Here is a 54380-nt window from a genome sequence, read left to right as displayed (position 1 = left end):
GCTCCAGGACGGCAGTTACCCCTCCTCCGACTATCTGGCCGCGCTCAACCCCGCCTTCGCCGGCTTCGTGGCCGACAAGCTGGAGCAGCCGGTCGGCCAACTCGGCGACCGGGCCGGTGGGGTGACGGCGGAAGCGGCGGCGTGGACGGGCCTGCCCGAGGGCATCGCCGTGTGCGTGGGGAACGTGGACGCCCATGTGACAGCCCCTGCGGCCACCGCCGTCGAACCCGGCCGGATGGTCGCCATCATGGGCACCTCCACCTGCCATGTGATGAGCAGCGACCAGTGGGCCGAAGTGCCGGGTATGTGCGGGGTGGTCGAGGGCGGCATCCTGCCGGGGCTGTGGGGATACGAGGCCGGACAGAGCGGCGTCGGCGACATCTTCGGCTGGTTCGTGCGCACCGGGTTCCCCGTCGAGTACGCGGAGGAGGCCGCCGCGCTCGGCCGTGACCCGCACGAACACCTCACCGCGCTGGCGGCCGAACAGCGGGTGGGCGAGCACGGGTTGATCGCCCTGGACTGGCACAGCGGCAACCGCAGCGTGCTCGTCGACCACGACCTGAGCGGTGTCCTGGTCGGGCTGACCCTCTCCACCCGTCCCGAGGACATCTACCGCGCCCTGTTGGAGGCGACCGCCTTCGGTACCCGCACCATCATCGAGGCGTTCGAGACGTCCGGCGTCCCGGTCCGCGAACTGATCATCGCGGGCGGCCTGACGAAGAACCCGCTGCTGATGCAGATCTACGCCGACGTCACCCGCCGTCCCCTCGGTGTCATCGACTCCGAGCAGGGCCCGGCGCTCGGTGCGGCGATGCACGCGGCGGTCGCGGCCGACGTGTACCCCGACATCCGGGCCGCCGCCCACGCCATGGCCAAGGCCCGCCCCGCCGTCTACCAGCCGGATCCCGGGCGGGCCGCCGCCTACGACCGGCTGTACGCCGAATACCGGCTGCTGCACGACTACTTCGGCCGCGGCGCCAACGAGGTCATGCACCGGCTGCGTCACCTCCGCACCCAGGCATCCTCCGCCTGAGCGGCACCCCACTGCCCGGTGGTCAACTCCCTTTGAAAGGAACCCTCATGGACACAGCCCCGCGCCTTACCCGGACGTATTACACCGGACTACGTCGAGCGGTTCGAGGACGCCTACGACCGCGAGGTCCAGGGCTGGGTGGACGCCACCCGACGCGGCGAGGTCACCGGCCCCAGTGTCTGGGACGGTTACGCGGCGGCGGCCGTGTGCGAGGCGGGCGTGCTGTCCCAGCGGGAGGGGCGGCGCGTCGAGGTCGAGTTGACCGAGCGGCCCGCCTTCTATCGGTAGGCCGTACACAGAACGGGAGAGGGCGGTACCGGACCGGTACCGCCCTCTCCCGTTCGCTCTTCGCTATGCCGTGGCCGGCAGCACCGTACGCGGCCGGACGGGGAAGCCGGCCGCCCGGTAGCAGTCGTCGATGAGCCGCATCGTGGTCAGCGCGTCATCGGCGTCGAGCGGCAGGGGCTCACCGCGCCTCAAGTGGCCGGCGAAGGCGTCCAGTTGGTAGGTGTACGACGACCGGCGGCCGAGTTCCTCGGTGCGCTCACCGGCGGCCGTACGCACGACGACCCGGTCGTCCAGGTGAGGCTGCACGAAGTTCACCACCGTGGCCTCGCCCCGCGAGCCGACGACGCGGCAGCTCATCTGCCAGGTGTCGTGGGCCATGTGGCAGCGGGCGCTGCCCGTGGCGCCGACCGGGAACTCCAGGTCCGCGTCCAGCCATTCGTCGATCCCCGTGGCGTCGGCCTTCTCGCCGCCGCGTGCGGCGACCAGCCGGGGTGCCCCGCCCGCCCAGGGTGCGAGCATGCGCTGGGCGTGCAGGCTGTAGCAGCCGAGGTCCATCAGGGCGCCGCCCGCCAACGGGAGCGACCACCGAACGTCGCTGTCCGGTGGCGCGGGCATGGCGACCATGGTGTCGACGTGCCGGAGATCGCCCAACTCCCCGCTGTCCAGCAGCTCGTGGAGACGCACGACGACTGGGTGGAACAGGTAGTGGAAGCCCTCCATGAACACCGTGCCCGCCTTGGCGACGGCCTCGTGGACCTCGGCCGCCTCCGTCGCGTTGCTCGCGGACGGCTTCTCGGTGAGGACGTGCTTGCCGGCCCGGAGAGCGGCCAGGTTCCACGGCGCGTGCAGGCTGTTGGCCAGCGGGTTGTAGACGACCTCGATCTCCGGGTCGGCGATCAACTCGGCGTAGGAGTCCGCCACCCGCTCCACGCCGTGCGTGGTGGCGAAGGCCTCGGCACGGTCGCGGTCGCGGGCGGCCACCGCGACGAGGCGGTGGCCGCCGGCCCGGGCCGGGCCGACGATCGCCAACTCGGCGATCCGGGCCGCGCCCAGAACGCCGATCCGCAGGGGTTCGTCCGTTGTCACTTGCGCACCTCGTCGAGTCGTACGGGACGGTGTTCACGCAGCGAAATGGTGCACGCGTCGGCGATCCGGCTCGCCTCGATGGCGTCGGCGACCGTGCAGGGGGAGGTGCGGGCGCCGGCCACGACCTCGGTGAACGCGGTGAGTTCGGCGCGGTAGGCGTCGGCGAACCGGTCCATGAAGAAGGTGTGCGGCACTCCCGCCGGGAAGGTGGCGCCCGGTTCGACGGAGCGCAGCGGGAGCTTGTCCTCCAGGCCGACGGCGATGCTGTCCCTCATGCCGTGCAGTTCCAGGCGGACGTCGTGACCGCGGGCGTTGTGGCGGGAGTTGGAGACGACGGCGATGGTGCCGTCGTCGAGGGTGAGCAGGGCGGACGCCGTGTCGGCGTCACCCGCCTCACGGATGTACTGAGCGCCCCGGTTGCCGCCGGTCGCGTAGACCTCGACCACCTCGCGGCCGGTCACCCAGCGCACGATGTCGAAGTCGTGCACGCCGCAGTCGCGGAAGATGCCGCCGGAGGCGGCCACGTAGGCGGGCGGCGGCGGGGCGGGGTCGAGGGTGGTGGACCGTACGGTGTGCAGGTCGCCGAGTTCACCGCTCACCACGGCCCGCCGCGCGGCGACGCAGCCCGCGTCGAAGCGCCGGTTGTAGCCGATCTGTACCTCGACGCCGCTGCCCTCCACCGCGCGCAGCACCTCCAGGCTCTCCTCGACTCCGCGGGCGACGGGCTTCTCGCAGAACACGGGGATGCCCGCCTTCACGGCGGCGAGGACGAGCTGGGGGTGTGCGTCGGTCGCGGCGGCGATCACGACACCGTCGACTCCGGCGGCGAGCAGGGCCTCGGGGGAGTCGGCGGGGGTGGCCCCGAAGCGTTCGGTGGCCGTGGCGACGGTCGCGGCCACCGGGTCGGTGACCACCAGGGAGTCCACCGCGTCGAGCCCGGCGAGGGTCTCCGCGTGGAAGGCGCCGATGCGGCCCAGTCCCATGATGCCTATGCGCATGAGAATCGTGCTCTTTCTGCTGAGGTGCGACTCAGTCCTGGCCGCCGAAGACGTTCTGGTCCCAGTCGACGACCGAGCCGGTCACCACCCCGCTGCGGCCGGAGAGCAGGAAGACGACGAAGTCGGCGATCTCGTCGACCTGCCCGAGCTTGCCCATCGGCTGCGACCGCGCGGCCTGCTCCCGCCAGTCGTCGCCCGCGCCGTGGAAGGCACGCTGCGTGGCGTCCTCGCCCTCGGTGTCCGTCCATCCGATGTTGACGGTGTTGATCCGGATCCGGTCGAAGCGGTGCGCGTGCGCGGCGTTGCGGGTCAGGCCCGCGAGGCCGGCCTTGGCCGCGGAGTACGGGGCCAGGTAGGGCGGCCCGCCGTGGGCGCAGTTGGAGCCGATGTTGACGATGGTCCCGGGCGCTTTGCGGGCGGTCATGTCGGCCACCGCCGCCTGCATCGCGAAGAACGGCGCCTTCAGATTGATCGCCATGTGCTGGTCGAACAGTTCCGGTGTGGTGTCCAGCAGCGAGCCACGCGATGTCAGCCCCGCCGCATTGACGAGGCAGTCGACGCGCCCGTGGGTTTCGACGGCCTGTACGACGCTGTCCCGTGCCTGCGCCGGATCGGAGAGGTCCGCGCGCACGAAGCGCGCGCCCGTGTCCGCGGCGAGTTTCTCGCCGACCTCGGCCCGCCGGCCGGTGAAGACGACGGTCGCGCCTTCTCCCACGGCGGCCCGCACGATGCCCGCGCCGACGCCCTGGCTGCCGCCGTTGACGAGGACGACTCTGTCCTCAAGTAGTCCCATGAATGCTGTGTCCTTTTCAGCTCTGGCGGCGCTTGGCGGCCGCCTGCAGTTCCTGGCGCAGTCGTTCGGGGTCCCAGCCCTCGGCGACGGCCTGCCGGAGGGTGTCCGCCTGGGAGGGCGGGGCGAGACCCTTCACCGGCGGGTCGAGGTCGAGGTTGGTGGGGAAGGGGTAGCCCTCGGCGGTGGCCGCGATCACGCGGCGCAGCCAGTCCTCCGAGACGCCTTCGGCCTTGCGGCTCAGCAGCACCGGGAACAGCGCGTTCGCCATCGCCTCGCGGTCCACCGTCTCCATGGCGCGGCCGAAGGCGGAGGAGATCTGCAGCAGGTTCGCCATGCGCCTGATGTCGGCCGAACGGTTGTGCCCGGCGGCGTGGAAGAGCGCCGGGTTGAAGAAGACCGCGTCGCCCTTCTCCAGGGGGAGTTGGACGTGGTGGGCGTCGAAGTACTCGACGAACCGCGGGAGCCGCCAGGCGAGATAGCCGGGCTCGAACTTCTGCGAGTGCGGCAGATAGAGGGTCGGCCCTGACTCGACGGGCATGTCGCAGTGGGCGACCGCGCCCTGAAGGGTCAGCACCGGCGAGAGCCGGTGGACGTGCGCCGGATAGGCCGCCGCCTGCTCCTGGGAGAGGAATCCGAGGTGGTAGTCGCGGTGCACGTTCTGCGCCGCGCCGCCCGGGTTGACCACGTTGACCTGCGAGGTGACCTGGTAGGCGGGGCCGAGCCAGGCCTCCGAGATCAGCTCCAGGATGTCGTTGGCGTAGTAGTCGGCGAACATCTCCGGCGCCCGTACGGCCACCTTGTCCAGGGCGTTCCAGACCCGGTCGTTCGCGCCGGGCTTGGCGAAGTGGTCGCCCCGGGCCGCGCCGCTCGCGCGCTCCTCCTCGATCAGCGCGCGGAAGGCCTCGGACGCCCGGTCCACGACGGCCTCGTCCGGGAATGCGCCCTTGAGGACCACGATGCCGGGCCCGTCCAGCAGAGCCCGGACCAACTCGTCCTGCACGCTCCGACGGCCCTCCGGGGACGTGGCCAGGGAGCGCAGCCGATCGCTGTCGTAGAGCGGGACGTTCTGTTCGATCCGCTCGGCCGAGGGGTGGTCGGCAAGGTCGGTGTGCTGCTCCACGAGTGAGCGGAACACGTCGAGATCACAGTCCGCCTCGGTCAACCAAGTCCGCGATCCTGCGGCTACGGGAGACATCCGGGTCCTTTCGCAGTTCGTGCATTTCTGCCAGTCTTGAGAACGCGAACCCATCATTCAATGCTTATCAGTGCATCAAAAGTCCATCATCAGCTCTTGGGATCAGTCATGCGACACCGCTATCCGATCAGGGAAATCGCCCGTCAGGCCGGGCTGAGTACGGCCACGGTCGACCGTGTCCTCAATCAGCGGGGCAACGTGACGGAGGGCACCATCAGGGAGGTGCAGGAAGCCATCAAGGACCTGGACCGCCAGCAGAGCCAGGTCCGGCTCGGCGGCCGTACCTTCATGATCGACATCGTGATGCAGACCCCGGAGCGGTTCTCCACCGCGGTACGGGACGCACTCGAAGCCGAACTGCCGTCCCTGCACCCCGCTCACGTGCGCTCGCGCTTCCACTTCCGGGAGGCCTGCCCGCCCGAGGAGCTGATCGGAACCCTGGACGGGATCGCGAAGCGCGGCACGCAGGGCGTGATCCTCAAGGCCCCCGACGAGCCGGAGATCGCGGCCGCGGTCGGCCGGCTGGTCGCGGCCGGCATCCCCGTCGTCACGCTGGTGACCGACCTGCCCCACAGCGCCCGCCTGGCCTACGTCGGCATCGACAACCGCGCGGCCGGCGCCACCGCCGCCTACCTCCTCGGACAGTGGCTGGGCAAGCGGCCCGGCAACGTGCTCACCACCATCAGCCGGGGCTCCTTCCGGGGCGAGGAGGAACGCGAGATGGGCTTCCGCAGCGCGATGCGCCTCGCCGACCCCAGGCGATCCCTGGTGGAGGTCACCGACAGCGACGGCCTGGACGCCACCCAGCACGATCTCGTCCTGGGAGCGCTCAAACGGGACGAGGACATCATCGCCGTCTACTCCGCGGGCGGCGGCAACCTCGCGACCCTCGACGCCTTCGACGCGCTCGGCCGCGAGTGCGCGGTGTTCATCGCCCACGACCTCGACCACGACAACACCCGACTGCTGCGCGAGCGCCGCCTGTCCGCGGTCCTCCACCACGACCTGCGCCAGGACCTGCGCCGCGCCTGCCAGATCATCATGCGCGCCCACAAGGCCCTCCCCGACGACGGCCCGTCACTGCCCTCGGCGATCCAGGTGGTCACACCGTTCAACATGCCACCGGATGCGCCGACGGTGCCGGTCGTCGACTGAAGCCCGCCGTGAGCCCTCGCTCGGGTGTGCACTCCGCAGCAGTCCGCGGTGCTGATCAGAGGCCGGGTTGGGCGGGCTGTTCACGGACGAGGAGTTCGCCCACCTCGACACCGCCGCCGGGTAGGACATCTTCGATCCGCCGTACGGGGTTCAGGCCCGTACTCACGAACAGGCGTGCGTGTACGACAAGGCCTCGGCAACCTGTTCTACCGGCTGCGGAGGCCTTCGGCGTGGCTGGTGGGCTCACCGCAGCAGGCTGCCGCCGTCCACCGTCAGCACCTGGCCGGTCAGCGCCTCCGCGGCCTCGCCGGCCAGAAAGCCCACGGTCGCCGCGACGTCCTCAGGGACGAGGGCGCGGGGGAGTGCCTGCGTGGCCAGGGCCGCGGTGAACGCCTCGTCGGGCTGGTACGCGGTCGACGGGGTGCGGGTGAGCCCCGGGGCCACGGACATCACGGCGATGCCGTCCTTGCCCAGCGCGGCGGCCAGGGCGCGCCCGAACGCGGTGAGCGCCCCCTTGCTGGTGATGTAACCGAGCAGGTCGGGGCTCGGCGGCTTCCAGACGGTGTCGGAGGTGATGAGCACGATCCGGCCGAACCCGCGCCCCCGCATCCCGGGCGTGAAGGCCTGGGCCAGCAGCAGGACCGACTCGACGTTGACGGCCTGGATCCGCCGCCAGGTGGAGAGGTCGGCGGTCTCCAGCTCCAGCAGGTCGGCCGCGGCGGCCGAGTGGACGAGCACGTCGACCCGGCCGTACCTCTCCAGGACTTCGGCGGCTGCCCGCCGTACGTCCTCCTCCGAGGCGAGGTCGCATACGACGTCACCGACCCGGTCCAGAACGACGACCTGGTGGCCGAGACGGGCGAGTTCACGAGCGATCGCACCGCCGATCGCCCCGGCTCCGCCGGTCACCACCGCTACCCGTGACGTCGGGCCATCAGTCATGGTTCTCATCTCCTCATCGCAACACTGAAGCTGTCTATTGCTCAAGCAAGCAAATTGTGCGCCCGTCGCCGACCGCACGGCAAGGTGTCGCTGCGGCATAGTGGGATGTGTAACCGTCACTCTTACGCGCTCCGGGACCGCAATGCCTACCAGTAGTCGCTTCGTCGTCGCCGTCCATGCCCTGGTCGCCCTCGCGGTCAGTGGCGACAAACCCCTGCGCTCCGAGGACCTCGCCCACTCGGCCAACACGAGCCCCGTCGTGATTCGCGGCCTGCTGTCCCGGCTGAGCGGTGCGGGGCTCACCAAGTCCCAGCTCGGGGCGGGCGGTGGTGCGTTGTTGGCCAGGCCGGCCGAGGAGGTGCGGCTGTTGGAGGTGTACCGGGCGGTGGAGGACACCCGGTTGTTCACCCTGCACCGCACCCCGCCGCCGCCCGACTGTGCGGTCGGCAGCAATATCGTGGGCGCCCTCCAGCCCGCGCTGACCCGTGCGCGCGAGGCGTTCGAAGCGGAGCTGGACCACACCACGATCGCGGAACTCGCCGACGAGGTGGCCCGCCTCGGGAACTTCACGATGCCGCTCGAATGGTGACTGCCCGCCGGAGTGATCTGCGGCACCGTTCAAGAGAAGTGTCGCTGTGTCGCTTACACAGTGATAATCTCGGCGCGTCCGCTGGGCGAAGAGATGACGCATCTCCGTGCCTGACCCGCGGTCAGTCCCCGGCGGCCGTCCCCTCGGGCAGACGCCACCAATGACGGGAGCGCAAGATGAGCAACACCCCCTCGGCCGTCGACCTGCTGCAGCGCAGCCTCGACGCCTTTCTCGCCAAGGACATGAAGGCGTGGACGGACCTGTGCGCCGACGACGTCGTCGCCGAATTCCCGTTCGCCCCGGAGGGGTCGCCGGCCCGGATCGAGGGGCGCGAGGCGCTCTACGACTATCTGCGCGGCTACCCCGACGTCATCGACGTCCGTGAGATCCCCTCGGTGCGCGTCTACTCGACCGCCGACGAGAACGTAGCGATCGCGGAGTGGAGTGTGGTCGGCAGCGTGGTGTCCAACGGCAACCCGTACAACATGAGTTACGCGACCTTCGTGACCTTCCGCGACGGACTCGTCGTCAACTACCGGGAGTACTGGAACCCGAAGGTCTTCCTGGACGCGCTCAGCGGCGTCCGCTTCTGAGTCCTCGTCCGCTGACGCCGTACTGCTTGCCGGAGCAAGTTAAGGGGCATATGTTTGCTCCGGCAAGCAAGTATGAGAACTTGCGCAGGGAAAGAGGCCCAGAGCATGGCCGCCGACACCGCCCGCCGGTCCCTCCTGGCCCGCACCGCCGCCCTGGCCGCGGTGCCCGCGATCGGACCCGTTGTCGCAGACACCGCGCTCGGCACCCCGGCCCTCGTCGCCGACTCCACCCACTGCCCGGCACCGCCAGCTTCCTCAGCGCCCTGCGTGGGCCGAGAGGCTGTGGAAGGAGGTGCGGATCGGAGCCAGGCGATCGCGGCAGTTGGCGGCTCGCGCGCGGGGGGACCGCAAATTAGGGGACGAGTGCCGAGACGCCCGAGCGTGATCGGACGCAGGGAGCCCACCAGGAGGTTCTTGGCCTACGGGCGGTACAGAGCTCGGATATCCGTGACCTGTATAGATGGCAGAAACGGTGACAGCTGCCCTCCGCCGCCTCCTGGGGGAGCCGGTGCCTCGTGGCCGGGGGACGTTCTTGTGCTGAAGGTAGTAGGCGTGCTCCCAGGCGTCGAAGACCAGGAGCGGGTGATGCCGTGGCTGACGTTGCCGTGATGGCCGTAGATCTGCCGGTCAGATCACTGGGTGTTGACGAGGTCGAACTCATTGCCTTCCGGGTCGGCGAAGGTGATCCAGCGGATGCGGCCTTCTTCGGTGTTGTCGTTGAGCCGTGTCGCTCCGAGGGCGAGCAGCCGCTGGGTTTCGGCGTCCAGTTCAGCGGTGCTCAGGTCGAGGTGGAGCCGGTTCTTGACGGTCTTGCCCTCGGGGACCCTGTGGAACATCAGGAACGGGCCGGAGGCGGCGGGGTCGGTGGCGGCGATGGCCGCGAAGTCGGCCGAGGCCCCGTCACTGACCTGGCGTCCCAGAGCCTGGGCCCAGAACTCGGCGATGGTGGCGGGCTGCGCGGCGTCGTAGCTGACACCGATGACGGAGATGCTCATGTCTGACTTCCTCGGGTGGATACAGGTGTACACAGGTTGATACGGGCGGAACTGCGAATACTGCGAGGGTCTCGCGGTCAGGCCCTGGCGCGGACGCCAGGACCTGACCCGGGCGGGCGTCACACTGCGGTTCGGCCGCCGTCGACGGCGAGGACCGTTCCGGTGACGTAGGCGGACTTCGGCGAGGCCAGGAACGCGATGGCGTCGCCGATCTCCTCGGCCTTCGCACCGCGGTTCATCAGGGTGGTGGTGGCGAGCTGCTCGATGAGGCCCGAGTCGGCGCCATCGCTGAACGTCGGCCCGGGGGCGATCGCGTTGACCCGGACGCCGGCGGGGCTGAACTCCGCCGCCCACGCCCGCGTCATCGCCTCCAGGGCGACCTTGGAGGCGCTGTAGGCCGCGCCTCCGCCCAGGCCGACCTTGCCGGCCATGCTGCTCAGGCTGATGATGCTGCCGCCGCCCCGCTTGGCCATGGCCGGGGCGAGCGCGGCGACCAGGTAGTAGGCGGCGCGGACGTTCGTGGCGAACATCGCGTCGAACGTCGCGGGATCCAGGTCGGGTGTCGCGCCGAACCACGAGATCCCGCCGTTGTTCACCAGTACGTCCACCTCGCCGACCTCCGCCGCGAGTTGCCGTACGCCCTGCACGTCCGTCAGGTCCGCGGCGACGAACCGACCGTGGCCGCCGGTGAGCTCGATCGCCTCGATGGTCGCCGCGCCCCGTCCCGCGTCCCGGCCGTGCACGAACACGTAGAAACCGTCCGCGGCCAGGGCCAGCGCCGCCGCCCGTCCGATGCCCGACGTGGCGCCCGTCACGAGAGCGGTCTGCCGCGTGTCCACGTTGACTGCCTCAACCATGATCCGTCTCCCTGGCCTTGTGGATGGACCTGATGTCCATCCGGCGGCATCAAACTAGACAGGTTAGTCTGATTGTGTCAACTCGTCTTGAGGTCAAATCTCCCATCCGGGATGCCGACCGCCGAAGCGTCTCGCTCCAGCGGTGGCCAGGGTTCAGGCAAGGGGATCGCGCATTGCTCTGCGAGATGCGAGTCGTGGGGAATTCTACATATGTGCAGCTCAGTGCCGCTATTAGGTCCGGAGATGCGAGCCGCTACGCGTCGAGCTCTTTGACGTGCGGGGGGGCTGGCTGGGGGCTGCGGGGAAGCGTCGCGGCCTTGGGGGAAAGAGTTCTAGGATGATCAGACTGCACTGATCGGTCTAGTAATTTGAGCCACCGTACTCATAGACTGATCAGTCTGGTATGGTGCGGTCATGGCAGAGGAGAAGAAGAGCAGGGGGTCGGCTCGGGAGCGGTTGCTGGCCGCGGCCAACGAGTTGTTCTACGCCGAGGGCGTGAACTCGGTCGGCATCGACCGGGTGATCGAGCATGCGGGCGTGGCCAAGGCCTCCCTCTACAACACCTTCGGCAGCAAGGAAGAGCTGGTGCGCGCCTATCTCAAGGACCGCCATGCCCGCACCCGCGAACGCATGGCCCGTGAACTCCAGGCCCGCTACAACACGCCCCGTGAACGGCTGGTCGGGGTCTTCGAGGTCCAAGGTCTGGCCTTCACCGAACCGGACTTCCGTGGTTGCGCGTTCGTGACCGCCAGCGCGGAGTCCGAGGCGGGCAAAGCCGTGCAGCAGGCCACCGAGGAGTACCGGATGTGGGTGCGCTCATTGTTCCTCGACCTCGCCTATGCCGCCGAGGCGCCGCAGCCCGAAGCGCTGGCCAAACGGCTCGTCCTGCTCTACGACGGGGCCGGCATCTCCTCCTGGATGGACCACGACCCCAGCGTCGCCGAGGCCTCCCGTGACGTGGCCCAGGGGCTCGTCGACGCGGCCTTCGCCCGATGAACACCTACCGTTCCACGCCCTGAAAGGACGCACTCGAAACCGCATCGTCCGCGCACCTGCCGACAGAGCGAAAAGACCGCCGCGGGGTGCGGTCGGTCGATGAGTGCGCTGACGGCGTCGCCGATGTACTCGGCGCCCAGGGCGGCCGGGATGACGGTCGTGGTGGCGGCGTTGTGGGTGGATATTCATGGCCCGTTGGGATGCGCGCGAATGCCATCGGTCGGCACCGGCTGTCGCTGGGGAGACGGATCTTCGTCGTCGGCCCGCCGCGGGACCGTTCGAGGGTACGGTCGGGCGGCTCGTTGGCCGGGGCTCTTGTGACGGGCCCCAGCGGCGTGCCGGTGGGCGCGGACGATCGTGGAGTGGACCGCCGACCCACTCCAGGTGAACCGCTGCTGCACCACTCGGTGGACACCACCCGCCTTCCTCGCTTGGCCGCGTGGGGGCCGGGTGCCCGCGGACGCCTCGTGTCCCGCCTCGACTCTCATGCGCCTTGGCGGGAATAGCGGTCCTGAATGCGAGGTTGGGCAGGCACGGTAGACAGATAGGTCTACTCATCTTGAGAGGATCTTCGAATTCCGACGATCCTCTGCCGCGTCCCCGCGAAGGATCTCTGATGAACCACCTCGAACAGCATGAGCGCACCACGGCGTCGGGCAGGCCGATACCGCCGCGGGCGGCCTTCTACGTGCTCGCCTCCATCGTGGTCTCCTTCCTCGCCGCCTCCAGCGCGCCCACGCCCCTCTACGCGACCTACCAGGCCGAATGGGGATTCACTCCCATCACCACCACCGTGGTCTTCGGTGTCTACGCGATTGCCGTGCTCTCGGGTCTGCTGGTCTTCGGGAAGCTGTCCGATCACGTTGGCCGCCGTCCCGTTCTGATCACCGCGATCGCGACACAGGCTGCTGCGATGCTGTTGTTCTCCGCTGCCGGAGGCGTGGACGCGCTGCTCGTCGCCCGCATCGTGCAGGGCCTGTCCACGGGCGCCGCGCTCGGTGCCGTGGGCGCCGCGATGATGGACATCAACCGACCTCGTGGCACTGTGGCGAACGCCTTCGCGCCCGGCCTGGGTACCGCGACGGGCTCCTTGATCAGCGGTTTCGTCGTGCAGTACCTTCCTGCCCCCACCCACGCGATCTATCTCGGCCTGCTGGCCGTGTTCGTGGCCCAGGCGATCGCCATCACGCTGATCGACGAGACCGTCACCCGCGAGCCGGGAGCGCTGGCCAGCCTGGTGCCCGAGATCAAGCTCCCGCGCACGGTCCGCGGATCCGTCCTGGCGGTGGCTCCCGTCATCTTCGCCGTCTGGGCGCTCGCCGGGTTCTACGGCTCCCTCGGCCCGGCCCTGGTGCGCACCCTGGTCGGCTCCACCTCCGCCGTCTACGGCGGCCTCGGGCTCTTTGTCCTGGCGATCGTCGCGGCCACCTCCGTCCTGGCCCTGAGCAAGACCCAGGCCACCACCGTGATGTACACCGGAATCGCCGCCCTCATCACAGGGGTGGCACTCACCTTGCTGGCCGTCGGCCTGGACGCACCCACCCTGTTCTTCGTCGGCACGGCCGTAGCCGGCCTCGGCTTCGGCAGCGGCTTCCAGGGTGGCATCCGAACCGTGCTGCCACTGACCGAGCCCCACGAGAGCTCCGGCGTGCTGTCGCTGCTCTTCGTCGTCTCCTACCTCGGCATGGGAGTCCCCTCCGTCATCGCCGGCGTGCTCGTGGTGCACGGCGGCGGACTGGTACCGACCTCCGAGGAATACGGCGCCGTGGTCATCGCCCTGGCCCTGCTGGCCCTCGCGGCGCTGCTGCTGCGCGGCAGGCCGCACCCGGCTCCGGGGCTGACCGTGGCCTCCGGACCCGCTGTCACCGGGTTTCAGGCAGCCGATGCCGAGCCGGGGGAGCGCGTGTCCTGAACCGCCCCCGCACTGTCCGCAATGCATGACAACGCGCAAAGCGCGGCAGTCCCGTCGAAGGAGCATCCGACAGCTACCGGGCTTGGGTCCGGGCCCTGTTCACCGATCTCGCCCGGGAGGCCGGCGCTTCGGATCCCGAGGCACTCGCCCGCCGGCTCCACCTCATGTACGCCGGGAGCGGGATGTCCGCACGGATGGACCGCGGCCCTTCGGCGTGCGCGACTGCCGTGGCGGCGGCCTCCGTCCTGATCGACGCGGCGTTCTCGAACCGCCGTGAAGTGTCGCGAGGCCGACGTGACTGCGGCCTTTGGTTGCGGCTGCCTCGCCGGCGAGCGGCGGCGTGGTCGGTCGTGCGGGTCAGGGTGCGAAGGCATTGTCCACGGCGAGGGTGTCCTCGTAGAGGTGAAGGCGGGTGATCTCTCCGTTCTCGACCACCAGGTGCAACGCGGAGGGGGTGGTGAACTCACGGCCGTTCTCGGCCACCGTGTGAGTGAAGGTTCCGAGGATCATCACGTTCTCGTCCTCGACGATCATGCGCTCCATCACGACCTTGCTCTTGCCGTCGACGTACACGGCCCACATCGTGGTGAAGTACGGGGCGATCTCCTCGCGCCGTGAACGGTGCCCTGTCCAGGGCAGTTTCTCGGCACCGGGGACGTGCCAGTCGATGTCAGGGGCGAAGAGTTCCTCGATGCCGTCCTGGTCCTGGGCGCCGAGGCGGTCCAGGAACTTCTCGGCCACGGCTCGCGTCGTCTCGCTCTTCGTTGCCATGGCCCCGGTCCTCTCAGGTGATTGAGCTCTACGGTGTGCGGTCTTCGCGGTGTGGTGCGGGGGGTTGCGGGTCTGGGATCACATGGTTTCCGTCAGGCGTGCTGGGTATGGACGCGTGGGCGTCGCACGGCATGCGGCGGGCGCAGGCTTGACAGGGTCTCGGCGTCACGGCTGCCGGGCTCGGCGGTGCCGGCGAACAGTACTGGGTGGGGGCGTCCTGGACCTGGAAGGTCTGGTGGGTGAGGGTGAAGCGCCGTGCTACCGGGTGGTGAAAGGTCTTGGTCCTACTGCCTGGGCGCTCTACGTCGACCTGGCCGGAGGTGTTCCGTTCGCGGCCTTGCTCCAGGCGGGCGTAGTAGTCGACGCTGACTCCGGCCAGGACGGCGACCTCCTCGCGTCGCAGCCCGCTGACCCGTCGATCGGTCGATCGGTCGATCGGTCGATCGAGGAAACCCCACCTCCTGCGGGCTGAGGCGGGAGCGACGCGCCGGCAGGAACTCCGCCCAGTTCGTTGCCGCTCATACCTCGGTCGTAGGTCGCCGCTTCCTAGGAGTGCGGTACCCAGGAAGCCCCTTCCTGCCGCCGATCGATGATCGGGCTCATGCTGACGAGACGGCACAACACACCGTCAAGGCCGTCGACCCCACGAACGAACGAGCATGATGCACCTCTCCACCACGGACACCCCCGAGGTGGCACTGATCGCCGAGGCCGGCAGCGGCATCCGTGAGGCCTCCGCCAGGTGGTCGGCTGCAGCCGGGCGCCCCGTGGTACTCGGCGTCCGACGCGCCGAGCGCCTGGCCGCCCTCTCGCCAAGGAGATCGAAGCCGGCGGCGCGAGAGTCCTGCCACAGACCCTGGACGTGGCAGACCCGCTCAATGTGCGGTCCTTCGTCGTGGCCGCCCACGAGCGGTACGGTCGCGTTGACGTCCTGGTCAACAACGCCGGAGTGACGAAGCGGGCCGACCGACACCATCAGCGACCAGGACACCAAGGACGCGGTCACGAGTCAGGTGGACATCGTGATCCCCGCCGCCGCGATCGGTGAGGCGGTCCACTACGCCCTCACCCAGCCCGCCGAGGTCGACGTCAACGAGTTCGCCATCCCGCCCCACTGTCCAAGGGTGAGCCGCACACGTCCCAGCATGAGAAAGGCAGCCGCAATGGTCACGGAAGACCAGGTACGCACCTGGGTCGAGCGTTACGTACGGGCCTGGACCACCAACAGCAAGAAGGACATCGCCGCACTGTTCACACCGCGGGCCGAGTACCACGAGTGGCCCTACGAGACCGACTGGATCGGCCGTGACGCGATCGTCGAAGGCTGGCAGGGCCGCGCATCGTGGCAGGAGGGCGGTTGGGCCTTCGACTGGTCCATCCTCACCATCAACGGTGACACAGCCGCCATCGAAGGCACCGGCCGCTACAAGGAACTGGGCACCTTCGCCAACCTCTGGACGGTGACGTTCGACAAGAACGGCACCTGCACCATGTTCCGCATGTGGAACAACGAGCTCTGACCCACGCGCACTCTGTCGTTTCGCGCGTTCCGGATGCTCATCACCTGTCCACGCCGGTCGCGCCGGTGGCTCAGACCCGGCCGATCCGGGACGACTTGGCTGGATGGCAATGATCGGCATCGACTGGGTTCGATGATGTGGGTTCTCGCGGCCCCTGTCCTACGGCGATTCCGTGACCTGTGACGTCTCACCTTCGGTCCTGGCGGTTGGTCTCACGGCGTTGGCCAGACGTTCGGGACTGTGTGCCGGTCCGACGCTGAATCGTTTCGGGTCAGGGGGCGGTGAGGACGATCTTGCCGAGGGCTTGGTGAGAGCGGAGCCGAGTGACGGCCTGGTCGGCCGTGTTGAAGCTCAGGATGCTGTCGGTGAGCGGGCGCACGCGTCCGTCGGCGACGGAGGGCAGCAGGTCTTGGATGGCGGCTGCGATGACGGCGCCGAGTTCTGTGGGGCGGGTGAAGCCGAAGAACACTCCGTGCACGCGCAGGTGGCGGTAGGACAGGGCGTACAGGTCGATGGTGGCCGCAGCCGTGCCGAGACGGCCGATGTCGACCACAGCGCCGTCCACTTTGGTGGCCGGTAGCCAGGCGGCGAAGGTCTGGCCGCCGACGTGGTCCAGGGCCAGGGCGCCACCTTCGCCGGCAGTGGCGTCGAGTACTGCCTGGGTGAGGTCCTGTTCGCTGGTGACAACGATGGTGTCGGCTCCGGCCTGCTTGAGCAGGTCGTGCTTGCCGGCCCTGCGAGTGGTGGCGACGATCGGGCCGGCGCCCAGGGCACGGGCGATCCGCACGCCGATGAGTCCGATGCTGGAAGTGGCGCCAGTGATCAGCAGCGACTGGCCGGGCTGGTAGCCGCCGGTTGTGAGGGCGCCGTGCTCGGTGAGCAGTCTGGTGGGCAGCGCGCAGGCTTCCGTGAAGTCGAGTCCGTCGGGGACGGGCAAGACGTGGCGGTGGTCGGCCAGCACGTACTGGGCAAAGCTGGCCGGAGTGGTGCCCATCACCCGCTGCCCCACCGTGGCTGTGTCGACGCCGACGCCGTCGCCCACCACCGTGATCTCACCGGGGAATTCGTAGCCGGCCCGGTATTCCTTGCTGCTGCCGCCCCGCGGTGGGGTCGGCAGCAGCAAGCATGGCGGCGTCGGCGTTGTTGAGTGCCACCGAGTGCGCGCGCACCACGATCCGACCGGGACCTGGCTCGGGTACGGGAACCGGGCGGGGGTCCAGTCGGGGCCGGTGCCGCCGAAGAGGGCGGTCACCGTCGCGGTCATGCTCGGGGTACTCCTTCGCGTGTGGGTGGGGTCAGTGGCTGCTGCGGGTACGGGGGGCCTGGTACTGGGCGTCGGTGACGTGCTCCAGCCAGGTGGTCTCCGGGCGGTCGTCGTCGGGGGCGGTGCCGTCCCACAGCGCGAGGTGCTGCATGAAGCGGTCCTCGGTGGCGCCGTGCCAGTGCTCCTCGCCGGGCGGGCAGGTGACGGTCTCGCCGGCGTGGGCGGCGTAGACGGTGCCCTCGCGGGTGCCGACAAGGGCGACGCCGGCGATGACGTGCAGGGTCTGGCCGACGGCGTGATGGTGCCAGGCGGTGCGGGCACCGGGGGCGAAGCGCACCATGTTGGCGCGGATACGGGACGGCTCCTGGCCTGCGTGGATGACGTCGAACCAGACGTCTCCGTTGAACCAGTCCTCGGGGCCCTTGCCGGTGGGCTGCGGCTTGACGAATTCCATGGCGTGCTCCTTGGTACGGATCGGGTGCCTGGGTCAGGCGGCGTCGGTGTGGGCGAGACCGGTGCCCAAGGGGCGGGAGGCGGTGGCCTGGGCGGTGATCTGCCGGCCCTTGGCCTCGGCGGTGGGGATGGCGTCGTCGCCGGCGACGAACCGCAGCGGCGGCTCGTCGAGGTCGGTGACCAGCAGGTTGTCGTGCTCGCCGCCGAGCGCCTCGAGCACGTTTTCGGGGCGGCGGCCGGAGGCGACGACCTGGTGGCCGGCGGTCAGGGCCTGGCGGGCGATGTCGGTGCCCAGGCCGCGGCCCGCACCGGTGATGAAGATGACCTTGCTCATGAGAAGGGGATGCTCCTGTGCGGAAAGAAGGGGTGTCAGCGGTCCTGGTCGGCGGCGGCCAGGACGGCCTTCAGCTGGCCGGCGGCGCCCATGGCGTTGGGCCAGCCGGCGTAGAACGCCAGGTGGGTGATGGCCTCGCTCAGCTCCGTCTGGGTCAGCCCGTTCTCCAGGGCAAGCTTGAGGTGGAAGCCGAGCTGGTCGGATCGGTACAGAGCGATCAGCGCGGTGACGGTGACCAGGCTGCGATCCCGAGGGGAGAGCCCCTCGCGTTCCCAGACGTCGCCGAACAGCACCTGGTCGGTGAGATCGGCGAGCTTGGGGGCGATGTCGCCGATGGCCTGCTGTGCTGCGGATTTCTTTTCCGGCATGATGCTCTTTCCTTCCGCTGTCCTGTCTGGCGCAATTCCAGGCTTGCACCCCTGCGCGCGCCCGTGCAGAGGAGAATGTGTTCCTGGGAATGGAACATCCTGGGAAGAATCCTTCCCCCTCACGCCGAGGGCCTCCGCTGCCACACTGGGAGCATGAGTTCGACACCGCGTCTGAACGAGCTGGGCGAGTTCCTCAAGGCCCGCCGGGCCGAGCTGAGCCCGCGCGCCGTGGGCCCGCCCGTCAGCGCGGGTCCCCGCCGGGTCGCCGGGCTGCGCAGGGAAGAGGTCGCCCAGCTGGCGGCGATCTCCATGGACTACTACACCCGGCTCGAACAGGGCCGGCTGCCTCCCTCCGCACCAGTCCTGGAGGCCGTGGCCCAGGCTCTGCACCTGGACGACGACCAGCGCCGCTACCTTTTCGGCCTGGCCGGGAAGGAGACGGCAAGGCCGCGCCGCAGGGCCCGGCAGAAAGTCCAGCCGCAGCTGCGCCGGGTCCTGGACGACCTCACCGCCACGCCCGCCATCGTGATGGGCCGCAGGATGGACGTCCTCGCCTGGAACCCCCTGGCAGCGGCGCTCGTCACCGACTTCGCCGCCGTCCCGGAAAAGCTTCGTAATTACGTGCGCATTCTTTTCACCGACCCGGCGATGCGCACCCTGTATGCCGACTGGAAAGGTGTGGCTCGTACCGCGGTTGCGCAATTGCGCATGGAGGCGGCGAAGTATCCGGACGACCCCCGCCTGACCGCTCTGGTCGGTGAATTGTGCGTACAGGACGAAGACTTCCGCCAATGGTGGGCCGCACACCATGTCGCCACCCTCAGCGTGGGCACAAAGGTCCTCCACCACCCCGTCGCCGGCGAGCTCTCCCTGGACTGGGACACCCTCACCGCCAGCACCGATCCCGATCAGCAGCTCGTCGTGTGGACCGCCGAAGTCGGCTCACCCACCCACGACGGCCTGCGCATCCTCGCCTCCTGGGCCGCCGGCCAGTACCAGGCCACCGCGGAACCGGCGGAGTGAGGCCACCCACCGTCGTAATGCCGCGGTACGTGCTGGCTATGAGGCTCCTGCCGGTTCGCGGAGCACACTGGTGGATCGGCCCGATACGCCGTAGACGAGCAGAGACTGCGGACCGGTACGGGCAGGGCCAAGGAACTGTCCGTATGGCCGCCGGCCGGTTCGTCAGGACGTCGGAGGGCATTTCCCGTGGTCGCGTGAAGTCGGTGCCGGCCGGGCGTGAGCGGCCAGGGCGGGGCGCGTCAGCGGCGGCGCTGGTCGGCGCGCAGTTCGACGTCGCCGTAGCTGTTGTCGACCGGGTTGACCGTGACGCCTGGCGCGACGATCTCGTCGATGGCGTCGAGCACGTCGGACGACAGGGTGACCTCCGCGGCGGGCAGGAACGCCTCCAACTGGTCCATGGTGCGCGGGCCGATGATCGCCGAGGTGACGCCGGGGTGGTTGACGACGAAGGCGACGGCCAGCTCGATCAGGGTGAGACCCGCCTTCTCCGCCAGGAGCGCGAGCTGTTCGACAGCGTCGAGCTTGCGCTGGTTGGCGGGGGTGCTCATGTCGAAGCGGGCCGGGGGGCGTGCGGCGGAGGCCGGGCCTTCGGTGGCGTCCTTGCGGTAGCGGCCCGAGAGCCAGCCGCCGGAGAGCGGGCTGTAGGTGAGGGTGCCCATGCCGTGGCGGCGCACAGTGGGCAGAACGTCCTCCTCGATGCCGCGGACCAGGATCGAGTACGGCGGCTGCTCGGTCACGAACCGCTCCAGGTGGCGTTCCCGCGAGGTCCACTGGGCCTCGACGATCTGGGAGCCGGAGTAGGACGAGGACCCGATGTAGCGGACCTTGCCCTGGTGCACGAGGTCGGAGAGGGCACCGAGGGTCTCGGCGACATCCGTGTCGGGGCTGGGGCGGTGGACCTGGTAGAGGTCGATGTGGTCGGTGCCGAGCCGGCGCAGTGAGTTCTCGACCTCGCGGATGATCCAGCGTCGTGAGCCGCCCCGCTGGTTGGGCTCTTCCTGGTCCATCGGCATGAAGAACTTGGTCGCCAGGAATACGTCCTCGCGGCGGCCCTTGAGGGCCTTGCCGACGATCTCCTCCGAGACGCCGGCGGAGTACACGTCGGCGGTGTCGACGAAGTTGATGCCCGCGTCCAGGGCACGGTGGATGATCCGGATCGAGTCGGCCTCGTCCTCGTTGCCCCAGGGGCCGAACATCATCGCGCCCAGGCAGAGCGGGCTGACCTGGACACCTGTGCGGCCGAGCGGTCGGTACTGCATGAAGGGGTTCTCCTCAGTCGTAGTCAGTCGTAGTCAGTCGTTCGCGGTCGGGACGACGGTCCCGGTGCTTGCCCAGCTGGCGAGGAGGCCCAGGGCCTCCTGCGCCGGGGAGTCGGGTTCGGGCGTGTAGAAGTTGAGGCGAAGCCCGGGGTCGGCGGGGAGTTCCATCGCCTCGTAGGGCAGGGCGAGATCGCCGACCAGCGGGTGACGCAGGTTCTTCACTCCGGAACGGTGGAACTTCACGTCGTGGCGAGCCCACCGGCGGGCGAAGTCGCCGCTCTTGGTCGTCAGCTCTCCGATCAGATCGGTCAGCGCCTTGTCGTGGGGTGCCCGGCCCGTCTCGATGCGCAGGAACGCGACCGCGTCGTCGGCACCCTTGTCCCAGTCGACCCAGAAGTCCTTGCTCGTGGGGTCCAGGAACAGGAAGCGGGCGCTGTTGACCGGGCCGCGCTGGGCGAACAGCGGCGAGTCGAAGAGGGGTGCGTACAGCGCCAGCCCCAGCGTGTTCGCGGCCAGGATGTCGAAGCGCGCGTTGCGCACGTACGCCGGCACATCGGCCATCGAGTCGAGCAGGCGCAAGATCGTGGGCCGCACCCGGGACGCCGTCACCGTTGGGCGCCGCCCCGACGGTGTCGCCGCGCGGGCCAGGTCGTACAGGTGAGTGCGCTCGGCCTCGTCCAGCTGCAGTGCGTGCGCGAGGGATTCCAGTACCGAGTCCGAGGCGCCGGAGAGGTTTCCCCGCTCAAGACGGACGTAGTAGTCGACGCTCATGCCCGCGAGCAGCGCGACCTCCTCCCGGCGCAGGCCCGCGACCCGCCGGTTGTCGCCGTAGACCGGCAGCCCGGCCTGCTCGGGGGTGATCCGGGCACGCCGGGTGCTCAGGAACTCGCGGACCTCGGCGGCCACGCTCTTCTTGTCTCTGTCTGCCATCGTCCAGATCCCTGAAATCGCTCCGTCGCCGTCTGATCGCGTCCCGGTGGGACGGTCCGGCCCTGACCTACGACGGCCGTGCTTCGACCTTCACCGTAGGTCCGTCCGCGAGGACCTGCGAGGTACTGCCAGTACCCGGAAGACCAGTGACTCCCACCCCTGTGCCCGCGCGAGGTTCTCTTGGAGCGAACCCAAGGCAGGGAGCCCGACACCGGGCCCTCGCCCTGAAGCGAAGGACACCACCGTGCGCGCAGCGCTCAAGTACGACGGGACCGGCGACGTCGCCATGGCGGAATCCACGCCGCCCATGGCGGTGCGTGCGCCGGCCCCTGCCGCCTCGGCCCGGGCGACGCTGATCCTCGCGATCATCTGCGTCAGCTACTTCATGGTCATCCTCGACAACTCGATCGTGTTCACGGGGCTGCCGCAGATCCGCGTCGACATGGGGTTCTCCGAGACGGGCCTGTCCTGGATCACCAACGCCTACGTCCTGGTCTTCGGCGGGCTGCTGCTCCTGGGAGCCCGGGCCGGTGACCTGTTCGGACACCGCAGGGTGTTCCTGTTCTCCCTGGTCGTCTTCGCGCTGACCTCGCTCCTTGTCGGCGCCGCACAGACCCAGTGGTGGCTGATCGGCGCCCGGGCGCTGCAGGGCGTCGGGGCGGCGGTTCTGGCCCCCTCGGCCCTGTCGCTGCTCACGCGCAGCTTCCCCGAGGGCCGGCCTCGGAACCGGGCGATGGCCGCCTACAGTGCGGTGGCCGGGCTCGGCGCGGCTCTCGGCCTGGTCGTGGGCGGCCTGGTCGCCGACCTGATCTCGTGGCGGGCCGGGTTCTTCCTCAACGTCCCGGTCGGCATCGCGATGGTGGCGCTGGCCGTCCGGTTCCTGCCCGAGACCGAGCGTCAGGGTGGCCGCTTCGACGTCGCCGGGGCACTCCTGGCGACTGCGGGCTCCACTGCCGTGGTCTTCGGCATCGTGGACGCCTCCGACATCGGCTGGACCGCTCCGGCCACCCTGATTCCGCTGGTGGCCGGACTGGTGATGCTGGCCCTGTTCGTCCAGGTGGAGCGGCGGGCCGCGCAGCCGATCGTGCCGCTGCGGCTGTTCGAGAGCCGGGAGCGCAGCGGCGCCTACGTCACCCGGATGCTCTACATGGGCGCGATGATCGGGTTCTTCTTCTTCACCGCGCAGTTCGTGCAGAGCGTCTACCACTGGACGCCGCTGCAGGCCGGTCTCGCCTTCCTGCCGATGACGCTGGTCAACTTCGTCTTCGCCGTCCAGGTGCCGCGGCTCCTTGAGCGGGCGAGCAGGCCGCGGGTGCTCACCATCGGGCTGACCGTGACGATGGTGGGCATGGTGTGGCTCAGCCGCCTCGACCTGCACACGCCCTACCTGACGGGAGTGGCGTTGCCGATGGTGCTCATCGGCGCCGGCCAGGGCCTGGTGCTGGCCCCGCTGACTTCCGGCGGCGTGGACGGGGTCGCCGCCGCGGACGCGGGAGCCGCCTCGGGCCTGGTCAACACCGTGCATCAGATCGGCAGCGCGCTGAGCCTGAGCATCCTCACCGCTGTGGCCGCCTCCGTCTCCACCGGCCACGAGGTCGCCGACATCGCGGCCCGCTCGGGTGCCGCGCTGACCGGCTCCGCAGTCCTGCTAGCTCTGGCCCTCGCGGCCACCCTCACCCTCATCGTCCCCGCACGTACCCGCCCGCACGAAAGGTCCCTGTGATGCAGACCCTCACCCTCAACAACGGCGTCGAGATGCCCGCCCTCGGACTCGGCGTCTTCCAGACCCCGCCCGACGAGACCCGGGACGCCGTCACGGCCGCGCTCGAACTCGGCTACCGGCACATCGACACCGCCGCCGCGTACGGCAACGAACGCGAGGTCGGCCAGGCCATCCGCGCCTCCGCCGTGCCCCGCGACGACCTCTTCGTCGAGACGAAGATCTGGATCAGCGACTACGGCTACGACGAGACCCTGCACGGCTTCGACAAGAGCGCCGCCAAGCTCGGCGTGGACCGGATCGACCTGCTGATCCTGCACCAGGCACTGCCGTCGGACTTCGACAAGACCCTCGCCGCCTACCGCGCCCTGGAGCAGCTCCTGGCAGACGGCAAGGTCCGAGCGATCGGCGTCAGCAACTTCATGGTCGACCACCTGACCGCGCTGCTCGACGCAACCTCCGTCGTCCCGGCCGTCAACCAGCTGGAGATCCACCCGTACTTCCAGCAGCGTCCCGTACTCGACTTCGATGACGACCACGGCATCCTCAACCAGGCGTGGTCCCCCATCGGCGGCATCACCTTCTACCGGGGACAGGGCGAGGACCGCAGGAGCGTCCTCGAAGACCCGGTCGTCACCGCGATCGCCGAGGCGCACGGCAAGAGCCCCGCCCAGGTGCTGCTGCGCTGGGGCGTCCAGCAGGGCCGCTCGGTGATCCCCAAGTCGACCAAGCGCCACCGCATCGCGGAGAACATCGACGTCTTCGACTTCGCCCTCTCCACGGACGAGTTGAAGACCCTCGACGCCCTGGAGACCGGCCGGCGCGGCGGCCCCGAGCCCACGAACGTCACCCTCGCGGCCTACGGCCGCGACATCCCCGAAGCCTGACATCACCTCGTACCTGCGCGAAGGAACCACCATGCCCACCACCGTCAACGCGTTCGGCACCCACGAAGCAGGGAAGCCGCTCGTTCCCGTCACCATCGAGCGTCGCGACGTCGGCCCGCACGACGTCAAGCTCGACATCCTGTACTGCGGGATCTGCCACTCCGACATGAACTACGTCGACGGCACGTTCGGCCCGCTGCCGGTCAGCCCGCTCGTCCCCGGCCACGAGATCGTGGGCCGGGTCACCGAGATCGGCCCCGACGTCACCCGCCACCAGGTCGGCGACCTGGTCGGCATCGGCTGCATGGTCAACTCCTGCCGCACCTGCGAGAACTGCCAGGCAGGCCAGGAGCAGTACTGCCTCAAGGGCAACACTCTCGTCTTCGGAGCTCCCGACCCTGCCGAGCCCGGCGCCCAGACGCAGGGCGGCTACTCCGAGGCGATCGTCGCCCCGGAGGACTTCGTCGTCCGTGTCCCCGAGACCCTCGACCCGGCCGCCGCCGCTCCGCTGCTGTGCGCCGGCATCACGGTCTACTCCCCGCTCAAGCGGTTCGGTGCCGGGCCCGGCACCAAGGTCGCGGTCGTCGGCCTCGGCGGGCTGGGTCACCTCGGCGTGAAAATGGCCAAGGCCATGGGCGCCGACGTGACCGTCCTGTCCCAGTCCGGCAGCAAGCGGGAGGCCGCCAAGGCCCTCGGCGCCGACCACTACGCCGTGACCGGTGACGGTTCGGCGTTCACCGAGCTGGCCAACACCTTCGACATCATCCTGAACACCGTCAGCGCGCCCGTGTCCCCCCCGACTACCTCGGGACGCTGCGCCTGCACGGCACCATGGTGAACGTCGGAGTGACGACCGAGCCCATGCCGATGGAGGTCTTCACCCTCCTCCAGAACGGCCGGTCCTTCGTGGGATCGCTGTTCGGCGGCATCGTCGAGACGCAGGAGATGCTCGACTTCGCTGCCGAGCACAGCGTCACGGCCGACATCGAGCTGATCGACGCACAGGACGTGAACACCGCCTACGAGCGGATCCTCGCCTCCGACGTGCGCTACCGGTTCGTGATCGACGGCGCGACCTTCGCGAAGCCGAAGCAGGCCTGACGGACCACCACGTGGTCGCCGTGCGCGGGCGTAGGAATCGCGCTTGTCCGTGAGTGAGCAGCGGCGACGGCACCGCAGCGCGAATCGCTACGCAGAGGGCGTGATCGTCACGTCCGAGTGAAACCGTCGACATGGGCGCCCGTCGCGCCCACCTCCTGGCAAGGAAGAGAACATGCCGACCCACCCCCTGACCGTGCTGGTGGTCGGCGCCACCGGCAGCATCGGACGGCTCGTCGTGACCGAGGCGATCGCTCGCGGGCACACCGTCCGGGCCCTGGTACGTGACCGCGCGAAAGGCGCCCAGCTGCTCCCCGCCGACGCCGAACTTGTCGTCGGCGATGTCACCCGGCCCGAGATCCTGCCCGAGGCGGTGGCCGGTGCCGACGCGATCGTGCTCACCCTCGGCTCCTTCGGCACCGGCGCTTCCTCTCCGGAGACGGTGGACTACGCAGGCGTACGCAACGTCCTGACCGCCCTGGCCTCCCTGGACGGTGTACGGCCCCGCGTGGCGCTGATGACCTCCATCGGGGCCACCACCCGCAGCAGCAGCTACGGCCATCTGCTGGAGTGGAAGCGCCGCTCGGAACGTCTGGTACGGGCCAGTGGCCTCACCTACACCATCGTGCGGCCGGGCTGGTTCGACATGAACGGACCCGACGAACATCAGATGGTGTTCCTCCAGGGCGACCGCCGCCGCTCCGGCGCCCCCGCCGACGGAAGTGTCGCGCGCACCGACATCGCACGGGTCCTGGTGGCGGCCCTCACCGCGCCCGAGGCGGCCGGCCGCACCTTCGAGCTGGTGGCCGAACAGGGAGCCGCACCAAGCGACTTGGGGCCGCTGTTCGCGGCGCTGGACCAAGATCCGCCCGGCTCCCTGGACGCGGTACGCGACGAGGCCAACATGCCGCTCGATGGTGAGCCGCAGCGGGTCCGCGACGACCTCGACGCCGTCCGGGCACGCGCCGCGGCCTGACGACAGCCCGGGCCCGCCACGCAACGCCCGCCACGCAACAAGGAGCCAGCGTGCCACCGACCTCCACCCGAACGGACCGGGACCACATCCTCCAGGCCCACCACGCCTACCTGAACGCCATGGTCGAAGGAGCCACACCGTCACTCGACGACCTGCTCGACGACGGATTCACCCTCACCCACATGACGGGATACGTGCAGCCCAAGACCGAGTGGCTGGCCGAGATGAAGGCCGGACAGTTCGTCTACCACTCCATCCACGAGGTGGACACGGCCCTCGACCTCGACGGCGGCACGGCACGTTTGACCGTCCGGACCATGACCGACGCGACGGTCTACGGAAGCCGGGCCGACTGGCGGTTGCTCCTGACCACCGACTACGGCCCCCGCGGCGACACGTGGATCCCCCTGAGAACGGTCGCCACGACATGGTGACCCACAGCAGCCAAAGGGCCAGGGGAGCCCCGAGGGGAACGCATCGTGGCGGCCCTTGAGAAGCTGTATCTGAGTCCTGCGTGACAACGAGACTTGGGGCGAAGCACCCCGTACAAGCCGTCCGTTAGGGTTTGCCGGTGGCTGCCTTCGACCCTGACGCCGACCTTTCCGACGACCTCGCCTTGCGCCTGATGGCGGATTCCTTCGTCACCCTGTACTGGCGCCGGAGTCTGCTGGACGAGGCCACTGCCTGGTTGCGTGACCACGACTACCAAGTCGTCATCCTGGATGCCGGGCAGTGGACCGCGGAGGCGGACATGCACCGGGACGTCGCCTCGGCGTTGGATTTCCCGGACTACTACGGACGCAACCTCGACGCCCTCAATGACTGCCTCCGGGACGTCGAGTCCTTCGAGTACGGAAGTACAAGGGATACGACTGGCCTGGTCATTGTCTTCACCGACTACGACCACTTCGCCCGCGCCGAACCGCGTGCGGCGCACACCGTTCTGAACATCCTCGCCGACCGCGCTCGCAGTGCGGCACTGTTCGGACACCGCATCATGGGCCTGGTCCACAGCAACGACCCGAATATCGAATTCGATCCGGTCGGCGCCATGCCTGTCATGTGGAACGACGCCGAATGGTTCGACGCCAGTCGTCACCCTGCCTGATTCCCGCGGGCACCGATCAGCCTCCGGCCCTCAATATCTGTTGGTCGTACGGTGGCCGTATGGTCAGGGACGGCATTCCCCAGCGACGGCTGGCCGTGGTCGCAGTCGACGATGGCGGGCCGCACGCACCGCGAACTCGCTCTCGCCCGGACCACCGCGTCCCAGGCCGCACTCGACGCCCTCCCCACGGTGGCGGCCAACCTCGGTACCGACCCCGAGGTCGCCGAGTGCCTACGGACCGAGTACGAGATCCGCCTGAACACGCTCCAGGCCACCGAGACGGTGAACACCCCGGACGAACGCACACGCTCCGCCGCCATCGGCCTGCGCGACGCCCGCCGCATCGACGACGCCGTTCTCCAGCGGGTGCAGGCCCAACTGGACGTGGAAGAGGTGGGCCTGGCCCCGGCGGCGGATCCGTGAGAGCACGCAACGGGTAACGGACGGGACAGAGGACGACAGCCAGTGGTCGCGGACAGTGAGCGGCACGGTAGGCAGCCAGACCGGAGGGACCGACAGCAGGACCGGTCGATGGCCGGGCGCGCGCCGTCGGTGGGCGGCCACGCCACCACCTTCGAGCTGTTCTTCGGGAGTAAGCCCCGAACGGGTGCAGGGTCAGTGCGGGCGCAGACCGTCCACGAGGGTTTCGATGCTGCCGGTCACGAGCTCGTCGAGCGGGCGGTCGCCGTACATGCCCGTGGTGGCGAGCACGGTGAGTCCCTGCAGGAGTGCCAGCAGCGTCATGTCGATCCGGCCGGTGGGATCCGGGTCGATGTCGCCGCGCGCTCGCGCGTCCGCGAGCAGCCGCAACGGTGCGGCGAACGCACGGTCGTTGGCGGCGCGGAGGCGGTTGTCACGCGCTTCGTCCTTCGGCCGGTGCATGAGGCTCAGCAGCGCACGGTGCTCGACACCGAACTGCACGTAGGTCCTGGCGAAGACGACCAGCCGCTCGAAGGTGTCGCCGTCGGCTTCGTCCAGAGCCGCGTCGAGCCTGCGCCCCAGCCGCTCGTACCCCTCTTCGGTGAGCGCGTCCAGCAGGGCACCCTTGTCGGCGAAGTGCCGACGGGGGGCGCCGTTGCTCACACCCACTTCGCGGGCCAGTTCTCGCAAGGAAAGGGCATCGGTTCCGCGTTCGGTCAATACGCGCTCCGCCTCCTGGAGCAGCGCGCTGCGGAGGTTTCCGTGGTGGTAGGGGCGAGCCGAGTTCATGGGGGCAGCGTATCCCGATGTATTCATTGACTACAATGTACCCAGTGAATACATTGGATGCATGACCAGCTCACTCGGCACAGCCCCCTGGACAGTCGAAGACCTCCCGCCGCAGGCCGGGCGCACAGTGATCATCACTGGTGCCGGCAGCGGACTCGGTCTCGAAACCACCCGTGCGCTCGCCGTGGCGGGGGCGCATGTCGTCATGGCCGTACGAGATGTCCCCCGTGCACGACAGGCCGCCGCACATCTGCCCGGTGCCACCGAGGTACGGCACCTCGACCTCGCCGACCTCGCGTCCGTGCGCGCCTTCGCGGCCTCCGTCGACCACCCGGTCGACACCCTGATCAACAACGCCGGTGTCGCCAACGTCCCCCTCGGCAGGACCAGGGACGGATTCGAGACCCACTTCGGCACCAATCACCTGGGGCACTTCGCCCTGACCAACCTGCTGCTGCCGCAGATCACCGACCGGGTGGTCACCATCGCGTCCAACGCCCACAAGAGCGCCTCGCTCGACCTGTCCGATCCCAATTGGGAAAGGCGTCCTTACCGTTCAGCGGCGGCTTACGGTCAGTCGAAGCTCGCGAATCTGCTGTTCACCCTGGAGCTTCAACGGCGTCTGACGCAGGCCGGCTCCACCGTGCGCGCCCACGCCGCTCACCCCGGAGCGGCGACGACGGGCCTGAACCGTCACCTCGGCCCGGTGATGAAGCTCGTCGCGGCGACCGTGGGCCGCCTCATCATGCAGAGCGAGACGGACGGAGCGCTGCCGATCCTGTTCGCGGCCACGCAGGATCTGGACGGAGCGAGCTACGTCGGCCCTGACGGACGCGGCGAGCAGCGTGGCCGTCCCACACTCGTGCCGCGAAGTGCCACGGCTCAGGACCCGTCCCTGGCCGCCGAGTTGTGGGACCTGTCCGAACGTCTCACGGGCACCGTGTTTCCACTCGCCTGACGCTTCCGCAGCGGGTCGGCAGGGCTGGGGGCGCGGTCGGAGCCAGGTGATCGGCTGCCGTGCGAACAGCCGTGGTCGCCTTCGGCCGGATCCACGAAACGCCACCTCGCGCAGGGATGCACGCGATGAGCGATCTGGTACCGGTTGCGGAACCTTTCCCGGCCGGAGGGGCCTCGTGGTCACGGGCCAGGCGGCGGGGGACATCAGCCATCCGTCGGGAGCTTCCACCGCCCAGAGTTTCGGGGTCGGGGTGATCCCCTCGGGAGCCCCGGTTGATCTGGTTCTCAGCGGTGGCTTCGGCGTCTCACCGGACTACTGCACGGCGTCGGCCAGTTCCTTGTCCTTGACCGCGGCGTCGAACAGCGCCGCGGCTGCCTCGCGGGCGGTCGTCGCCGCGGACGGGTCCCGGTCCATCCGCGCCGATACTCCCGCGCCGTCGTAGAGGAGGTGCAGCTGTCGCGCCAGGCCCTCGGCGTCGGCGACACCGGCCTCCCGCGCCAGGTCCGTGAACAGCGTCCGCACCCAGAGCCGGTACCGGTCGGCGGCGCCCTCGACCGGACTGCCGTGCCGCACCTCCGCGCTGGCCGTCATGTGTGCGCAGCCGTTGAAGTCGGGCTCGGTGAACAGCTGGCCCTGCGCGTCGAAAACCCCCAGCAGTCGCTCGCGAGGCGTCCGGAACCGGGTCAGAACGCGCTCGACCTGCTCACGGGTGCTGGCGTGGCGGGCGTCGAGGTATGCCTGGACCAGTTCTTCCTTGCTGCCGAACAGGTTGTAGAGCGAGGCTTTGGCCACGCCGGCCCTCTGCACGATGCGGTCGATGCCGACGCTCTGCACGCCTTCGCTGTAGAACAGCTCGTCGGCGGCGGCCAGCAGACGCTCACGCACGGAGGGCTTCGAGGCGTTGGCCTTGGTGGGCATGGTGACTTCCTTCTTTCAGACTGACGGTCCAGTCTACGACTCCGAACGGGCACTCATCCGGCTCCTACCGCCTCCAACAAGGCCAGACAGACTTGTCTTCCCTCGCCAACGCCCGGAGGCGGTCACCGTACTGCGGTGACCGCCTCTGCTCTGCGGGGCCTTCTGGCGGGCCGTTGTGTCCTAGCGGTCGAGGAAGAGCTTGGTGTGGGTGACGAACCGTTCGGGGTACTGGAAGTGGGCGCCGTGGTTGGCGTCCGGGTACAGGATCAGCTCGGCGTCCGGCAGGAACTGCTGCAGGATGTACGAGTTGATCGTCGGGATGATGATGTCGTCGGTGCCGTTGACCACCAGGACCGGGATCGTGATGTTCTTCAGCACCGCGTACGCGGGGTCCTTCGTGGCGCCGTAGGTGTGGATCGCGGTGCCCTGGCCGGCGTAGACCTGCTCGCCGAACGCGGAGTCGTCGCGGTCCTTGCGGGCCACGATCCGCTCGACGTACGCGCGGCCGAGCTCCTGGCTGGACTCGGTCGGGGCGAACAGGACCGGCAGCCACATGTCCTCCTGCCGGGGCAGCTTTACGCCGAACAGCGCGGCGGTCTCCGCCGGTGTCTCGCCGATACCCACGCCGCCGCGCGGGCCGGTGCCGACCAGGACCAGCTTGCGGGTCAAGTCGGGGCGCTGGATGGCGACTTGCTGGGCTACCAGGCCGCCCATGGAGTGGCCCACCAGGTCCACGCGCGTCAGTCCGAGGGCGTCGATGAAGATGCCCGCGTCGGTGGCCATCTGCTCGATGGTGTCCGGGACTTCGCCGCTGGTGGAGGCGACTCCGGTGTTGTTGAAGAGGATGACCTCGCGGTCGGCGGCGAAGCCGTCGCTGATCGCCGGGTCGTGGTCGTCGAGGTTGCCGATGAAGTGCTGGAAGAACACGACCGGTGTCCGGTCGGCGGACGTGTCGCCGAAGCGGCGGTAGGCGAAGCGGATGCCGCCGGCCTCGACGAACTGGGTGGGGGCGGTGTCGTGGGTGTGGTCGGTCATGGCGGCGCTTCTCCTTGGATCGGCGTGGGGCGGCTGGGTGATGGGCCGGGCGGCGGTTTCCGGCAGCCGCACGTGGGGCGTCGGGCACGCGGGGGTGTTCCGCATCCGGAGCGGATCAGTTGGCGGTGTGACCGCCGTCGGCATTGAGGATGTGGCCGGTGATGTACGAGGCGTCGTCCGAGGCGATGAACACGATCGCGGCGGCGACCTCCTCCGAGAGACCGAGGCGGGCCAGCGGGACCTCGCTCACCAGGGCAGCCTTGTTCTCCGGTGTGCCGGTGAAGCGGGTCAGCATGCCGGTGTCGGTGGGGCCAGGGGCCACGCCGTTGACCCGGATTCCCGAGGCGGCGACCTCCAGGGCCACCGACTTGGTGATGCCCTCGACGGCGTGCTTGCTGCCGACGTAGACGGAGGCACCCGCGGCGCCCTCGTGGCCGTAGGTCGAGGAGATGTTGACGATGCTGCCGCTGCCCTGTTCCTGCATGACGCGGACCTGGTGCTTCATGCTCAGGAGCACGCCGAGGACGTTCGTGTCGAAGGTCGCGTTGTAGGTCTCCGCGCTCTGGTCGGTGATCGGGCTGGGCCGACCCTCGGTGCCGGCGTTGTTCACCGCGACGTCGAGACGGCCGAACCGTGCGACGGTCTCGTCGACCATGGCGCGCACGTCGTCCTCGTCGCGGACGTCGGCGTTGATGAACTCGGCCCACGAGCCGAGCCCGCGCAGTTCCTCGACCAGGGCCTTGCCGGCCTCATCACGGCGTCCGGTGACGACGACGTTCGCGCCCTGCTGGGCGAAGGCGACGGCGGCTGCGCGGCCGATGCCGGTGAGCGCGCCGGTGATCAGTACGACGGGGTTGTCCATTGCTCTGCTCGGTTTCTGTAGGTGTGGTGGGGGTCAGACGGCGGTGCGTCCGCCGTCGGCGGGAATGACGGCGCCGGTGATGTACCGGGCGGCGTGCGAGGCGAGGAACGCGATGACGTCGGCGATCTCCTCGGCCTCCGCCGCGCGGGCCAGGAGCGTGGTCTGGCCCAGGGCCGTGAGGCGCTCCCTGGAGGAGCCGCCGGTGTAGACCGGTCCGGGGGCGATGGTGTTGATCCGCACACCGCGCGGGCTGTACTCGGCGGCCCAGGAGCGGGTCAGCGAGGTGAGCGCGGCCTTGGTGGCGCTGTAGGCGGCGCCTCCCGCCAGGCCGATCTGCCCGGCCATGCTGCCCAGGTTGATCACGACGCCCTCGCCGCGCTCCGCCATCACGGGCGCGATCGCGGCCGTGAGGTAGTAGGCGCTGCGCACGTTGGCGCCGAACAGCGCGTCGAACGTGTCGGGCTCCAGGTCGGCGGTGGGGCCGAACCAGGAGAACCCGGCGTTGTTGACGAGGACGTCGACGTCCTTGGCCGCGGCGGCCAGTTGCATGATGGCGCGCACGTCGGTCAGGTCGGCGGCGATGAACTCGGCCCGGCCGCCGAGGCCCTCGATCCCCTTGACCACCGCGGCTCCGCGGTCGGCGTCGCGTCCGTGGACCAGGACCTTGAATCCGTCCCGGCCGAGCTTCTCCGCGGTGGCCCGGCCGATGCCGGACGTCGCGCCTGTCACCAGAGCTGTGCGTGTCGCAGGCATGGTTGCACTTCTCTCCGAGTGGTTAGACCGGTCTGTCTTCTTTCGTTATTGAGCTAAACAGGTCGGTCTGGTCTCGTCAAGTCCGGGAGGTTGATCGAGTCAATTAGCTGTGGTTTGACGCGACAGGGAGCCGGATCTACGGTTGTGGCACCGAGTGAACTGACTGGTCTAATCAGTCTCTAACGAAGGGAGCAGCGCATGAGTAGCACCTTCTTCGGCGCGTCGTTCGACGCCACCGACGCCGTACGCGCGGCGCAGTTCTGGGCTGCGGTTCTGGACCGCAAGGTCGCCGACGGGGCCGACGAGCACGATGCCGTGGTGGAGGCCGGCGATCCCGGCGGCGGACCGCGGCTGGCCTTCCACAAGGTGCCCGAGGCCAAGAGCGTCAAGAACCGGTTCCACCCGGATCTGATCACCAGCGACTACGAGGGCGAGCGCGAGCGTCTGCTCGCGCTCGGGGCGACCAAGCTCAACGAAGTCGTGCGCGACGGCGCCCGATGGACCACGTTCGCCGACGTCGAGGGCAACGAGCTCGACCTCGTCGCCGGCTAGACCACCCACCACCAGGAACTGAGGAGAAGATCATGACGACGACACGGGAACCCAAGATCCCCGGCCCCGACCACCCGATCACCATCGAGGCCACCGGCGCGCGCGTCGTGGCCCGCGTCGGCGCACAGATCGTCGCCGACACCACCCGGGCCCTGACCCTGCGCGAGGCCAACTACCCGCCCGTCCAGTACATCCCGCTCGACGACGTCGACCAGACGCTGCTCACGGACAGCACCACCCAGACGTACTGCCCGTACAAGGGCGACGCGTCCTACTACGGCCTCGCCCCCTCCGTCGGCGGGCGGGCCGACGCCGTGTGGTTCTACCCCGAGCCGTACGACGCCGTCGCGGCCATCGTCGGTCACGTCGCCTTCTACGCCGACCGGGTGGACGTCCAAGTCGGCGCCTGACAGCCGGGGGAGGAGGCCGCGGGCCTCCTCCTGCCTGGCCGGTGCTCCCGCCACCCCAACCAGCGAGACGAGCAGAGAAGACCACCCCGAGGGTCGAAGAGCCCACGCCGCCTGCCGCGGGAGCCTCATCGAGGCGGTGGGCGGCGGCCCTGTCCGCGGTGCCAGGCGTCACGATCACCTAACCGCGCGCCTGGCTACGCACGGTGGCATGGCGGTCTTGGGTAAGCCAGCAGGTGAAACTCGAAGAGACCTGCCCGGGCGGTGGGCAGGTTCACCCTCGTCACCACCGAGTTCCTGCCCGTCGGTCTGCTCGGCGACGTCGCGACCGAACCGACCTGCACGTGTCCGAAGGTGCGGCGGGAACCATGATCACCGCCCCGGGGAGCATCGCCGCGGTCTCGGCGCCGGCCCTTCCGGTGCTGCTGCGACGCAACCGGCGAGCAGCCTTTCTGGGCCTGAACCTGACCTTCGTGATCGCCGACGTACTGGCCGGCCTGGCGCCCAACTGCCCCGCCAGGTTGGGCGCCTGTGCCCCCTCGGAATTGGCATCCGAGTGGACGATACGACGCGGTGGCCGGCCGGAGCGCAGTTGCCTCGCCTCCTCCCAGCCGTCGTCGCGGCGGGATGACGGGGGGCCTGTCGAGCGAGGGGATGCGCGGCGACCGCCACGACCCCGGCCAGGAATCCACGCCGTTCCGCAGACTCGGTTCCGTGCACGTGCTGACTGGAGAGGCCGACCAGCCAGGGCGGAGACCCGAGAGCGGCGGCGGCACTCGCCAGTGTGGCCGTGTTGTACGAGGCGATGCCCCGGATCTCCGCCTGGGCAACGTTGGTTGAGGCATCCCACATGCGCCGGCGAGCTGACGCTGCGTCAGTCCAATCGCCTTGCGCGAGCCGGATGACGCGTCCGTAGTCCCCGATGCGGGATGCCTCCCGACGGCGGCCGTCCGAGATCGACGGTGACCGGGTTGCCTCTGCCCGGTGCTGTCGAACCGGGCCTCGCCCTGGCTGGGCGGCCTCTGCCGTGGGAGGGCCCGCGGTTGACACGCTCGCGGTGGGAGCGGCCGGTTTCCTCATGCCCGACGCCATCGTGCGGGCTGAGGCCGAGCGGCGGCGAGCCGCCGACTCCTCGACCCGGCGCGGTTGAACGCGCTGGAGACCAGCTGCCGCAGGCGCGCATGATCCGGGGATCGGAGTACAACAGGTGGCTGTGGAATTCGCGGGCCGCTCCCGGCGGGAGACGCCTGGCGAACGCCCCGTGCTCCGGGCCCGGTCTGCCGATGCGCGGATCGGTCAGCAGCGCCCGGGCCTCCTCGTGCCCCGTCACGAGCCATGCCGGCGTGCCATGCGGCAAGTTGATCCGATGTGCGGGTCCACATCGGGGCGGTGTCGCTTACACCGCATGCCGGGTGCCCGGTGCCGGCCATCGCCGAGGTGAACGGGTCCTCGCCCGTCACTTCCTCGGGCACCGCAGAGTCGTCTGCGCCATCACTTCGGGGCGGGCGGCACCGGGCCCCGTACGTCGCCTCGGTGCCGCGTGGACGACCGGCGGGGCTACGGAGCGCCGGGCGGGAGGCCCGTGTCGTACTTGTCGAGGAGTTCGAGCATGCGGGCGTCGATCCGTTCCGGTCCCCAGGGCTGGACCTGGACGCCGGGCTGTGGTTCGTCGCCGCCCTCGACGAACAGGCCTTCCGCGCCGCCGGGGGTGTAGACGAAGAGCAGCCGGGCGGGCTGGATGCCGGCGTTGACGAAGCGGTGCGTCGTGCCGCGCGGTATGAAGACGACGTCTCCGGTGCCCGCGGTGAACGTCTTCTCGCCGTTGAGGAAGTCCAGCTCGCCGGAGACCAGGTAGAAGGTCTCGTCCGTCCTGGCATGCACGTGCGGTGCCGGACCGCCGCCCGGAGGGACGGTCGCCTCGACGAGTCCGATCGCGCCGTTCGTCTGCTCACCCCGGAGCCGTGTCGCGTAGATGTCGCCGTTGAACCAGGTCGTGACGGCCTCCTGGGGAGGCAGGTGCAGCCCGCCTTCGGACGGCCGGACTGCCTGCGGCTGGATGGGGACATGGAAACTCATGCGCGAGAACTCCTGATGGACGGCGTGCAGGCAGAGGCGCCTGCCACGGAAGGATCACCGGATGTGTGGGCGGGCGTCGCCCGCATACGCAGCACGCTAGGTGCCGGGCGCCGGCGGGCGGTTGAACGAGAGTGCCGTCCCGATGGAACGCCAGTGCCATCGCGTGCCGCCGTGCCCGCACGCCGTAAGGCCTCCGCGGTGCTAAAGTCCGGTCTCTTGAAGGGTCAACCAATATCTGGTCGACACAACTCGCCGCACCGGCCCCGCGCTTGGCGGAGGGACGATCACCGTGCACGCACCACTCGGTACAGCCCCTGAGGAGGGGCAGGTGCCCAGGACACGGAAGTACTCCGTCGACGTCACCGTGCCCGGCCAAGTCCCGGACGCGGTCGACCTGTTGCAGCGCCGTTGGGACGAGCAGGTGGGTGACGCGATCCCCATCCCTCCGTCCAGGCTCGTCATCGACAGCGACTACCGCATCCGTATCCACCACTCCAAGGTGGCGGACGCGGTCGTGGAGGACATCTCCAGCGAGTCCATCGTCGGCGGCACCGGAGGAGGCTTCAACCACCTCAACGACCGCGTGGTGGTGCACGTGGTGCGCCGGGGAAGCTGGCACTTCGCCCGGACGGACGGCCGCGGTGACACTGTGGTGGTGCCCGCGGGGCGGTTCGTCGTGCGCTACAACGACCCGTCGTGGGACTTCGGGATAGCTCCCCGTACGGCCTCCCAGGTGCTGATCCTGCCCGCCGGCGAACTGCGCGCCCTGATGGGCGACCGGCACCTGGGCGGTCAGGCCGATGCCGCGTCGCTCCGCATCCTGATGGCCCACGTCGACACGGTTTCCTCCGTACTGGACGACCTCTCACCGGTCGGCGTGCAGGCCGCCCGGAACGCCATGGTCGAGTTGGTCAAAGGCGTCCTCCAGGGTGAAGTCGACGCCGACGAACCGCAGTTCGCGGGCGCGCTGGCCGACGCCGCTCGGCGCATCGCGGATGGCATGCTCTCCGAGCCCGAGTTCTCTCCGCGGCTGCTGGCCCGCGAGTTGAACGTCTCTCCACGTACGCTGTACCGCGCCTTCGCCGCCCAGGGTGAGCCGCTGATGGCGTACGTACGGCGACGGCGCGTGGAGCGGGCCCTGCAGGACCTCACGGCGCCGGGCTCGCGGCTCAGCGTCACCGAGGCCGCCGCCCGCTGGGCCTTCGCCGACACCAGCCACTTCGTCCGTGCCTGCAGGAGGCGGTACGGGCAGACCCCCTCGCAGTACGCCGACGCGCGCCGGGCTCCGTTCGGCCGCGACCTGGATCGATGACCGCCAGGTATCGGACCCTGCCGAATCGATCATTGTTCGCCCAGCTCACATGCGGTGGTCTGGAGGGGTCGGCGGTCGTTCGTCCGGGCATCGACGATGCGAACAACGGAGATGGCAGTGGGTCAGCTCGATGACAGGGTCGCGGTCGTGACGGGTGGCAGCAAGGGCATCGGATTCTCCTCCGCCCTGTGCTTCGCCGAGGAGGGCGCCTACGTCTGCGTCACCGGCCGCGGCAGGGTGGAGGCGGTGGCGACCACCGAGATGAGGGCCTGTTCGGACTTGCCATGGACTTCGAGGTCTTCCTCGCCAGCCGCATGCGCGAGCACCACGAGAACACCCTGGACCTGCGGCAGGCCGTCGTCCACGGCGTCACCCGCAGGGGCCGCGTCGTCGGTGCCCCCGCGCTCGTCATCGCTGCGGTCTTCGCCGGGTTCATCTTCAACGAGGACCCGGTCGTCAAGTCCATTGGCCTCGCGCTCGCCGTCGGCGTCCTCATCGACGCGTTCGTCGTCCGCGTGACGCCCGTCCCCGCCGCGACGGGCCGCCTCGGGTACCGCGCCTGGACCCTGTCGCGCCGGCGCGATCGCGCTCTGCCCGACGTCGACATCGAGGGTGCCTACCTCCCCGATCACACGGAGAAGAAGGACTCCGAGCGGAGCGCGGTGCCGGAGGGTGAGACCTCTGCCGCCGGGAGCCGAAGCCGCACGGTCTGAGGTCAGTTCCCCAATGAGCAGACCAAGTTGAAGTGCGTCTATGTGGCGATCATGTCCCTTGGTTCCCGTCGGCCGTCGCCACCGACCAGCCGATGAGGGCGCCGCGTAGCGCGGCCACCAGGCGGGTGGCGGCCTCGTCCTCGGTGTGGCCGCTCTTGATGAGGTCGAGGATGTCGCGGGGGTCGAACAGGGCGTTCCACAGGAACAGGGCCTCGTCGCCCAGGTCGACGAGGCCGAGTTCCTCGGTGGTCTGACGCAGCGGCTCGGCGAGCGCCTCGGCCTGCGGGGTGAGATAGCCGGTGTTCTCGCGCAGCCGCTCCAGGTATCCGCGGTGCGAGCGCATCTGCGCCATCGCCCCACCGTGTTCGAGGACGAGCGACACCCAGCAGCGCGACACCGCTTCGAGTCTCGCCATGCCCCGGGTGGTCTGCGCCGCGCTGAAGTCCCGTAGTTCGGAGCCGACTTGGGCCCGGAACGCGTGCAGGATGTCCTCGACGGAGGAGAAGTGCCGGTACGCCGTGGCGGTCGACACCTCGGCCTGCTTGGCGATCTCGGCCAGGCTCACGGGTGTCGGCGAGTTCTCGAACAGCAGCGCGGCGGCCTTGATGAGGTACTTGCGGTTGCGTTCGGTGTCACTGCGCATGGGTCGGCTCCCCGGTTGCCTGCGGTACGGCGTTCACTGAATGACCGAGAGCCCGTACGCCAGCCGGCGGACGCCCTCGGTGATGGATTCCGGGCTGGCAGCGTACGACAGCCTCAGGTGCCCCTCGCCCCGGGCGCCGAACTCGCTCCCCGGCCGCACCGCGACGCCGTGCGTGCGCAACGCGGCTACGACCTCCACGGCGGGCAAGTCGACGTCGTAGCGCGGGAATTGGTAGAACGCGCCCTCGGGCGCGCTGAGTGTGAGGCCCGGGATCTTGGCGAGTTCCGTGCGCATGAGGGCGCCGCGTTCCTCGTAGGCGGACCGCATCCTGGCGATGTCGGCGTCGCATGTCTGTACGGCGACGAGGGCGGCGTCCTGGATGAACGTGTTCACGGAGCCGTTGAAGGTGTTGTGGACGCGCGCGGCCGCCTGGATGAGGGGTGCGGGGCCCCAGAGGTAGCCGACGCGCCAGCCGGTCATCGCGTAGCTCTTGGAGAAGGTCTGGCAGTAGACCGTACGGTCGCGCAGTCCGTCGACGGAGAGCGCCGAGGTGAAGGGGCGGCCGGTGTAGTCGAGGTCGGCGTACGCCTCGTCGGAGATGACGATCGTGGACGTGCCGTCCAACAGGTCGGCGAGGGCGTCGAGTTCGGCGCGGCTGTGCACGATGCCGGTCGGGTTGCTCGGGTTGCAGAACACGAAGAGCTTCGCGCCGTCGAGGGCGTCGGCGAGCCGGTCGAGGTCCCAGTGCAGGTCCGGCGCGAGCGGGACGGGGACGACGGTGCCTCCGGCCATGCTGACCAGGTCGGCGTAGAGGGAGTAGGTGGGGTCCGGGATGACCACCTTGTCGCCGGGGTCGACGACGCCGAGGATCGACGCGGCGAGGCCGGCGGTGCCGCCCTGGGTGATGAGGATGTCGGCGGCGGAGACCGGGGTACCGGCGATGCCGTGCAGCTTCTCGGCGAGTGCCTCGCGCAGGTCCGGTTCGCCGAGCAGGGGGGAGTAGTGGGTGCGGCCGGCGCGGAGCGAGGCGGCGGCGGCCTCGGTCACCTGCCGGGGCGTGTCGAAGTCGGGTTCGCCCATGGCGAGGGAGACGAGGTCGCCCCGGGACTGCGGCTGCTGCGTCCGGCGGGAGGCGGCGACGATCCGGGCGACGGCCTCGGCGGTGGCGAACCGGGGCGGGTGCGTGGAGACGGTGGACGGCATGCGGCTCCTTCTGGAAGCGAGGTGCTGGGAGCGGGTGCTCGAAGTAGGGGTCAGGGCTGGGGTGTTGCGTCAGCGGGGGCGCCCGCCCAGCGGCTGATCTCGAGGTCGGCGGAGGTGTCCCGCTGCCGCGTCGGGGCGACGACGATCTCCTGGAGGACGACGCGCTGGGGGAGGGCGACGGCGAGGCGGACGGCCTCGGCCACGTCCTCCGGCTGGACCATGTGGGCGCGTTCCTCCGCGGCCGGCGGCCGTGCGCGGTTGTCGAGGATGGGGGTGTCCGCTTCACCGGGCAGCACGGTGATGGCCCGCAGACCCTGGTTGCGGAAGGTGTTGTGAAGGAACGTCATGAAGTTGCGCACCCCGGCCTTCGCCGCGCCGTAGGCCGCGCCGCCGAGCAGGTTGGGGTTGACTGCGGCGAGCGACGAGACGGTGACGATGGTTCCGGTGTCGCGGCCGAGCATGTCGGGGAGCACGGCCTGGGTGAGCTGGAAGACGGCAGTGAGGTTCACGTCGAGGACCTGGCGCCACTCGTCGTGCGGAAGCCACTGCGGATTGAGAACCGTCGATGCGCTGCCCGCGTTGTTGACGAGGATGTCGACCGGGCCGAGGTCGGCGTGGACCCGGTCGAGGACGCGCGTCACGTCGTCCGGCCGGGTGATGTCCGCGGCGAGGGCGAGGGCGGTTCCGCCTTCCGCGCGGATGGTGGCCTCGACCTGGTCGAGCACCTCCTGTCTGCGGCCGAGGAGTACGACGGTGGCGCCGTCCCGGGCCAGCAGCCGCGCGGTCTCCAGTCCCATACCGCTGCCGGCTCCTGTGATGAGCGCGATCCTGCGGGCCGAGGTCGTCACCGATTCTCCTCCGTGATCAACATGTTTGATGTGAGATTCAGATTCTAAATGAGAATAGCTTCTCATTTAGTGGTGGGGCAAGGGCGCCATGAATCCGACGGCGGCGAACGCCTCCGCGACGGCGTGCTCCAACGCAGACACCTCCGCCTCGCACCGCGCGAGCCGACGGATCGCGCTGTCACGGTCGGTCCAGCGGAACCGCAGCCGCTGCCCCGGTCCCGCCTGCCCGAGCAGCGGGAGGGACGCCCGTGAGGCGACGCCGACGATCGGATAGCCCGCCGTGAGGCTCCTGTATCTGCCGAGCACGATGAGTTCGTCGGCGTGCGGAATCTGCAGTGCCCCGACGGGAACCCCGTGCGACACGATCTCGGCGTCTGTGTCCGGGTGAAGCACCGGGCCGTCCAGGCGCAGCCCGACGTGGTTGGAGCGGGGAGTGACGACGTACTCCGCCTCCTCGATCACCTCGCGGATGCCGGGGATCGCGTGGACACCGTGGCTCGCGACGACATCGACGAGCCAGGGACCTTCGTCGAAGCGGAGGACGGGGACGGGCAGCCGGAACAACGGCGGCTCGAAGAACCGGCGTTGGAACCCTCGGAACTCCGTCTCCAGCAGTACGCGCGAGCCCCGGGCGACGAGCTGCCCGAATCCCATCCGGGCGTCCGGGGCGGCGCTGCCCAGCAGGGTCTTCGCGGCGAGCGTGCCGTTCACGGCAAGGTACGTGCGAGTACCCCGACCGACCTCGGCGCGGACCCGTACCTCCTGGCCGGCCGGCACCACCAAAGGCGACCAACTCCCCACGGGAGCCCCGCCGATGGTGACCCGCGCGGACGCACCCGTCACGGCGAGCAGGACGTCGGTGTCGGGGACGAAGGCCAGTTCGCCGCCGAGGTTCTCGATCAGTGTCGCGCCGCGCGGGTTGCCCGCGAGCAGGTTCGCGACGAGCGCCGAGTGCTGGTCGGCCGCGCCACCGGTGGGAACGCCGCGCCGCTCCGTGTCACGGCGGCCGAGGTCCTGGAACGTCGTGGTCCATCCGGTGCGGGTGAATTCGAGCGCCACGCTCTTCATCGCCACGGTCCTCATGGGGACACCTCCACCGGCAGCAGGAAACCGGCGTCCAGCGCCGCCGCCTCGTCCCGTGTGACGGGTACGAAACGCACGACGTCGCCGGTGCCGAACGAGACGGGATCCGGGCGGGAGATGTCGACGACGGTGTGCGGAGTCCGCCCCACCACACGCCAGCCGGTCGGGCCGGGGAACGGCTGGATGATCGCGTTGTCCCCGGCGACCATGATCGCTCCGGGGGCGACGTCCGTCCGCGGCTCGGCCCGCCGACGCACCGGCCTCGGCAGTACGAGCCCGTCCATCATCGGAGCCATCGCCGCGCCCAACAGGGCGATCGTGAAAGTGGACTTGGCGATCGCCTCGACCAACTCGTCAGGTTCCAGGCCCACTTCCTCGGCGACGGACACCAGATCGGGACCGGTCTCCTCGTCGAAGACGACCGGGACGGCGAACTCCCGTACCGTACGGGGGAGTTCAGGACCGTCGCCCGGCGCCCATCGAGCCAGCAGCCGAACCGCGTACTCCACGTGCTCCAGTGCGGTCCGCAGCGGATCGAACTCGATGAGCAGCGACTCCAGACCGGAGACGACGTCGAGCACACCGTGGGGGCGGTGCTCCAGGAACCGGTCGCGGAAGGCGACGATCGCGGACCTGCGGATCGCCTGTTCGGCGTGAGGAACGGTCACCATCACCGCCGAGTCCCCGAAGGGTTCGACGGCGACGGTACCGAACGGTGCGGTGGTCATCGGCTGGCTCCCGCGCGCTGCCCTCAACGGGCGAGCGCGACCTCGGCCTTCTCCTTCAGTATGTCCCGCAGGCCCGCGACGCGAACTCCCGCCTTGTCGAGCGCGGCCCGCAGCGCGAGGCCGTTCTGCAGGACGGTCGGGTGGTCTCCGTGCAGGAGCAGTACGTCGGCGTCGTGCCCGAGCGGTACGACGTTGCCGTCGACCGAACGCACGGTGCCCTCCTGCACGACCTGCGCGGAGCGCTCGCCGATGAGCTCGGGGTCGTGGATCAGGCCCCCTTCGTGCGACCGGGAGACCGGCATGCCGTCGTCGCCGTAACCGCGGTCGGCCAGGAACACGTACCCGACCTCAAGACCGCGCTTGCGCGACTCCTCGGCGAGCAGGCCGCGTTGACAGATCACGACGTAGTCCTTGTTGTACGCGGCGACCGCGTCCGTGATGGCACGCGCGTGCTTGGCGTCGGTTTGCGCGATCGAGCCCATGCGGCCGTGCGGCGCCACGTGCGTGATCGTCCCGCCGTGCACCCGCGCGAAGGCGTCGAGCGCGCCGAGCTGGTAGAGGACGTCGGTGCGGATCTCCTCCTCCGACGCCTCGATGAGCCGGCGGCCGAACCCGACGAGGTCGGGGTAGCCGGGGTGCGCGCCGAGTTCGATGCCGCGCTCGACGCAGTCCGCGACCGTCTGGTCCATGACGCGCGGGTCACCGGCGTGGAAGCCGCAGGCGATGTTCGACGCGGTGACGAGGCCGAGCAGGGCGTTGTCGTCGCCGATCGTGTAGTTGCCGAAGCTCTCGCCGAGGTCGGCGACGACGGCTACCGAGTTGATTCCCATGGTGTCTCCCAGGTGGTGGCGGCTCAGTGGGATGCCAGCGGACGGCCCTTGGTCTCCCGTACGAACTTGATGCTGACCAGAGTGATCAGGGCCGTGATGATGGAGGCGAAGGCCGGGATCAGATTGGACCCGGTCGCGTCGATGAGCTCGGTCATCAGCAGCGGAGCGCTGCCGCCGAAGATGATCGTCGAGATGCTGAACCCGATGCTGTAGGCGGAGTAGCGCACGGTGGTCGGGAACATCTCGGCGAGCACGGTGTGCACCACGGCCGCGTGCCCGGAGAAGGCGATCGCGAGCACCGTGGTGCCGATACAGGCAAGCCCGAACTGGCCGGTGGTGATGAGCAGGAACATCGGGTACGAGACCACGGCCATCGCGACGGCCGAGAACACCAGCACGGGTTTACGGCCGACACGGTCCGACAGCCGTGCCATGAGCGGGATACAGAGGGCGATCGCGACCAGGCTGACCGCGGTGACGGTGAGCGCCCGCAGCATGGAGAAGTTGTGGTCGCCGAGCGAGGTCTTGAGATAGGTCGGCATGTAGACGAACAGCAGGTAGTAACCAGGGCCGTTGAGCGCCGGAAGGAAGATCGTGAGCACGATCGCCTTCAGGTGCCGCGGGGAGGTGAACGCGTCCTTCAGCGGGTTGCGTACGACGGTCCGCTGCTCACGCAGCGCCTTGAAGTGCGGGGTCTCCTCCAGCTGGCGGCGGATGTAGAAGCCGACGTAGCCGAGCGGGACGGCGACGAGGAAGGGGACCCGCCAGGCCCAGGAAGCCATCGCGTCGTCGCCGAGTGTCGAGATCAGGATGGCCGAGAAGGCGCTGCCGACCATGAGGGCGATGAACGAGCCGACGGCGATGAAACTCATCATGTAGTTGCGGCGCGAGTCCGGGGCGTACTCGCCGACGAACGACATGGCGCCCGCCACCTCGCCGCCGGCCGAGAAGCCCTGCAGCACCCGGAGCGCGACCAGCAGCACGGGCGCGGCGACGCCGATCGCTTCGTGGGAGGGGATGAGACCGATCGCCGCCGTGGCGGCGGAGATGAGCACCAGAAGGGTGGCCAGCAGCTTCTTCCGCCCGAGCCGGTCGCCCAGGTATCCGCAGATGACGCTGCCGAACGGCCGCGCGATGAAGCTGACCAGGAAGCCGACGTTGGTGAGGAAGAGCCCTCCGGCTTCCGCTCCGCCCATGATGTTGATCGCGAGATAGGTGACGAGCAGGCCGTAGATGCCGTAGTCGTACCACTCGACGAAGGAGCCCACGGCTCCGGCGACGGTGGCCTTGCGGACGACCTTGTCGTCCACGCTGGCCACACCGACGGCGGCCGCGTCGAACGGATCCGACGCTGCCTCGGGCCGATCTGACGTGGTGTCGAGCCGATCTGACGCTGTCATGCGTTCACCTTCGGTCGTGGACCCTGGGGACGGTGTCCTGAACAAGTCGTACGTCGGTGTCGTCGGGAGATGCGTGGGCCCGCTCGCGCCAGGGGGGTACACATTACGGAGCGCGGCTCAGGGGCGTATCCGAGCCAAGGTGCGACTCGAATCTCGAATGAGAATAGATTCGCATTCTTGGGCGGTCAAGGATCTGGATTGCCGCCAGGTAAATCCTGCGCTTCGTGCGTGATTCGACTTCTGGGCGCCTGGACCTCGGTGGAGCGGCCGTCGGCCTCCGCCTCCGTGTCGCCCCTCTGGCCCGCTCTTGCCCTCGCGGCGCGGATGGATGCAGACTGGCTCGCGAAACGCGAAACCTTTCGCATTTTCTAGTTCTGAGCGGGAGACTGTGATGACCCAGGACAACGTGCGAGTGGCCCCTGCCTGGGACCGCCCCGACCGGCAACTCCTCCAGCGGTTCCGCGAGCACTCCGTGGCCAATCTCGGCGATGCCCTGGACCGGCTGAACATCGTGGACGGCGGGATCGCCCCGATCTGGAACGGGGCGAGGGCGGTCGGCGCCGCGCTGCCGGTGCTCGCCGTCGCCGGCGACAACAAGGCCGTGATCGCCGCGCTCGACCACATCCGCCCCGGGGACATCCTGGTCATCAACGCCCTCGGCTACGACGGCCGCGCCGTCATCGGCGACAACCTCGCCCAGCGGTTCGACGTCTTCGGCGCTGTGGGTGCGGTCGTCGACGGCTATGTGCGCGACGGCGCGATCATCGAGAAGCTCGGCGTGCCCGTCTTCGCACGGGGACTCACGCCCGCCGGCCCCTTCAAGAACGGACCGGGCACGATCGGCGAGCCCGTCGCCCTCGGCGGCGTCGTGGTGAACCCCGGCGACATCGTCGTCGCCGACGGCGACGGCGTCATCGTCATCCCGCCGCATCGCGCCGAGGAGGCGCTGACAGCGGTCGAGGCGATCGTCGCCCGGGAGGCCGACCTCGACGCCGAGGTCGTGGCACTGCGCAGCCGACTCGCCTGATGGGAACCGAAGAGCGAACCCCCGGCAGGCTCCGGGTCGCGGTCGCCGCGCCACTGTCCGAGGAGAACTGCGCGCGCGTCCTCGCGCTGGAACCACGGATCGACCTCGTCGTCGACCAGGCCCTGCTCCCGCCGATGCGCTGGCCCGCCGACTTCGCCGGTGACCCGACCTGGCACCGCACACCCGAACAACAACGTGCCTACGAAGCGGCGCTCGACTCGGCCGACGCGCTCTACGGCATCCCCGACGTGGACCCCGCCGCCCTGGCACGGACGGTCCGCGCCAACCGGCGGCTGCGCTGGGTGCACACGATGGCCGCGGGCGGCGGCAGCCAGGTCAAGGCCGCGCACCTCACCGCCGACGAACTCGACCGGGTCCTGTTCACCACCTCCGCCGGAGTGCACGGTGGGCCGCTCGCGGAGTTCGCCGTCTTCGGTGTGCTCGGGGGAGCGAAGGGTCTTCCTCGCCTGATGCGCGGGCAACGGGATCACGAGTGGGGTGGCCGCTGGACGATGGGGCAGGTGAGCGAGCAGACCGTCCTGGTGCTCGGTCTCGGCGGCATCGGCCGGGTCGTCGCCCGGAAGCTGGACGCGCTGGGCGCAAGGGTCATCGGAACGAGTAGGCGCGGTACGGGAGTTGAGGGGGTCCATGAGGTCGTGCCGCTCGACCGTATCGTCGAGGTGGCTTCGACGGTGGACGCCGTCGTGAACACCCTCCCCGGCACCTCGGCGACCGAGCATCTGCTCGACAAGCGGTTCTTTGACGCCCTGCGGCCCGGTGCGACCCTCGTGAACGTCGGCCGCGGAAGCGTCGTCGACGAGGCTGCCCTCATCGAGGCACTGGACTCCGGCCGGGTCGGCTTCGCCGCGCTGGACGTCTTCGAGACGGAACCGCTGCCGACCCACAGCCCGCTCTGGGACCACGACCACGTGCTGGTGAGCCCCCACACCGCCGCGCTCAGCACCGCGGAGGACCGCCTCATCGCCGAACTCTTCGCCGCCAACGCCACGCGGTTCCTCGACGGCGAGAGCCCGCTCAACCGTGTGAACACCGTCGAGTTCTACTGATCGGTCAAGCGGCCGGTGCGGGCCGGTGTTGTTGTCACCGGCTTCTCAGTTGGGAGCCGTGGCCTTGTCGGTGGATGTGCCGGCCGCGGTGGCGCGACCGCCGGCCGGGCGCAGCGGGTTCGGTCGGCGCAGGTGGCGCAGGGTCACGGCGCTGACGAGTGCGGTGGCCAGCAGCGCGCCGCAGTACACGGTGATGCCGTGCCATGCGGTCGAGGAGTAGGCCAGGCCGCCCAGGGAGCCGCCGATGGCACTGCCCAGGTAATAGAGGAAGAGGTAGACCGCCGAGCCCTGGACGCCCATCGCGGCGGAGCGGGCGGCGACCCAGCCGCTGGCGACCGCATGGGCCGCGAAGAAGCCGATGGTGAAGACGACCAGTCCGACGATGACCGTGACCAGGTTGGGGACCAGCATGGTGGCGAGGCCGGCCAGCGCTGTGACGAGCGCGGGCCACAGGACGCGGCCGCGCCCGTGGCGGTCGACGAGCCGCCCCGCCGTGGTGGAGGAGAAGGAACCGGCGAGGTAGGCCACGAACAGCAGTCCCGCCGCGGTCTGGGAGAGCTCGAAGGGCGCGGCGATCAGCCGGAATCCGAGGTAGTTGTACACGGTGACGAACGCGGCCATGGCCATGAAGCCGATGACGTACAGGCGCAGCAGGCCGCTGTCGGGCAGGGCTCGGGTGATGCCCGCCGCCAGGGTGCGGGCCTGGGGTTCGCGGCGTACGAAGCGCACGGAGGGCGGGACCGACATACGGAAGAAGACGGCTGCGGCGGCGGCCACGATGCCGACCCCGCCCAGGGCCCAGCGCCAGCTTCCGGTGACCTCCAGGATGCCGTCGGCGATCAGCCGGCCGGCCATTCCGCCGATGCCGTTGCCGGCGACGTACAGGCCCATCGCGTGTCCGAGCGATCCCGGGTGCACCTCCTCGGACAGGTAGGACATGGCGGTCGCCTGGAGACCGGCCAGGGCCAGGCCCTCCAGTGCGCGGATGACCAGCAGGGTCGTGAAGTTCGGCGCGAAGGCCGAGGCGATGCCCAGGACCGCGGCCGAGGACAGCGACAGCGACATCATCGCGGTGCGGCTCCACGCGTCGGACAGGACGGTCAGCGGCACGACGGCCACGGCCATGGCGGCGGTGGACACCGAGATGGTCAGTGAGACCGCGGCGGGCGACAGGCGCAGGTCGGTGGAGAGGGCCGGCAGGAGTGCCTGGACGCAGTACAGCGTCATGAAGGTCGTGATCCCGGCGGCCAGCAGTGCCAGGGTGGCCCTTCGGAACCCCGAACCGCCCCGCACATGAGCGGCTGGGAGAGCGTCGCTGTCAGTCACCCGAGCGACGCTAGAACGTCCGCAGGCATGCGTCCAATGCATGGAACTGCTCCTATCATTCCATCCATGGAACAGTCGTTCAGTGGTGCTGCGCCGGTCCGCTCTGATCGCCTGGCTCCGCTGGCGGGGCTGTGTCCGGACCTTGTCCGCTTCGCGGCCGTGGCCCGGCTGGAGCATCTGACCGGCGCCGCCGACGAGTTGGGCGTGCCCCAGTCCACGGTCAGCCGCAGCGTCGCCCGGGTGGAGGCGGCGGTCGGCACACCCCTGTTCGACCGCGAAAGGCGCGGCCTACGGCTGAACCGGCCCGGCCGCGCCTTCCTCGTCCGCGTCCAGCGAGGACTGGGGGAGTTCGCCGCGGGCTACGAGGAACTGCGCCGGATCACCGACTCTCCCGGCGCGATCTCCTTCGGCTTCCTGCCCGCTCTGGGCAGTGCTCCGGTGCCGCTGCTCGTCAAGTGGTTCCGCGAGGAACACCCCGGCGTCCGGTTCGACTTCGTCCAGGACAGCGCCGCGAACCTGCTGGAACACCTGCGCGACGCGGAGGTGGACCTCTGTCTGACGTCCCCGCTGCCCGACGAACCCGGCATCACCGTCCGGCCCCTCGTCCACGAGCCCCTGCGGCTGGCCGTCCCCGCCGGGCACCGGCTGGCCGGGCGCGGCTCGGTGCGAGTGGCCGAAGCGGAGTCGGAGCACTTCGTGATGGCGAGTCCCGGCTACGGTCTGCACGATCTGGTGACGGCCCTGTGCGAGTCGGCCGGCTTCACCCCGAACGCCGCCTTCCACGGCTCGGAGATCGCCACCATCCGCGGCTTTGTCGCGGCCGGACTCGGCGTGGCCGTTCTGCCACCCTCACCCGAGGAGACCCCCGGCATCACCGAGCTGCCGCTGGAGGATTCCGACGCCTTCCGGACCATCGGCCTCATCCAAGCCGGAGCCCGCACCCCCAGCCCCGTCGCCGTCGAATTCGCGAACCTGATCGCCCAACGCGCCCAGGACTGCTTCCCGCACTCCCGCCCCGCGGACGGTACCGGTGACCTGGGCACGCAGAGTTGGTTGGGACAACCTTGACGGTTGTGCGAGGCAGCTCTGCATGATGTCCGCACGGCAGCTGACCGGGATCCGATCGAGGGGATCCATATGGTCCGGACGAAATCCTGGCCGGCCGCCGGCGACCGACCTTGTCGGCTCCAAGATCCCCGACTGTGAGGATGCGGGAGGCACTGCTCGTGAGTCAGAGCAGACTCAGGCCGGTCCGGCAGGGGACCGGTCCGGCCTGGCGGGTCATCGCTGCGTCAACGAGTGACCATGAGCTTGCGGACGCCGTAGTTGGTGCCGGTGAAGTCCATGGGGACCTCCTCCAGCGGCGTGGCGAGTCGCAGGTTCGGAAAGCGCTGGAAGAGCTTGGGCAGGACGGTCTTCAGCTCGGCGCGGGCGACGTTCTGACCGAGGCAGGCGTGGACGCCGTAACCGAAGCCGATGTGGCGGATCATCTTGCGGTCGATGTCCAGGGCGTCGGGGTCCTGGAAGGCGCGGGGGTCGCGGTTGGCGGCGTTCATCGCGACCACGACCAGCTCGCCCTGCTTGATGTGGGCTCCGCCGATCTCCAGGTCTTCCTTGGCCACCCGGCCCAGGCCGAACTGGACGATGGTCAGGTAGCGCATCAGCTCCTCGATCGCGGTGCCGATCTTCCCGGGGTGCTCCGTCAGCTCCCGGCGTTGCTCGTCATGCGTGAGCAGGGTGAGTGTGGACAGACCCATCATGGCGGCCGTGGTGTCGTGGCCGGCGAACAGCAACAGCACGCCGAGACCGATGAGTTGACGCTCCGTCAGTACGGCATCGTCACCGTCGGCCCTGTTGATGAGTTCGGCGAGGATGCCGTCGGTGGCGCCGGTGCGGCGCTTGTCGCCGACCAGCCCGGTGATGTAGTCGATCAGCCAGTGGGCGCCCTTGTCGCGCACCTCGCGGCTCTTGCCCATGTCCATCAGGTCCACGGTGGCCTCGTGGAAACCGTCCCGGTCCGCGTAGGGCACGCCGAGCAGTTCGCAGATCACCAGGCAGGGGATGGGCAGTGCCATGGCCTGGACGAAGTCGAAGGTCTCCGGCCCCGCGGCGATGGCATCCAGGCGCTCGTCGACGATCTTGTCGATGTAGGGCTGAAGCTTGTTCTGTACGGCCTTCGGGGTGAAGCGTCCAGTGAGCAGCCGGCGGTAGGCGCCGTGCTCGGGCTCGTCCATCATCACGAACCCCGCGTCGAACGGCGCGCTCTCCCCGGCCTCGTCGACCTCCCCCTCGGGGGTGTCGTGACGTGGGCGTCGCGCGCTCATCCGCGGATCGCTGAAGACCTGGCTGCCCTCCTCGAAGCGGGTGACGATCCAGCCGCTCGAACCATTGGGGAAGCGCACCTTGACGATGGGCTGGTCCTCGCGCAGCCGGGTGTATTCAGCGGGAGGGTCGAGGGGGTTGTGCGGGCTGCGAGCGACGGGCTGGTCGATGAGGGGCTCGGTCATTTCTGCTCCTGGGCGGTGGGGGAGGGGGAAGCGGTGTGCGCGTCGATGGCGGCCGTGACGCCCGCCTGGGTGGCGGTGGCCTTGCACCAGCCGGTGTAGACGGCCAGATGCAGTACGGCCTCCCGCAACTGGTCAGGCGTCAGTTCGTCGTTGACCAGGCCGCCGGCTGCGATGATCTGGACGAGTTCCGGGCGGCCGACGGTGGCCGCGACGCCGAGAGTGAGCAGTCGACGGTCGCGTACGGACAGGCCCTCGCGGCTCCAGACCTGGGCGAAGAGATAGTCGACGGTCTCGTCGGTGAAGGGATCACTGCTGCCCTGGACCGCCGTACTGAAGCCGGGTCCGTAGACCGCGTCCATCATCTCCAGACCGCGCTGATGGAGATCGTCGCCGGACGGCCGGCGAGGCTCGTCCAGGGTCAGTTCCAGTGTCTGGCGGGCCCGGGTGCGAACCACTTCCACGAGTGGGACGTCGACGCCGAGTGTGCCGGCCAGGTCGCGGGCGGCGTCGAGGTCCTTGGTCATCAGCGGCTCGATCTGCCGGCCGACGGCGTCGGGCAGTGTGCCGTCGGGGCCGTGCAGGCGCAGCAGTTGCAGCAGGGTGCGGCCCTCGGGATCCGCGGTGTCGATCACCTCCGCGAGCCGGGCCGGATCCACCCCTGCGGCGCGTGCCAGTTCAGCGGCTTCGGCGACGGTGCGCCAGCTGCCGTAGGTGATGACGTTGCGGGAGATCTTGGTGGCCATTCCGGCGCCGAGCGGGCCGCAGTGCACGACCTTCTTGGCCCAGTCGTCCAGCACGGGCAGCGCCGTCTCGACGGTGGCCCGCTCTCCGCCGACGATGGCGACCATGCCGTTCTCGGCGGCCTTGTCGCCAGGCGTCACCCCGCAGTCGAGGAAGCCCACGCCGTGCCGGGCGCAAAGGTTCCCCAGTTCGTGCACGACCGGCAGGGCGACGGTCGCCAGCAGGACGACGACGAGCCCCGGATGCGCGGCCGAGAGCAGTCCCTTCTCTCCGCCGATCACCTCGCGCGCCTGGTCCGCGTCGACGACCGCGACCATGACCACGTCGCTGGCCCCGGCCACGTCGGCGGGACAACCCAGGGGGTCCGGGACACCGTCCAGGTCCGACGACGCGTCAGGCCGGATGTCGTAGACGGCCGGAACGCGGCCGTTGCGGGCCATGCTGACGGCCACACCGCCACCGATCATGCCGAGACCCACCACGCCGGCCCGGAGATCCTGACTGACTGTCATGCCGCACTCCTCGCTTCGAGTTGGGCCGCATCCGCGACCTGCGCGCGGTAACCCCGGAGGGCCCGCGTCATGTTGACGCCGACCGCGGCACAGACGCGGCCGTGTCTGCCGTACAGGGCGATCAGCCTGCGGTCGGCGATGCTGCCCTCGACGATCCGGACCTCGTCCGCGTCCCGGGTACGGCCGTAGATCTGGATCCTGAGGTCGTACTGGTCGGTCCAGACGTACGGGACCGTCTCGAAGGGGGTCGCGTGCTCGGGCCCTGCCAGCACATTGCGGGCCACGGCCAGGCCCTGCTCGGCGGCGTTCGTACGGTGCTCGATGCGTGCCGGCTCACCGGTGTGCGGGTGCGGCCACGCGGCGACGTCGCCGGCCGCCCAGACACCGGAGCCGGCGTGGAGCGTGGCGTCGCACAGGACTCCGCCGGAGACCGGGACGCCGCTGCCGGCGAGCCATTCGACGTTGGGCTGCGCGCCGATGCCGACCAGCACGGCGTCCGCGGTGACGGTGTCGCCGTCGACGAGACGAACCCCGGTGGCCCGTCCGTCGGCCGCGAGGACCTGGTCGACCAGGACACCGGTTCGCACGCGTACGCCGTGTTCGAGGTGGACGGCGCGAAGCATGGCGCCCAGGTCGTCACCGAGTGCGTCGCCCATGGGCTGGGCCGTGTCGGTGACCAGGGTGACCTCACAGCCCAGACCGCGGGCCACGGCGGCGGCCTCGGCGCCGATGAAGCCGCCCCCGACGACCACCAGGTGGGGCTTCGCGGCCAGCTCCTCGCGCAGCGCGAAGGCATCCTCCAGGGTGCGCAGGACATGCACCCCGCCCATCCCCTCGGTACCGCGCAGGCGGCGCGCCCTGGTGCCGGTGGCCACGACGAGAGCGTCGTACGAGACACGGTTGCCGTCGCTCAGCACGACCTCGGCGGTGTCGGTGTCGAGGGCGACGGCGGGGGTGCCGAGCCGCACGTCCAGATCGAGGTTCTCGATGGCGTCGGATGCGCGCAGTTGGAGCCGGTCGGCCTCCCACGCGCCGGACAGCACCTGTTTCGACAGCGGCGGCCGGTCGTAGGGAAGGTGGGCTTCCTCGCCGATGAGTGTCAGCCGACCGGTGTAGCCCTCGCGCCGTAGTCCCTCGACGACGCCGAGGCCGGCCGCGGAAGCGCCCACAACGACGATCCGGGACGGAGCACCGGGCCTCACCGCTGTACCGCGATAGCGGCGGCCGGGCAGACCGCCGCGGCCTGACGCACGTTCTCGTACTCCTCGGTCGGCGGGTCGGAGTCGAGCAGCAGCACGATGCCGTCCTCGTCCCGCTGGTCGAAGACCTCCGGAGCTGCCAGGACGCACTGGCCGGCACCGCAGCACTTGTCGAAATCGATGGAAATTTGCATATGGGTCCACCTCCGTCAAGCCCCTTGGGGGCGACGTGAGTTAGGTGTCGAGAGGTAGTTGCCTCAGTAACCTAACTAAGTTCAGCGTGGACTGTACTCCTGGGTGAGGGGAGCGGCAACCGATGCCTGGAGGTGAGTTCGAGGGATGGCTTTACGTGATCGGCAGGTGCCGCGACAGGTGCGCGCGCCGGCGAAAATATGCGCTGGTCTGGCCGAACTGCGTCGTTGGCCCTACTGCTGTGGTGGTGAGAGGAGGTCCCTGATCTGGCGTGAAGCCTCTGAATCCGGGGGAGCGGAGGGGAAGTGGGGGGAGGTGCCGGGCGTGCCCGTGACAAGCGAGTCGACCACCCCGTCCGCCAGGTGCAGTGTCAGGGTTTCGGACGACTCGTCATGGTAGAGGCTGTGATGCAGCGCCACTGTGCCGTGCAGCGCGGCCCACAGGGTCTGCGCCGCCTGCTCGACCGGCAGGGACAAGGCATAGCCGGACTCCAGGCATCCGCGAAGCGCCGTGCGGAAGCTGGCCGACACGTGTCGGGCGGGGTGGCCGTTGATCCTGGAGGGTTCCACCGCGGGCTGGCGCACTTCGAACATCAGCCGGTAGTGGCCTGGGTTGCTCATCGCGAACAGGCAGTAGGCGTGCGCCTGCGCCCGCAGTCGTTCCCGGGGATCATCGCCGGCATCGGCACCCGCACGGGTCATCTGCGCGACGAGCTCGTCGTACCTGTCGGCCAGAGCTGCCCAGACCAGTTCCGTCTTGTCGGCGAAGTGCAGGTAGATGCTCGGAGCCGAGATCCCCACCTCCTTGGCGACCGCGCGCATGGTCAGCTGGTCAGCACTGCCCCACTCCGCGAGCAGGTGCTGGACCCCGGCCACGATCTCCCGGCGCAGCTGCGCGCCCTGGCCGCGCCGGCTGCGCGCCCGTCCGTTCCCCGCCCCGGTGCCCGCCGACGCTGTCCCCATCACTCGCCCTTCCTTCAGGCTCCACCCTAACCAGCCGAAACGCCGAGTCCGACTGGTGACGTCATGGTGGGGTTGGCGGCAGGGTCCGTTGCATGGTCGATTCTGTCCGGGTTCATCCGGTGAGGCCGAGGGCGGTCAGGGAGCGGCGGCAGTCGCGGGCGGTGTGACGTAGCG

The 54380-nt window shown here is 69.6% G+C and carries 55 protein-coding genes and 6 pseudogenes (1 of these 61 running past the window's edge); 25 read left to right on the top strand and 36 right to left on the bottom strand.

Annotated features, from left to right (window positions below):
* Positions 1-1033: the 3' portion of a ribulokinase gene (gene araB / locus ACFWP5_RS06430; RefSeq protein WP_384151119.1), read on the top strand. Its footprint begins 650 nt before the window's first position; the window shows 1033 of its 1683 coding nt (coding positions 651-1683); the start codon falls outside the window, past its left edge; the stop codon is at positions 1031-1033.
* Between the two features lie 60 nt (positions 1034-1093).
* A pseudogene (locus ACFWP5_RS06425) lies at positions 1094-1321 on the top strand (Gfo/Idh/MocA family oxidoreductase); the annotation flags it as partial.
* A 63-nt stretch (positions 1322-1384) separates the two neighbouring features.
* Here the strand turns inward: ACFWP5_RS06425 and ACFWP5_RS06420 are convergent.
* Genes ACFWP5_RS06420 through ACFWP5_RS06405 form a run of 4 tightly spaced genes read right to left on the bottom strand, consistent with a single transcriptional unit; the run spans position 1385 to position 5393 of the window.
* Complete coding sequence (locus ACFWP5_RS06420) at positions 1385-2407, bottom strand: Gfo/Idh/MocA family protein (protein ID WP_384151116.1); 1023 nt, start codon at positions 2405-2407, stop codon at positions 1385-1387.
* Complete coding sequence (locus ACFWP5_RS06415; RefSeq protein ID WP_384151113.1) at positions 2404-3405, bottom strand: Gfo/Idh/MocA family oxidoreductase; 1002 nt, start codon at positions 3403-3405, stop codon at positions 2404-2406. Before ACFWP5_RS06415 ends, ACFWP5_RS06420 begins: the two co-directional genes overlap by 4 nt.
* A gap of 31 nt (positions 3406-3436) precedes the next feature.
* On the bottom strand, positions 3437-4198 hold the full coding sequence (locus ACFWP5_RS06410) for an SDR family oxidoreductase (protein ID WP_384151110.1): 762 nt from the start codon (positions 4196-4198) through the stop codon (positions 3437-3439).
* A 16-nt stretch (positions 4199-4214) separates the two neighbouring features.
* Positions 4215-5393, bottom strand: a complete 1179-nt coding sequence (locus ACFWP5_RS06405) for a phytanoyl-CoA dioxygenase family protein (protein ID WP_384151107.1) — start codon at positions 5391-5393, stop codon at positions 4215-4217.
* 108 nt (positions 5394-5501) lie between these two features.
* Between ACFWP5_RS06405 and ACFWP5_RS06400 the strand changes: the two genes are divergently transcribed.
* Positions 5502-6548: a LacI family DNA-binding transcriptional regulator gene (locus tag ACFWP5_RS06400; RefSeq protein ID WP_384151104.1), complete on the top strand. Its 1047-nt coding sequence runs from the start codon at positions 5502-5504 to the stop codon at positions 6546-6548.
* Between the two features lie 243 nt (positions 6549-6791).
* Here ACFWP5_RS06400 and ACFWP5_RS06395 read toward each other — a convergent pair whose 3' ends face one another.
* Positions 6792-7490 (bottom strand): SDR family NAD(P)-dependent oxidoreductase, encoded by a 699-nt coding sequence (locus ACFWP5_RS06395; RefSeq protein ID WP_384151101.1) that lies wholly within the window; start codon positions 7488-7490, stop codon positions 6792-6794.
* A gap of 142 nt (positions 7491-7632) precedes the next feature.
* Here ACFWP5_RS06395 and ACFWP5_RS06390 point away from each other — a divergent pair, with 142 nt between their 5' ends.
* On the top strand, positions 7633-8079 hold the full coding sequence (locus ACFWP5_RS06390; protein WP_384151098.1) for an Rrf2 family transcriptional regulator: 447 nt from the start codon (positions 7633-7635) through the stop codon (positions 8077-8079).
* 176 nt (positions 8080-8255) lie between these two features.
* A complete protein-coding gene (locus ACFWP5_RS06385; protein WP_384151095.1) occupies positions 8256-8672 on the top strand; it encodes a nuclear transport factor 2 family protein in 417 nt (138 codons plus the stop codon).
* A 528-nt stretch (positions 8673-9200) separates the two neighbouring features.
* Here the strand turns inward: ACFWP5_RS06385 and ACFWP5_RS06380 are convergent.
* From ACFWP5_RS06380 to ACFWP5_RS06370, 3 genes and pseudogenes are all read right to left on the bottom strand, one after another.
* Positions 9201-9295 (bottom strand): annotated as a pseudogene (locus ACFWP5_RS06380) (Fe-Mn family superoxide dismutase); the annotation flags it as partial.
* Between the two features lie 9 nt (positions 9296-9304).
* A complete protein-coding gene (locus ACFWP5_RS06375; protein WP_384151092.1) occupies positions 9305-9667 on the bottom strand; it encodes a VOC family protein in 363 nt (120 codons plus the stop codon).
* 119 nt (positions 9668-9786) lie between these two features.
* Positions 9787-10524 (bottom strand): SDR family NAD(P)-dependent oxidoreductase, encoded by a 738-nt coding sequence (locus tag ACFWP5_RS06370; RefSeq protein WP_384151089.1) that lies wholly within the window; start codon positions 10522-10524, stop codon positions 9787-9789.
* Between the two features lie 414 nt (positions 10525-10938).
* Here ACFWP5_RS06370 and ACFWP5_RS06365 point away from each other — a divergent pair, with 414 nt between their 5' ends.
* Entirely contained in the window at positions 10939-11520 is a 582-nt protein-coding gene (locus ACFWP5_RS06365) for a TetR/AcrR family transcriptional regulator (protein WP_384151086.1), read from the top strand.
* Positions 11521-12136: 616 nt separating this feature from the next.
* Positions 12137-13432, top strand: a complete 1296-nt coding sequence (locus ACFWP5_RS06360) for an MFS transporter (RefSeq protein WP_384151084.1) — start codon at positions 12137-12139, stop codon at positions 13430-13432.
* Positions 13433-13789: 357 nt separating this feature from the next.
* Here ACFWP5_RS06360 and ACFWP5_RS06355 read toward each other — a convergent pair whose 3' ends face one another.
* The 3 genes and pseudogenes from ACFWP5_RS06355 to ACFWP5_RS06345 form a co-directional block, all read right to left on the bottom strand.
* Positions 13790-14203, bottom strand: a complete 414-nt coding sequence (locus ACFWP5_RS06355; protein ID WP_384151081.1) for a nuclear transport factor 2 family protein — start codon at positions 14201-14203, stop codon at positions 13790-13792.
* A 28-nt stretch (positions 14204-14231) separates the two neighbouring features.
* Positions 14232-14471 (bottom strand): annotated as a pseudogene (locus ACFWP5_RS06350) (hypothetical protein); the annotation flags it as partial.
* Between the two features lie 39 nt (positions 14472-14510).
* Positions 14511-14725, bottom strand: a pseudogene (locus ACFWP5_RS06345) (helix-turn-helix domain-containing protein); the annotation flags it as partial.
* Positions 14726-14945: 220 nt separating this feature from the next.
* Between ACFWP5_RS06345 and ACFWP5_RS06340 the strand changes: the two are divergent.
* Both ACFWP5_RS06340 and ACFWP5_RS06335 read left to right on the top strand, forming a co-directional pair.
* Complete coding sequence (locus ACFWP5_RS06340; protein ID WP_384151078.1) at positions 14946-15251, top strand: SDR family NAD(P)-dependent oxidoreductase; 306 nt, start codon at positions 14946-14948, stop codon at positions 15249-15251.
* A complete protein-coding gene (locus ACFWP5_RS06335; protein ID WP_384151075.1) occupies positions 15226-15723 on the top strand; it encodes a nuclear transport factor 2 family protein in 498 nt (165 codons plus the stop codon). The genes ACFWP5_RS06340 and ACFWP5_RS06335 overlap by 26 nt, the downstream gene beginning before the upstream one ends.
* Positions 15724-15994: 271 nt before the next feature.
* On the opposite strand, the gene ACFWP5_RS06330 is transcribed toward ACFWP5_RS06335, so the two are convergent.
* The 4 genes and pseudogenes from ACFWP5_RS06330 to ACFWP5_RS06315 all read right to left on the bottom strand — a co-directional run bounded on the left by ACFWP5_RS06330 (position 15995) and on the right by ACFWP5_RS06315 (position 18142).
* Complete coding sequence (locus ACFWP5_RS06330) at positions 15995-16987, bottom strand: zinc-binding alcohol dehydrogenase family protein (protein ID WP_384151072.1); 993 nt, start codon at positions 16985-16987, stop codon at positions 15995-15997.
* A 31-nt stretch (positions 16988-17018) separates the two neighbouring features.
* On the bottom strand, positions 17019-17441 hold the full coding sequence (locus ACFWP5_RS06325; RefSeq protein ID WP_384151069.1) for a cupin domain-containing protein: 423 nt from the start codon (positions 17439-17441) through the stop codon (positions 17019-17021).
* A 129-nt stretch (positions 17442-17570) separates the two neighbouring features.
* A pseudogene (locus ACFWP5_RS06320) lies at positions 17571-17774 on the bottom strand (SDR family NAD(P)-dependent oxidoreductase); the annotation flags it as partial.
* 35 nt (positions 17775-17809) lie between these two features.
* Positions 17810-18142: a carboxymuconolactone decarboxylase family protein gene (locus tag ACFWP5_RS06315; protein ID WP_384151066.1), complete on the bottom strand. Its 333-nt coding sequence runs from the start codon at positions 18140-18142 to the stop codon at positions 17810-17812.
* Between the two features lie 153 nt (positions 18143-18295).
* On the opposite strand from ACFWP5_RS06315, the gene ACFWP5_RS06310 reads away from it, so the two are divergent.
* Entirely contained in the window at positions 18296-19165 is an 870-nt protein-coding gene (locus tag ACFWP5_RS06310) for a helix-turn-helix domain-containing protein (RefSeq protein ID WP_384151063.1), read from the top strand.
* Positions 19166-19404: 239 nt separating this feature from the next.
* On the opposite strand, the gene ACFWP5_RS06305 is transcribed toward ACFWP5_RS06310, so the two are convergent.
* Positions 19405-20424, bottom strand: a complete 1020-nt coding sequence (locus ACFWP5_RS06305) for an aldo/keto reductase (protein ID WP_384151060.1) — start codon at positions 20422-20424, stop codon at positions 19405-19407.
* Positions 20425-20457: 33 nt separating this feature from the next.
* Complete coding sequence (locus ACFWP5_RS06300) at positions 20458-21354, bottom strand: helix-turn-helix transcriptional regulator (RefSeq protein ID WP_384151058.1); 897 nt, start codon at positions 21352-21354, stop codon at positions 20458-20460.
* 244 nt (positions 21355-21598) lie between these two features.
* On the opposite strand from ACFWP5_RS06300, the gene ACFWP5_RS06295 reads away from it, so the two are divergent.
* The 7 genes and pseudogenes from ACFWP5_RS06295 to ACFWP5_RS06265 all read left to right on the top strand — a co-directional run bounded on the left by ACFWP5_RS06295 (position 21599) and on the right by ACFWP5_RS06265 (position 27566).
* Complete coding sequence (locus tag ACFWP5_RS06295; protein WP_384151055.1) at positions 21599-23077, top strand: MFS transporter; 1479 nt, start codon at positions 21599-21601, stop codon at positions 23075-23077.
* On the top strand, positions 23077-23961 hold the full coding sequence (locus tag ACFWP5_RS06290) for an aldo/keto reductase (protein WP_384151052.1): 885 nt from the start codon (positions 23077-23079) through the stop codon (positions 23959-23961). The genes ACFWP5_RS06295 and ACFWP5_RS06290 overlap by 1 nt, the downstream gene beginning before the upstream one ends.
* A 31-nt stretch (positions 23962-23992) precedes the next feature.
* Positions 23993-25062: pseudogene (locus ACFWP5_RS06285) on the top strand (NAD(P)-dependent alcohol dehydrogenase).
* A gap of 172 nt (positions 25063-25234) precedes the next feature.
* Complete coding sequence (locus ACFWP5_RS06280; RefSeq protein ID WP_384151049.1) at positions 25235-26035, top strand: SDR family oxidoreductase; 801 nt, start codon at positions 25235-25237, stop codon at positions 26033-26035.
* Between the two features lie 50 nt (positions 26036-26085).
* Positions 26086-26469 (top strand): nuclear transport factor 2 family protein, encoded by a 384-nt coding sequence (locus tag ACFWP5_RS06275; protein WP_384151046.1) that lies wholly within the window; start codon positions 26086-26088, stop codon positions 26467-26469.
* 137 nt (positions 26470-26606) lie between these two features.
* Positions 26607-27143, top strand: a complete 537-nt coding sequence (locus ACFWP5_RS06270; protein ID WP_384151043.1) for a barstar family protein — start codon at positions 26607-26609, stop codon at positions 27141-27143.
* Between the two features lie 51 nt (positions 27144-27194).
* The gene (locus ACFWP5_RS06265; protein WP_384151040.1) at positions 27195-27566 is read left to right on the top strand and encodes a hypothetical protein; all 372 of its coding nucleotides are present in this window, start codon (positions 27195-27197) and stop codon (positions 27564-27566) included.
* A gap of 192 nt (positions 27567-27758) precedes the next feature.
* Here the strand turns inward: ACFWP5_RS06265 and ACFWP5_RS06260 are convergent, their stop codons facing one another.
* Positions 27759-28352, bottom strand: a complete 594-nt coding sequence (locus tag ACFWP5_RS06260) for a TetR/AcrR family transcriptional regulator (protein ID WP_384151037.1) — start codon at positions 28350-28352, stop codon at positions 27759-27761.
* A gap of 61 nt (positions 28353-28413) precedes the next feature.
* Here ACFWP5_RS06260 and ACFWP5_RS06255 point away from each other — a divergent pair, with 61 nt between their 5' ends.
* Positions 28414-29310: an oxidoreductase gene (locus tag ACFWP5_RS06255; RefSeq protein WP_384151034.1), complete on the top strand. Its 897-nt coding sequence runs from the start codon at positions 28414-28416 to the stop codon at positions 29308-29310.
* A 312-nt stretch (positions 29311-29622) separates the two neighbouring features.
* Here the strand turns inward: ACFWP5_RS06255 and ACFWP5_RS06250 are convergent, their stop codons facing one another.
* From ACFWP5_RS06250 to ACFWP5_RS06235, 4 genes are all read right to left on the bottom strand, one after another.
* Positions 29623-30228, bottom strand: a complete 606-nt coding sequence (locus ACFWP5_RS06250; RefSeq protein WP_384151031.1) for a TetR/AcrR family transcriptional regulator — start codon at positions 30226-30228, stop codon at positions 29623-29625.
* Between the two features lie 180 nt (positions 30229-30408).
* A complete protein-coding gene (locus tag ACFWP5_RS06245) occupies positions 30409-31263 on the bottom strand; it encodes an alpha/beta fold hydrolase (protein WP_384151029.1) in 855 nt (284 codons plus the stop codon).
* A gap of 115 nt (positions 31264-31378) precedes the next feature.
* A complete protein-coding gene (locus ACFWP5_RS06240; RefSeq protein WP_384151026.1) occupies positions 31379-32125 on the bottom strand; it encodes an SDR family NAD(P)-dependent oxidoreductase in 747 nt (248 codons plus the stop codon).
* A 33-nt stretch (positions 32126-32158) separates the two neighbouring features.
* Positions 32159-32878 carry an SDR family NAD(P)-dependent oxidoreductase gene (locus ACFWP5_RS06235; protein WP_384151023.1) on the bottom strand — a complete coding sequence of 240 codons (720 nt, stop codon included), beginning with the start codon at positions 32876-32878 and terminating at the stop codon, positions 32159-32161.
* Positions 32879-33076: 198 nt separating this feature from the next.
* On the opposite strand from ACFWP5_RS06235, the gene ACFWP5_RS06230 reads away from it, so the two are divergent.
* Positions 33077-33430, top strand: a complete 354-nt coding sequence (locus tag ACFWP5_RS06230) for a VOC family protein (protein WP_384151021.1) — start codon at positions 33077-33079, stop codon at positions 33428-33430.
* 32 nt (positions 33431-33462) lie between these two features.
* Positions 33463-33840 (top strand): DUF427 domain-containing protein, encoded by a 378-nt coding sequence (locus ACFWP5_RS06225; protein ID WP_384151018.1) that lies wholly within the window; start codon positions 33463-33465, stop codon positions 33838-33840.
* A 1554-nt stretch (positions 33841-35394) separates the two neighbouring features.
* Here the strand turns inward: ACFWP5_RS06225 and ACFWP5_RS06220 are convergent.
* Positions 35395-35913, bottom strand: coding sequence for a cupin domain-containing protein (locus ACFWP5_RS06220; RefSeq protein ID WP_384151015.1), 519 nt, complete (start codon positions 35911-35913; stop codon positions 35395-35397).
* Between the two features lie 328 nt (positions 35914-36241).
* Here ACFWP5_RS06220 and ACFWP5_RS06215 point away from each other — a divergent pair, with 328 nt between their 5' ends.
* Together ACFWP5_RS06215 and ACFWP5_RS06210 are read left to right on the top strand one after the other, a co-directional pair.
* A complete protein-coding gene (locus ACFWP5_RS06215; RefSeq protein WP_384151012.1) occupies positions 36242-37225 on the top strand; it encodes a helix-turn-helix domain-containing protein in 984 nt (327 codons plus the stop codon).
* Positions 37226-37440: 215 nt separating this feature from the next.
* Positions 37441-37938: an MMPL family transporter gene (locus ACFWP5_RS06210; protein WP_384151366.1), complete on the top strand. Its 498-nt coding sequence runs from the start codon at positions 37441-37443 to the stop codon at positions 37936-37938.
* Between the two features lie 49 nt (positions 37939-37987).
* On the opposite strand, the gene ACFWP5_RS06205 is transcribed toward ACFWP5_RS06210, so the two are convergent.
* The 7 genes from ACFWP5_RS06205 to ACFWP5_RS06175 form a co-directional block, all read right to left on the bottom strand.
* Positions 37988-38581, bottom strand: coding sequence for a TetR/AcrR family transcriptional regulator (locus ACFWP5_RS06205; RefSeq protein WP_384151009.1), 594 nt, complete (start codon positions 38579-38581; stop codon positions 37988-37990).
* A gap of 33 nt (positions 38582-38614) precedes the next feature.
* Entirely contained in the window at positions 38615-39784 is a 1170-nt protein-coding gene (locus ACFWP5_RS06200) for a pyridoxal phosphate-dependent aminotransferase (protein ID WP_384151005.1), read from the bottom strand.
* A gap of 50 nt (positions 39785-39834) precedes the next feature.
* Complete coding sequence (locus tag ACFWP5_RS06195; protein WP_384151002.1) at positions 39835-40632, bottom strand: SDR family oxidoreductase; 798 nt, start codon at positions 40630-40632, stop codon at positions 39835-39837.
* A gap of 66 nt (positions 40633-40698) precedes the next feature.
* The gene (locus tag ACFWP5_RS06190) at positions 40699-41715 is read right to left on the bottom strand and encodes a biotin-dependent carboxyltransferase family protein (protein ID WP_384150999.1); all 1017 of its coding nucleotides are present in this window, start codon (positions 41713-41715) and stop codon (positions 40699-40701) included.
* Positions 41712-42443, bottom strand: coding sequence for an allophanate hydrolase subunit 1 (locus tag ACFWP5_RS06185; RefSeq protein ID WP_384150996.1), 732 nt, complete (start codon positions 42441-42443; stop codon positions 41712-41714). The genes ACFWP5_RS06190 and ACFWP5_RS06185 overlap by 4 nt, the downstream gene beginning before the upstream one ends.
* A 23-nt stretch (positions 42444-42466) precedes the next feature.
* A complete protein-coding gene (locus ACFWP5_RS06180) occupies positions 42467-43273 on the bottom strand; it encodes a LamB/YcsF family protein (RefSeq protein ID WP_384150993.1) in 807 nt (268 codons plus the stop codon).
* A 23-nt stretch (positions 43274-43296) separates the two neighbouring features.
* Positions 43297-44673, bottom strand: a complete 1377-nt coding sequence (locus ACFWP5_RS06175; RefSeq protein ID WP_384150990.1) for an MFS transporter — start codon at positions 44671-44673, stop codon at positions 43297-43299.
* A 391-nt stretch (positions 44674-45064) separates the two neighbouring features.
* Here ACFWP5_RS06175 and ACFWP5_RS06170 point away from each other — a divergent pair, with 391 nt between their 5' ends.
* Complete coding sequence (locus tag ACFWP5_RS06170; protein ID WP_384150987.1) at positions 45065-45700, top strand: RraA family protein; 636 nt, start codon at positions 45065-45067, stop codon at positions 45698-45700.
* Entirely contained in the window at positions 45700-46767 is a 1068-nt protein-coding gene (locus tag ACFWP5_RS06165) for a D-2-hydroxyacid dehydrogenase (RefSeq protein WP_384150984.1), read from the top strand. The genes ACFWP5_RS06170 and ACFWP5_RS06165 overlap by 1 nt, the downstream gene beginning before the upstream one ends.
* 45 nt (positions 46768-46812) lie before the next feature.
* Here ACFWP5_RS06165 and ACFWP5_RS06160 read toward each other — a convergent pair whose 3' ends face one another.
* Positions 46813-48093 (bottom strand): MFS transporter, encoded by a 1281-nt coding sequence (locus tag ACFWP5_RS06160; RefSeq protein ID WP_384150981.1) that lies wholly within the window; start codon positions 48091-48093, stop codon positions 46813-46815.
* Positions 48094-48159: 66 nt separating this feature from the next.
* On the opposite strand from ACFWP5_RS06160, the gene ACFWP5_RS06155 reads away from it, so the two are divergent.
* The gene (locus ACFWP5_RS06155) at positions 48160-49161 is read left to right on the top strand and encodes a LysR substrate-binding domain-containing protein (RefSeq protein ID WP_384150978.1); all 1002 of its coding nucleotides are present in this window, start codon (positions 48160-48162) and stop codon (positions 49159-49161) included.
* Between the two features lie 224 nt (positions 49162-49385).
* Here ACFWP5_RS06155 and ACFWP5_RS06150 read toward each other — a convergent pair whose 3' ends face one another.
* The 5 genes from ACFWP5_RS06150 to ACFWP5_RS06130 form a co-directional block, all read right to left on the bottom strand.
* Positions 49386-50600, bottom strand: a complete 1215-nt coding sequence (locus tag ACFWP5_RS06150; RefSeq protein ID WP_384150975.1) for a cytochrome P450 — start codon at positions 50598-50600, stop codon at positions 49386-49388.
* The gene (locus ACFWP5_RS06145) at positions 50597-51853 is read right to left on the bottom strand and encodes an NAD(P)-binding domain-containing protein (protein ID WP_384150972.1); all 1257 of its coding nucleotides are present in this window, start codon (positions 51851-51853) and stop codon (positions 50597-50599) included. The genes ACFWP5_RS06150 and ACFWP5_RS06145 overlap by 4 nt, the downstream gene beginning before the upstream one ends.
* On the bottom strand, positions 51850-53085 hold the full coding sequence (locus tag ACFWP5_RS06140) for an NAD(P)/FAD-dependent oxidoreductase (protein WP_384151363.1): 1236 nt from the start codon (positions 53083-53085) through the stop codon (positions 51850-51852). The genes ACFWP5_RS06145 and ACFWP5_RS06140 overlap by 4 nt, the downstream gene beginning before the upstream one ends.
* Positions 53052-53246 (bottom strand): ferredoxin, encoded by a 195-nt coding sequence (locus ACFWP5_RS06135; protein ID WP_384150969.1) that lies wholly within the window; start codon positions 53244-53246, stop codon positions 53052-53054. The genes ACFWP5_RS06140 and ACFWP5_RS06135 overlap by 34 nt, the downstream gene beginning before the upstream one ends.
* Before the next feature lie 231 nt (positions 53247-53477).
* The gene (locus ACFWP5_RS06130; protein ID WP_384150966.1) at positions 53478-54206 is read right to left on the bottom strand and encodes a TetR/AcrR family transcriptional regulator; all 729 of its coding nucleotides are present in this window, start codon (positions 54204-54206) and stop codon (positions 53478-53480) included.
* Between the last annotated feature and the right edge of the window lie 174 nt (positions 54207-54380).

Origin of the sequence: Streptomyces sp. NPDC058469 (assembly GCF_042721125.1) — a bacterium.
Lineage (GTDB): Bacteria > Actinomycetota > Actinomycetes > Streptomycetales > Streptomycetaceae > Streptomyces.
This window is presented reverse-complemented; position numbering and strand designations above follow the sequence as displayed.

Coding starts and splice junctions, on each gene's coding strand:
- ACFWP5_RS06305 (WP_384151060.1), bottom strand. CDS start 20,424: ATGCAGTACCGACCGCTCGGCCGCACAGGTGTCCAGGTCAGCCCGCTC.
- ACFWP5_RS06315 (WP_384151066.1), bottom strand. CDS start 18,142: ATGCCGGAAAAGAAATCCGCAGCACAGCAGGCCATCGGCGACATCGCC.
- ACFWP5_RS06390 (WP_384151098.1), top strand. CDS start 7,633: ATGCCTACCAGTAGTCGCTTCGTCGTCGCCGTCCATGCCCTGGTCGCC.
- ACFWP5_RS06175 (WP_384150990.1), bottom strand. CDS start 44,673: ATGACAGCGTCAGATCGGCTCGACACCACGTCAGATCGGCCCGAGGCA.
- ACFWP5_RS06400 (WP_384151104.1), top strand. CDS start 5,502: ATGCGACACCGCTATCCGATCAGGGAAATCGCCCGTCAGGCCGGGCTG.
- ACFWP5_RS06180 (WP_384150993.1), bottom strand. CDS start 43,273: ATGGGAATCAACTCGGTAGCCGTCGTCGCCGACCTCGGCGAGAGCTTC.
- ACFWP5_RS06370 (WP_384151089.1), bottom strand. CDS start 10,524: ATGGTTGAGGCAGTCAACGTGGACACGCGGCAGACCGCTCTCGTGACG.
- ACFWP5_RS06415 (WP_384151113.1), bottom strand. CDS start 3,405: ATGCGCATAGGCATCATGGGACTGGGCCGCATCGGCGCCTTCCACGCG.
- ACFWP5_RS06300 (WP_384151058.1), bottom strand. CDS start 21,354: ATGGCAGACAGAGACAAGAAGAGCGTGGCCGCCGAGGTCCGCGAGTTC.
- ACFWP5_RS06235 (WP_384151023.1), bottom strand. CDS start 32,878: ATGCCTGCGACACGCACAGCTCTGGTGACAGGCGCGACGTCCGGCATC.
- ACFWP5_RS06205 (WP_384151009.1), bottom strand. CDS start 38,581: ATGCGCAGTGACACCGAACGCAACCGCAAGTACCTCATCAAGGCCGCC.
- ACFWP5_RS06410 (WP_384151110.1), bottom strand. CDS start 4,198: ATGGGACTACTTGAGGACAGAGTCGTCCTCGTCAACGGCGGCAGCCAG.
- ACFWP5_RS06290 (WP_384151052.1), top strand. CDS start 23,077: ATGCAGACCCTCACCCTCAACAACGGCGTCGAGATGCCCGCCCTCGGA.
- ACFWP5_RS06190 (WP_384150999.1), bottom strand. CDS start 41,715: ATGAGGACCGTGGCGATGAAGAGCGTGGCGCTCGAATTCACCCGCACC.
- ACFWP5_RS06155 (WP_384150978.1), top strand. CDS start 48,160: ATGGAACAGTCGTTCAGTGGTGCTGCGCCGGTCCGCTCTGATCGCCTG.
- ACFWP5_RS06375 (WP_384151092.1), bottom strand. CDS start 9,667: ATGAGCATCTCCGTCATCGGTGTCAGCTACGACGCCGCGCAGCCCGCC.
- ACFWP5_RS06280 (WP_384151049.1), top strand. CDS start 25,235: ATGCCGACCCACCCCCTGACCGTGCTGGTGGTCGGCGCCACCGGCAGC.
- ACFWP5_RS06330 (WP_384151072.1), bottom strand. CDS start 16,987: ATGACCGCGACGGTGACCGCCCTCTTCGGCGGCACCGGCCCCGACTGG.
- ACFWP5_RS06225 (WP_384151018.1), top strand. CDS start 33,463: ATGACGACGACACGGGAACCCAAGATCCCCGGCCCCGACCACCCGATC.
- ACFWP5_RS06245 (WP_384151029.1), bottom strand. CDS start 31,263: ATGACCGACCACACCCACGACACCGCCCCCACCCAGTTCGTCGAGGCC.
- ACFWP5_RS06405 (WP_384151107.1), bottom strand. CDS start 5,393: ATGTCTCCCGTAGCCGCAGGATCGCGGACTTGGTTGACCGAGGCGGAC.
- ACFWP5_RS06355 (WP_384151081.1), bottom strand. CDS start 14,203: ATGGCAACGAAGAGCGAGACGACGCGAGCCGTGGCCGAGAAGTTCCTG.
- ACFWP5_RS06145 (WP_384150972.1), bottom strand. CDS start 51,853: ATGACAGTCAGTCAGGATCTCCGGGCCGGCGTGGTGGGTCTCGGCATG.
- ACFWP5_RS06185 (WP_384150996.1), bottom strand. CDS start 42,443: ATGACCACCGCACCGTTCGGTACCGTCGCCGTCGAACCCTTCGGGGAC.
- ACFWP5_RS06130 (WP_384150966.1), bottom strand. CDS start 54,206: ATGGGGACAGCGTCGGCGGGCACCGGGGCGGGGAACGGACGGGCGCGC.
- ACFWP5_RS06200 (WP_384151005.1), bottom strand. CDS start 39,784: ATGCCGTCCACCGTCTCCACGCACCCGCCCCGGTTCGCCACCGCCGAG.
- ACFWP5_RS06395 (WP_384151101.1), bottom strand. CDS start 7,490: ATGACTGATGGCCCGACGTCACGGGTAGCGGTGGTGACCGGCGGAGCC.
- ACFWP5_RS06165 (WP_384150984.1), top strand. CDS start 45,700: ATGGGAACCGAAGAGCGAACCCCCGGCAGGCTCCGGGTCGCGGTCGCC.
- ACFWP5_RS06325 (WP_384151069.1), bottom strand. CDS start 17,441: ATGGAATTCGTCAAGCCGCAGCCCACCGGCAAGGGCCCCGAGGACTGG.
- ACFWP5_RS06240 (WP_384151026.1), bottom strand. CDS start 32,125: ATGGACAACCCCGTCGTACTGATCACCGGCGCGCTCACCGGCATCGGC.
- ACFWP5_RS06310 (WP_384151063.1), top strand. CDS start 18,296: ATGAGTTCGACACCGCGTCTGAACGAGCTGGGCGAGTTCCTCAAGGCC.
- ACFWP5_RS06260 (WP_384151037.1), bottom strand. CDS start 28,352: ATGAACTCGGCTCGCCCCTACCACCACGGAAACCTCCGCAGCGCGCTG.
- ACFWP5_RS06230 (WP_384151021.1), top strand. CDS start 33,077: ATGAGTAGCACCTTCTTCGGCGCGTCGTTCGACGCCACCGACGCCGTA.
- ACFWP5_RS06385 (WP_384151095.1), top strand. CDS start 8,256: ATGAGCAACACCCCCTCGGCCGTCGACCTGCTGCAGCGCAGCCTCGAC.
- ACFWP5_RS06220 (WP_384151015.1), bottom strand. CDS start 35,913: ATGAGTTTCCATGTCCCCATCCAGCCGCAGGCAGTCCGGCCGTCCGAA.
- ACFWP5_RS06135 (WP_384150969.1), bottom strand. CDS start 53,246: ATGCAAATTTCCATCGATTTCGACAAGTGCTGCGGTGCCGGCCAGTGC.
- ACFWP5_RS06150 (WP_384150975.1), bottom strand. CDS start 50,600: ATGACCGAGCCCCTCATCGACCAGCCCGTCGCTCGCAGCCCGCACAAC.
- ACFWP5_RS06170 (WP_384150987.1), top strand. CDS start 45,065: ATGACCCAGGACAACGTGCGAGTGGCCCCTGCCTGGGACCGCCCCGAC.
- ACFWP5_RS06250 (WP_384151031.1), bottom strand. CDS start 30,228: ATGCCCACCAAGGCCAACGCCTCGAAGCCCTCCGTGCGTGAGCGTCTG.
- ACFWP5_RS06360 (WP_384151084.1), top strand. CDS start 12,137: ATGAACCACCTCGAACAGCATGAGCGCACCACGGCGTCGGGCAGGCCG.
- ACFWP5_RS06365 (WP_384151086.1), top strand. CDS start 10,939: ATGGCAGAGGAGAAGAAGAGCAGGGGGTCGGCTCGGGAGCGGTTGCTG.
- ACFWP5_RS06255 (WP_384151034.1), top strand. CDS start 28,414: ATGACCAGCTCACTCGGCACAGCCCCCTGGACAGTCGAAGACCTCCCG.